This window comes from Staphylococcus sp. AntiMn-1, from assembly GCF_001663395.1.
GTDB classification, from domain to species: Bacteria; Bacillota; Bacilli; order Staphylococcales; family Staphylococcaceae; genus Staphylococcus; species Staphylococcus equorum.
In genome coordinates, this window is the sequence record NZ_CP012968.1 from 922,743 (window position 1) to 980,413 (window position 57,671).

Below are 57,671 nucleotides of genomic sequence, written 5' to 3' on the forward strand. Positions count from 1 at the left end.
TCACTTTCACTACCTTTGAATTGCATATCTTCTGCATCTGGTGAATCGATTTTTACGATTGTGTCACCAACAACTGCAACAGTACCTTCATCTACTAGTACTTCTTCAATAGTACCTGAAACAGGTGATGGGATTTCAACAACTGATTTATCGTTTTGTACCTCAGCTAAAATATCGTCCTCTTCAATTGTATCTCCAGATTTAATAAACCATTTTACAATTTCACCTTCGTGGATACCTTCACCAATGTCGGGTAATTTAAATTCAAATGCCACGTTATTATCCTCCTAAAAATTCATATTAAGTCAAAAATTAGAAATTGAGCGATGGACAATTAAGTCACTATCTCATGCTCTAAATATAAATTTGGATGAAGTAGGTGCATCAATTAAACTGATATCATCCTACTTCATTAAATATATATTAAAATTCTAAAGTTTCTTTCGCTTTTTCAATGATGTCATTTTTGTTTGGTAACCAAACATTTTCAGCCTGTGTAAACGGATAAACTGTATCTGCCGCTGCAACACGAGCGATTGGTGCTTCTAATGAAAGGATAGAGCGTTCTGCTAATTCAGAAACAACTGTTGCTCCAACACCCGCTTGACGTTGCGCTTCTTGTACTACTACAGCACGTCCTGTTTTTTCTACTGAAGCAACAAGTGTTTCGATATCGATTGGTTGAACAGTACGTAAGTCAATAACTTCTACTGAATAACCATCTTTTTCTAACTCTTCTGCTGCTTTTAATGACTCTTGCACCATTGCACCATATGCAATAAGTGTAATGTCATTACCTTCTTGTTTCACGCTTGCTTTACCAATTTCAATTGTGTACTCTTCTTCAGGTACTTCATCACGGAAAGAGCGGTATAATTTCATATGTTCTAAATATACAACCGGGTCATTACTTCTGATTGCTGAGATTAATAATCCTTTAGCATCATATGGGTTAGACGGGATTACAACGTGTAAACCTGGTGATTGAGCTAAAAGACCTTCTAAGTTGTCAGCATGTAATTCTGGTGTATGAACGCCGCCACCAAATGGTGCACGAATAGTAACGGGTGATTGTTTAGAGTTACCAGAACGGAAACGCGTACGTGCAATTTGTCCTGCTATAGAGTCGAATACTTCAAATACAAATCCAAAGAATTGTACTTCCATTACTGGACGGTATCCTTGAGTAGATAAACCTAAAGCTAAACCACCAATACCAGATTCTGCTAAAGGTGTATCAAATACACGGTCTTCACCGAATTCTTTTTGTAAACCTTCAGTTACACGGAAAACACCACCGTTAACACCGACGTCTTCACCGAAAAGTAAAACATTCTCATCGTTTTGTAATTCGGTTTTAAGCGCGTTGTTAATCGCTTGAACCATTGTCATTTGTGCCATCGGTTACTTCGACTCCTTCTCTTTATAGATTTCATATTGCTCTGCTAAATTTTGAGGCATTTCTTCATACATATTTTCCATCAAGTCAGTAACTTTTTGTTTTTCAGTATTGTCTGCTTCTTTAATAGCAACTTTAATTTCAGCTTTTGCACGGTCGATAACTTCATTTTCTTTATCGCCAGTCCATAGACCTTTATTTTCAAGATATTTTCTGAAACGAACTAATGGATCCTTTTTCTCCCATTCAGAATCTTCATCAGATGTTCTGTATTTCGTTGGGTCATCTCCAGCCATAGTATGTGGACCATAACGATAAGTGATTGTTTCAATTAAAGTTGGACCTTCACCATTAACAGCACGATCACGCGCTTCTTTAGTTGCTTGGTATACTGCTAAAGCATCCATACCATCAACTTGAATACCTGGGATACCAACTGCAATAGCTTTTTGAGCTAATGTAATAGCAGCAGTTTGCTTACTACGTGGTGTTGAAATCGCATAGTTGTTGTTTTGTATAACGAAAATTGCAGGTGCTTTATATGCAGAAGCAAAGTTAATACCTTCATAGAAATCACCTTGTGAAGAACCACCATCACCAGTATAAGTAATTGCTACAGCACTTTTACCACGTTTTTTAATACCAAGCGCTACACCAGCAGTTTGAACATACTGAGCACCGATAATAATTTGTGGGCTTAATGCATTAACGCCTTCAGGCATTTGGTTTCCTTTAAAGTGACCTCTTGAGAATAAGAAGGCTTCAGTTAAAGGTAAACCTTGCCAGATTAATTGTGGAACATCACGGTAACCTGGTAATATAAAATCTTCTTGTTCTAAAGCATATTGTGAAGCTAATTGTGAAGCTTCTTGTCCTGCTGTCGGAGCGTAGAAACCTAATCTCCCTTGTCTGTTTAATGAAATAGAACGTTGATCAAGAATACGTGTCCAAACCATTCTCTCCATTAATTCAACTAATTGCTCGTCTGATAAATCTGGTACTAGATCTTCATTAACGATGTTACCATCTTCATCCAAAATTTGGATCATTTCAAATTGAGATTCAGTATCTTTCAATACTTTCTCTGCATCGAATTGGGCTTTCAATTTCGGAGCCATTCAATTCACCATACCTTTCCCGTATAATAGAAACTTATTTTATCCTTCAATATTGTACCACAAAACTGTTACACTGTTAAATAATTTGAAAAAGTTCTGTAATACTTACGACAAGTACAGTTTTTAATCTGTACCACTGTTTTTCATGGCGCTGTACTATTTAAAAACTAAGTCGCTATAAAGTAATTCCCTTAAAAATGTAAGCGCCCTCATAACTTATGCTATAACGTAGCAATTTAAAATTCAAATTTACCGCTTTATAATTTAAGAAAGGTTATCTACATCTTCTTTTTCTTTGTTCACTTTATTCATTGCATCTGAGTATTTTTCAAATGCTTTATTCATGTTTTTATATGCTTTCGAAACTGCTTCTGCTTTTTTGTCTATTTGTTCTTGATTCACTTGATCACCTGAAGTATAGCCAAACATATCTTTTTCCTTATTCAAAATGTTTTTATATGCTTTGGCATATTCATCATGTGCTTTGTATTTATCTTTAAGCGCTTGATTCAATTGTGTCACTTCTTTTTTCTTATCATCATCACTTATATTATCGACATGCTTTTCAGCTTTTTCAAATTCTTTTTCTGAGTTATCTATAGCTTCTTCTTCTTTTTTAAATGTTTTTTCTCTTTCTTCAACATTGTCCACGACTTTTTTCGAAGTATCCTTCACTTCTGCTTGGTCTTTACCATTAATTTTCTCTACTAATTTTTGCTTGTCTTGTTCAAGACTATTTAACTTCTTCCCTACTGAAGACACAGGTTTCTCTTCATCAAATGCTTTTTGTACTTTTTCGTTATAATCTTCTATTTCACCTTTGTCTGTTGTACACCCCGCTACTAACATTGTAGAAGCGAGTATCGCACCGATGCTATACTTTAATTTCATTTTTTGAGAAATCCTCCTTTATTTGTGTGTTATATTATATAATATTTTATAAGAAATCAAATGTATCACTGTATTTTAAGCGTTAAACTTTGGTATATTTTATATTAAGGAAGGTGTATGAACAAAATGATAACAATGAAAGATATTATCCGAGATGGTCACCCAACACTTCGTGAAAAAGCAAAAGATGTAACAATACCGCTTTCTGACGAAGATCGTGAAACTTTAAAATCTATGCGCGAATTTCTAATTAATAGTCAAGATGAAGAAACAGCTAATAAGTATGGACTTCGCTCAGGAGTAGGCCTTGCTGCTCCACAAATTAATATTGCAAAAAAAATGATAGCAGTCTATTTACCAGATGACGGTGATGGCAAAAGTTATGATTTAGCATTAGTTAACCCTAAAATCATGAGCCACAGTGTTCAAGAAGCATATTTACCAACTGGCGAAGGTTGTCTAAGTGTAGATGAAAACATTCCAGGACTCGTTCACCGTAAATATCGAATCACAGTAAAAGCAACAGATATAGATGGTAATGACGTAAAATTACGTTTAAAAGGTTATCCAGCTGTTGTCGTTCAACATGAGATAGACCATATTAATGGTGTAATGTTTTATGATCATATTGATCCAAATAATCCACTTACACCACATGAAGATGCAGTAGAAGTTTAATCTATTAAAAATAAAATGCCGTTAGCACTTTGAGAATTTCTCATTAGCTAACGGCATTTTTTACATAAAGTCATCTCTACGTTCAGTAAATGGTATATCTAATTTTTTAAGTTCTGTCTTTAAGTCGTTTAATTCTTTAATGTCTATAAATTCTGGATCATGATTATGTTTGACGTAATTTTGATCGCCATTTACAGTATCAATTATTTCATTATAATTAAAAAACATGATTACTTGTTCTGTACGGATTTCAAAAGTGATATCTTGAAATATTTTATCGTGTCGTTTTTTTTCTCGTTTAACATCTTCTATAATTCTTTTTACTCGATCCATTTCTATCACCCTTACCCATCTATCATTTCTATAATTAATAATAACTCCCTTTCATCATAATTAACTTTCAACGTGCACTCAAGTTTTATGATAATTTTTTGCAGCTTTTTTACATAACTAAAGATTTGATTTTGCAGATTAAATATTAATTATAATAAAAATGAAATTATTTGTACTTATTAAAAGAGGTACTAAAGATAAAACTGCTTTATTTATTCTACTACATCATGTAAAATGAGAAATAACTGAAAACATATGAATCATAGTGTTTGTAGTTTTCTAAACGAACGAACTGAAGATCTCCCTAGAAACATACTAAGCAAAAAACTAGTATGTTCTATTTATATACAGTATTAGTGTCCATGCATAATTAGAAGTGCAGTTAATTTCAAATAACCAATGGGTACTTCAAACTTTTATATTACTAGGGTTTTAATATAAAAAATTAAAAATCAAACATGATTTTAGGAGGAAATATATAAAATGGCAGTATTTAAAGTGTTTTTTCAAAAAACCAAAGAAGAAGTAATTGTACGTGAACACACACAAACAATTTACGTTGAAGGACAAACAGAAGAACAAGTAAGAAGATATTTAAAAGATCGTAATTTTAACATTGAATTTATTACTAAATTAGAGGGCGCACATTTAGAATATGAAAAACAATCAGATCACTTCAATGTGGAGCAAGCTGAATAATGAAACAAATTCATAAAAATGAAGTTGCGGTTTATGCTCTTGGTGGCTTAGGCGAAATTGGTAAAAATACTTATGCCGTTGAGTATCAGGACGAAATCGTTATTATCGATGCAGGTATCAAATTCCCTGATGATAATTTATTAGGTATTGACTATGTCATTCCTGATATTACTTATTTAGAGCAGAACCAAGATAAAATTGTTGGTCTGTTTATCACTCACGGACATGAGGACCATATAGGTGGTGTGCCCTACCTATTAAAGCAAATTAATGTGCCTATATATGGTGGACCATTAGCTTTAGGTTTAATCAGAAATAAATTAGAAGAACATCATTTATTAAGAACTGCAAAACTTATTGAAATTGATGAAAGTAGTGTCATCAAATCTAAACATTTTGAAGTTTCATTCTATTTAACTACACACAGTATTCCAGAAGCATATGGTGTTATCGTTAATACGCCAGAAGGAAATATTGTTCATACGGGTGACTTCAAATTTGATTTCACACCAGTTGGTGAACCAGCAAATATAGCTAAAATGGCAAAATTAGGTGAAGAAGGCGTCCTTTGTTTGCTTTCTGACTCTACCAATTCACTTGTACCAGATTTTACTTTAAGTGAACGTGAAGTCGGCCAAAATGTTGAAAAGATATTCCATGATTGTAATGGACGAATCATATTCGCCACATTTGCATCAAACATCTATCGTGTTCAACAAGCAGTTGAAGCTGCAATTAAACACAACCGTAAAATTGTTACATTTGGTCGTTCAATGGAAAACAACATTAAGATTGGTATGGAATTAGGCTATATCAAAGCACCACCAGAAACGTTTGTTGAACCAAATAAAATTAATACCGTGCCTAAGCATGAATTATTGATTCTATGTACAGGTTCTCAAGGTGAACCAATGGCAGCATTATCTAGAATTGCCAACGGTACGCATAAACAAATTAAAATCATCCCGGAAGATACAGTTGTATTTAGTTCTTCACCTATTCCAGGTAATACGAAAAGTATTAATCGCACAATAAATTCACTTTATCGTGCCGGTGCAGAAGTTATTCATAATAAAGTATCTAATATTCATACTTCTGGTCACGGTTCTAAAGGCGATCAACAGTTAATGTTACGTCTGTTACGTCCTAAGTTCTTTTTACCAATCCATGGTGAATACCGTATGCTAAAAGCGCATGGTCAATCAGGTGTTGAGTGTGGCGTTGAACCAGATAATGTATTTATTTTTGATATAGGTGATGTCTTAGCACTGACACATGATTCTGCTAGAAAAGCTGGTAGAATACCATCAGGTAATGTATTAGTTGATGGTAGTGGTATTGGTGATATCGGTAATGTAGTTATTCGTGATCGTAAACTATTATCAGAAGAAGGTTTAGTGATTGTTGTTGTAAGTATAGACTTCAAAACAAACAAACTACTTTCTGGACCTGATATTATCTCACGTGGTTTTGTATACATGCGTGAATCTGGACAATTGATTTATGATGCACAACGTAGAATCAAAACGGATGTTATTTCAAAATTAAATCAAAACCCAGAGATTCAATGGCATCAAATTAAATCGTCAATCATTGAAACGTTACAGCCTTATCTATTTGAAAAGACTGCACGTAAACCAATGATCTTACCAGTCATTATGAAAGTAAATGAAGATAACAACCAATCATTTGCTAAGAAACCTAGCCCTAAAAATGACAAACCTAAAAACAACAACACGAAAGCACCAGCAAAAAATCCAAAACCTAACAATCAAAACAAGAAAAAAACAATAACAATAACAATCCAAAACCTAAACCTAAAAAAGATGAAACAAATCAATCATCTGAATCATAGGTCTTATAAACAGTCCACACATTGTCAAAACAATGTGTGGACTGTTTTGCTATGACTAATCTATTTCATAAAAACTGAACATTTTACTACATAAAAGCAATTCCATAATTTCTACTGCTTAACATAGCACTTTTTAACCCTTTTACCATTTATTAACACACCTCGTTTAATTAATAGTATTTTTATGTGGTTTTGAACTAATAATCTTTATTAAAGTTGAATACTTGTTTATTTCTTTAGCTGTTATATCGATGTTATTTTCATATTCATTCAATTGTATTTTTAAGCATTCAAACAGTTCATCTGGTGGGAGTGAGACAGAAATCTAATTTTTCTAACAAGATTTCGTCGTCCCAGCCCAGCAAAGTTAACTAGAAAATGGAATACAAAAACTTCAACTCTTGCATAAGAACCACTTTCCTTCATAAATGAAGTAGTATTTCTTTAAAAGATTGACAAAAGCGCATTTTCAGTTCAGTCAGCCACTGACACTGCCAATATAATAATCGAAATAATAAAAAGAAGCCTCCAATTTTGGAGACTTCTTCAATATTACATTGTTAGCGAACTACTTTTTTCTCAAAACGATTTAAGTCATTATCATGCCCTATCATAATTAATATATCACCGATTTCAATACTAATATTAGGATCAGGAGAAACTAAAATTTCTTTACCTCTTTTTATAGCAATAATACTTATCCCGAATTGTGCTCGAATATCTAATTCTATAATGGTTTGGCCAGCCATTTTTTCGCTCGCTTTAATCTCTACAATTGAATGTTCATCTGCAAGTTCTAAATAATCTAACACACTTGCACTTGCGACATTGTGAGCGATTCTTCTTCCCATATCTCTTTCTGGATGGACAACTGTATCCGCACCAATTTTATTCAAAATTTTTGCGTGATAATCATTTTGCGCTTTAGCTGTTACTTTCTTAACACCTAACTCTTTTAAAATTAGCGTTGTTAATGTACTTGATTGTATATTCTCACCTATTGCTACGATAACGTGATCAAAATTTCTGATGCCTAAACTTTTCATAACAGCTTCATCTGTTGTATCAGCAATGACAGCATGTGTGGCAATATCACTATATTCATTTACACGTGCTTCATTCATATCAATTGCCATAACATCCATATCTAATGCATTAAGTTCTCTTACTATACTGCCACCGAATCGACCTAAGCCGATAACCACATACTCTTTGTCCATATGCGTCCTCCAATTTAAAAAATCACGGATAAGATAGCTACTCATCAGCCTAAGCAAGCGAATGAATAACTATCATTACCTCATTTTAAAAAATTTATTTATTTTTTTCCTTCAACATAATCTTTGTCGAAAACAAATAATCTTAATAATAATATTAACGATGGAATGAGTAAAAGTAAACCTAAAACAAATGCAATAATTAAAGCAATGGCCATGTTACTATTAACGACACCTTCATCTATACGAACATATGGGTATAAGATGTATGGCATTTTGCTGGCGCCATATCCGAAAAATGCAAATGCCATTTGTAGTATAACAAGGATAAATGCAAATCCGTGCCATTTTTTTATTAATGTAAGTACCATGACACCTATAAAGCTTATAAAGCTTAGTAGGAACATCCACCAATAATCAGTTACTGCGCTTAAGAAATGCGCTTCGTTTTGTAGTCTTAACGATACAAATACGAATAATGAAATTGCGATCATCGGCGGTCCCCAGAACAAGAACCAATATCTTAATAAATCATATGCTGGTTTATCTTTAGCTTTTGAAGCATAGTACGTAAGGAAGCCTGAAGAAATATATAGCACTGATATAACGGCTAAGAATACGACAGACCATGAATAAGGACTCAAGGCTAATTCAAGCCAGTTCAAATCTATATTATCACCTGAACCTGTAATAAAGCCCCCTTCTGATATTGTTAGCGTTGTAGCAAGCGCAGCTGGAATAAACAATCCTGACAAGCCGTACATTGCTAACCAAATGAGTTTTGAATCAGGTCCATAATTTTCAAATGCGTAAAAACTACCTCTAATTGTTAGTAATATTAATGCAATTGAAGCTGGTACGAGTAGTACGGTACCAAAGTATTTCGCTGCATCAGGGAAAAAACCTACGATGCCAACGAAAAAGAATACAAAGAATACGTTTGTTACTTCCCACACAGGATTTAAATAACGACCTATTAAATGGTTAATTTGTTTATCTTGTTTAGTCACTTTTGCGTGAAGTGTAAAGAACCCAGCACCAAAATCAATAGAGGCGATAATAATATAAGAGAATAAGAATATTCCAAGTACTGTAATACCTATATAAGCAAATATCATTACTCATCACCTCTTTCTGGTGTATTTTCTTCTACATCTTTATATGCTGGTTTATTACTGAACATCCGAATTAATACATATGCGGTAGTCACGATTAATATTATATATAAGATACCGAATAATATTGTCACGAGTGTTAAACCACCTGCTTGAGTTGCAGCATCAGCTACTTTAAGGTAGCCACGAACCAACCATGGTTGACGACCTTGTTCAGTTAAGAACCACCCAGCTTCTATTGCAATCATTGCTGCTGGTCCAGTTAACAATGCACCATACAACATTGGTTTTGAATAAGTGAATTTGCGTAACTTCTTAAATATAAGTGTTAATATAAACGCACCTGATATAATCAAGCAGAATACACCCATAGAAACCATAATATCAAAGTAATAGTGTACAATCATCGGTGGATGCAGTTCTTCTGGAAACTCATTTAATCCTTTTACTTCTGTGTCTGTATTATTATCAGCCAAGAAACTGAGTATGCCAGGTATTTTTATGGCACCGGATACTTCTTGTGTTTCTTCATCTAAACTACCAAAGAATATTAAATCTGCATTGGACTCTGTTTCAAAGTGCCATTCATAAGCAGCAAGTTTTTCTGGTTGCTCTTGATGTAGAAACTTAGCTGATAAATCTCCAGCTAACATAGAACCTAAAGTAAATACTACGCCAAGAATCATCGTTAGTTTCAATGCTTTTTTATGATATTCTGTGTCTTTTTTGAATTTATTTTTCAATAATTTAAATGCAGCAATTGCAGCAAGTACAAATGCCATCGTCATAAGTGCTGTAGCAACAACGTGGAATGATCTAATTAAGAATGATTCGTTAAACATTGCTGCCCAAGGTTGGACGTTAACCATTTTCCCATCCTTCATTTCAAAGCCAGCTGGTGTATTCATAAATGAATTGACCGCTGTAATGAAGAATGCTGAGAATGTACCACCTATAATGACAGGAATACTAATAAGGAAATGAGTCCATTTACTCTTAAATCTATCCCATGTATATAAATAAATACTTAAGAAAATTGCTTCAAAGAAGAAAGCAAATGTTTCCATAAATAATGGTAATGCAATAACATGACCGCCCATTTGCATAAAGGTTGGCCATAATAGTGATAATTGCAGTCCAATAATTGTTCCTGTCACAACACCAACAGCTACCGTAATGGTATATCCTTTAGACCATCTTTTGGCTAATGTTATATATTTTGGATCATTTCTTTTTATACCTAAAAATTCAGCAACAGCAAACATTAATGGCACGCCCACACCAATCGTTGCGAATATGATATGAACCGCGAGTGTCATCGCAGTTAAAAAACGGGCTAATTCAACTGAATCCATAATATCACCTTTTTTATTTATTTGTGACAAAAATCACAACGTTCATTCATTATAAACTGCTTTACGTTGTATTGAAATAAGTTGCGTTCAAAATATAGTGACAAATTAATGACCACTTGCATGTAAGTCAAAGATTTGTAATAATTTAAAAAGTTTCTTATATTAAAGTATATCGAATTTAAAATAGGAAGGACGAGTTTTAATGGATAAAATAATAATTTATACGCAAAATGAATGCCCACCTTGTACTTTCATAAAAAACTATTTGTCAGATAAAGGCGTCTCATATAGCGAAAAAAACATCTCAAATTCCCAATATAGAAATGAAATGATAGACTATGATGCTTTCGCTACACCTTTTATCTTGTTGAATAATGAGCCAATGTACCAAATTGACATTGATAAAATCAACCACACTTTAAATATAGAATAGTTATCAAGCAATGTAGCCATTCTACATTTGAATTAGTAAATCTTTCACTTTCTAAACTATATGATTTTTAGTGTTATTACAAAGTTACTGTTTAACAACATGAAATGACTTATTACGTTAATTCTAATTTTTTTGAATTTATAGCAAAATAAAAAAGCTGATAGCCCCACTATAAATGGTCTATCAGCTTTTTTCGAACTCAAATGTTCAATTATTATTTAGCATATTGCTCAACTAGTTCTTGTACTTCTTCAGAAGTTGCACAATTAATTGCTCTTTGTGACAATTCTTCCATTTCATTTTGGCTTAAACCTTTGATTTGACGACGGGCTTTAAGCACTGATGTAGCACTCATTGAAAATTCATCTAATCCTAAGCCTAATAATAATGGAATAGCGATTTCGTCGCCTGCCATTTCGCCACACATACCAGTCCATTTACCTTCTTTATGTGATGCTTCGATCACTTGTTTTACTAAACGTAAAATTGAAGGATTGTATGGTTGATACAAGTAAGAAACGCGTTCAGACATGCGGTCAGCCGCCATTGTATATTGAATTAAATCATTTGTTCCTATACTGAAGAAATCAACTTCTTTTGCGAAGACATCTGCTAATGCAGCAGTTGAAGGAATTTCAACCATGATACCTAATTCAATATCATCAGAAACATCTGTACCTTCTTGTTTTAAGTTTTCTTTTTCTTCAAGTAATAATGCTTTAGCATCACGGAACTCATTGATTGTTGCAACCATTGGGAACATGATATTTAATTTACCGTAAACAGATGCACGTAATAATGCACGAAGTTGTGGTCTAAAAATATCAGGTTGGTCTAAACATAAACGAATCGCACGATAACCTAAGAATGGATTCATTTCTTCAGGTAAATTTAGATATGGTAACTCTTTATCGCCACCGATATCTAATGTACGTACAACAACACGTTTATCTTCCATCGTTTCTAGAACTTTTTTATAAGCTTCGAATTGTTCATCCTCAGTAGGCATTTCATCTCTACCCATATATAAAAATTCCGTACGATATAAACCAATACCTTCTGCACCATTTTCAATAACACCTGTTAAATCATTAGGTGTACCGATGTTTGCAGCTAATTCAGCATGTTTACCATCAATTGTTTTTGTTTCTTCATTGCGTAATTTTTGTAATTCCTTTTTATCTTCGAAGAAACGTTCACGCTTATTTTCATAAGCGATTACTTCATCATCTGTAGGATCAATAATTACTTCGCCTGTTAATCCGTCAACGATAATCATATCGCCTTGTTTAACGTCTTCAGTAATAGATTTTGTACCTACAACCGCAGGTATTTCTAAAGAACGGCTCATAATTGCTGAGTGTGATGTTCTTCCACCAATATTTGTTACAAAGCCTTGTACGAATTCTTTATTTAACTGAGCAGTATCTGAAGGCGTTAAATCGTTTCCAATTATAACAACGCTTTCATCAATGATACTAGGATTTGGTAACTCTACACCTAAAATATGTGCTAACACACGTTTAGAAACGTCACGGATATCAGCAGCACGTTCTTTCATGTATTCATTATCCATATTTTCAAATATAGTAATGAATTGTCCAGTTACTTCAGATAATGCAGTTGGTGCGTTAACTTGGTCATTTTTAATCTTGTCTTCAATCGGTTGAATTAACTCTGGATCATCTAAAACTAATAAATGAGCATCAAAAATCGCTGCTTTATCAGCACCTAGATTTTTTTCAGCATTATTTCTTATTTTTGTTAACTCAACTTTAGATGTTTCGATGGCGTCATTGAACTTAGCAATTTCAGCGTCGATATCTGTAATCTTTTCACTATTATATGAAAGATCTGGTTCAACTAATAAATATGCTTTAGCAATAGCTACACCATCAGATGCAGCAATGCCATTTATATAGTTAGTCATATTATTTAGTTAATCCTTCTTTAGATAAAATCTCAGTGATTGCTTCGATTGCGTCTGTTTCGTCGCTACCATCAGCGTAGATAGTGATTTCAGCATCTTTACCTACACCTAAACTCATAACACCCATGATTGATTTCAAGTTAACTTTTTTACCGTTATATTCTAATTGAATATCTGAATCAAATTTTGAGGCAGTTTGAACAAGCATTGTCGCTGGACGAGCGTGAATACCTGTTTCATCGATAATTACATATGATTTTTGTTCCATAATTTATTTCTCCTTCGTATAGTTAGAATCGTTAGTTTATTATAAAACCTAACAAAGTTTTATATAATAAGATTACCAAATTATATATATAAATTCAATTCCTTGCACCCATGACATGACAATATTCAGCGTTTATTTAACAATTTGTGAAAACGCTGTAGTTTTACACAAGTGATTTAGCAACTTTTTCACATTTTTGAATATGATCATTACCTATTTTTTCATGAAATAATAACTTATAGAAGCAGTGATTGCTTGACCTACTACCGGGAACCATTTCGTTTGTTTTGCTGCAGTACGTTTCGCTACATCACGAATAACTACTTTGAGAATAGCACTTGATACTTTTTTACCAATAAATTGGCTGCCTTGAATTGCCGCAGTAGTTAGCACACGCTCTTTCATGTCATCTCCCATGGTATTAACTTGTTTATGATCAAGACCATAAATTTTATTTACGTCCTCAATTATATCTTTCATAAGTTTAATATCTACACTGAAGCCTAAACCAGGAATAGGTACTACACTTACCCCAGATGATAGCATTGATTTTTTTCTTACTAAAGCCTCTGCACGTTGGCGACGTTCTTCAATTTCACTATGTGTTGTTGGTATGCTACCTTTATTATTTATATCTTCTATATTTAAGACTTTATTTCCTACTTTTTGTGTAACGTTATTTGTGATTTTATTTTTAAAACTCATTATGTTCACTCCTTAGTAAATTCTATACACTAAGAATAATACCCGTTTTTTCACACTTTACTGTATTTTTACAAAAATCGCTTTTAAATATTTTGAAGGTTTATAGTGTGCATGCGTCTTAAAATCTTTTGGCAAGCCCATGACATCAATAATTTCAAAGTCCACTTCTTCTTTAGTTAATGTTTCTGTAACTACATTTTTAAAAGCTTTTAGTGAAAACGTACTATTATTTGTACATAATAGCAATGTACCTTCAGGTCCAAGTATATCGAGTGCACCAACAATTAATTTATCGTAGTCTTTTAATACAGAAAATGTTTTTTTCTTATTTCTCGCAAAACTTGGCGGATCGATAACAATTGTATCGTAGAAGAAATCATGACGACGAGCATAATTATAGAAATTAAAAGTATCCATAACATAAATGTATTGTGACGCTGGGTCAATAGAATTTAAACCGAAATTACTTTCAGTAAGCGCTCGAGAACGGTTAGCTAAATCAACGCTTGTTGTCATCTCTGCATTTTCTGCAGCTACAACTGAGAATGCCCCTGTATAACTGAATAAATTCAATAAATTTTTATCTTGCGCGTATTGGTCTTTTAATTTCTTTCTTACTTCTCTTTGATCTAAAAAGATGCCCGTCATTGGCCCATCATTTAAATGCACATTATAAAATGTAAAGTTTTCTTCGATGACAATTGGGAATTCCGGTGCATCTCCGTCAACGAAGCCACCTTCTACATTAGCATCTTTAAAACGTAACTTTTCAAAAATTGACGTATAACCAAATATTGCTTTCAGCGCACTCAAAATATTATAACGGAACTTATAAATACCTTTAGAATACCATTGAACTAAGTAATGACCGTTGTAATTGTCGATTGTAAGACCACCAACACCATCACCTTCTCCGTTAAATACTCTAAATGCATTTGTGCCCTCTACATTATAAAAATATTCACGTTCTTTTTTCGCAATATCAAATAATCTTTCAAAAAATTGTGTGTTAACAATTTCATCACGCGAGTAACTCAATACCCAACCGATGCCTTTATGCTGACGTCCAACATATGCTGTTGCAATATACTGGTCTTTATCATTTAATAATTGAAATAAATCTCCTTCGTGTAAGTGATCGTGTGCGTAAATATCATCTTCGCTTACCAATGGATATTCATTTAAATATTTTGTTTCTTTACCTCTATTTAATGTGGCAGTTTTCATAAAATTATGTCAGCCTTTCTACTATTTTTTTATATTTATCTGTCGCTTACTTATTTTATCATTTCAAGTACATCGTAACATCATTAATATTCATTTAGCTCAAACGTTTTGACTAAGTATTTATCTTTTTTAATAAAAAAACCTATCTTCCAACCAATTGGAAGATAGGTTCGTCAAACAACAGTATTAAGTTCTTAATCTCTAGAAGGTTCTCGCAATTTAATTATAAACGCTACCACAATTGCAATTAACATCATAACTAGAATCGGTGTAATGAAAATTGAAAGTAATAGCCCATGAACCATTATATTCATAAATTCAGTGAATAATTTAAAGAACAATAAACTTACCATAAATAATTGTAAATAATAAAATCGGCCTTTCAAATAATTCGTCAATGTCGTTAAAATATAAATAATGATGATGATCATTAAGATGAACAACGTTATCCATTCAATAACATATTGTGTTTGGCCAATCTCCCAATTACCAGAAACGAATAATGAATTTCTATTATTAAATTCAATTAATGTGAAGAATAATAAAACAGCACCACAAAATAATTCTACATAACTCGGTTTAATCCATTTCGGTTTCTTCATCCAATTTGGAACATCATCTTCTTGTATATCAATAATGTTCTTCCATTTTTCAATAAATTTATCTTTCTTATCTCTTACTTTCTGAATATCTACACTTCTGCGAGTTTTACGTGTGAATTCTGTCGTTTTGTCTTGTAAAGTCTTCCAACGTTCTATCGTTTGGTTCGTTACAGTGTCCTTACTCGTTCTTGATAATTCTGGTTCTTCTTCGCCTAATTCCTGTTTTGTTAATGGCAATGATCTTCTTAAGAATAAGAAATTCCAAATTGACATTTGTCCCAGTAGCCACATAATTATGAAAAATGTGTTAACACTTAAGATGTCGATTGGTATAATTTCATCACTTTCGATTCTTCCATATAACACCAATTGTGTTATCAAATAACTAAACCCATAACTGAAAATAATCCATAAATAATGATATTTTCTATGCTCTATATTTAACTCATCTTTATAAACGATATAACCAATGTGAATTACAAATGGTATTACGAAAATAATAGCGAAAAAACTATAAACTTGGGTCATTAAAATTAGCGTTATGATAAAGAATAGAATACCAATAACTAAAAAGAATATTGAAATATCGTAGTCATATCGTGTTGTTCTAAATAAAGTAATTCCTAGCATAATTAATCCAATGCCAAATATAATTATTAAAATGGCGCTAACTACTGGAAAATCCCCTATGTAATTGCTCATTACCCTAATTATTTCAGCAAAAAATGCGTTTATAAAATCCCATACATTATGAATGTGTAAATCAATTTTACCTTTGCCATTTAATTTATGGATCATTGGTAAATTAATTAAAATGATGAGACCTGTGAAAAGCGAAACGATGCCTATAATATAACTATATAATATCTCAGCGTGTTTCTTCATAAAAGACATACCATTCACCTCAAAGTTATTATATATTAACATTTAGCTCTTGTCTTTAATAATTTCAATAAATAAGTCTATAGTATGATATAAATTAGTTGTATAGTCAAATTTCCACATATACCTTTACTCTAAACAATTTATTTAATATTACTTTTAATTTTACAGTTTTATCCTTCATTTTTTAAGTACTTTTGTTTACCTCTTTTTCTTCGTGGTATTTATATTGTATAGATGATTAAAACATGAAGGAGTGTTTTGTTTATGAGTAAAGAAGAATTAAATAAAAAAGCAGCTGAAAAAGCTAAAGAAACTGAAGATAAATTAAAAGATGAAAAAGATTCGTCTGAAGAAAATAGCGAAGAAACGCAAAAAAATATTCAAGATACATTTGATTAATTAAAGCGTAAATTAGACGTATATAAACGTATCAGACTTAATTATTATACTAGTAGTAGTTATCTGATAGCTATTCTACTTTGTGGGAGCGAGATTACAGAGTCAATTTTTGATTACTGTTTCGCTCTCTTTTTTAGTTTTATGTCATCTTCCCTCACCTTTCGTCTAACTTAAATCATTTACAGTGTTTTATATAGTGAAAGGCTCAATATATTTTGAATACATAATATTTTTGATTAATTTCATTTACAACCTTGACAGAAGTGATTAAAAATCATACATTAGAGTTAAATTAAATAATCATTCGCACTAGGGGTGTTTAGTGACTGAGATGAGGTATACCCTCAAACCCTTTGAACCTGATCTAGATTAAACTAGCGTAGGAAAGTGTACTGCGATACTTTTATAAAAAAATGGTATCCGTATGCCTGTATTTAACGCGCACCTTTCTAGAAGGTTGTGCGTTTTTTTATATAGGAGGAGTATATATATGTCCAAAGGATTAAAACTTTCTGAGATACTGGTAACTGTATTAATAGCAGTAGTTTTCGCTGTCATTTATAATATTTGGAATTTTGTCTATAAAGCGTTACAAGTTACAGGTCTACATTTTGAAGAACTAACTTACGGCGCTTGGTTTATGGCAGCTATAGTAGCTTATCTTATTATTCCTAAAGCAGGCATTGCTATTTTAGCTGAATTTGCTGCAGGTGCCGGCGAAACCATCGTTATGGGCCGTTTTGATATCGCTACAATGATTTATGCTTTAATACAAGGTTTAGCATGTGAACTTATCTTTGCACTTTTCAGATATAAATCTCGCTCAGCAATGGTTGCAATGTTGGCCGGTTTCTTAGCCTCAGTATCTACTTTACCCTTGGATTTTGCTTACGGTTATCTCGGTGAAATAGCTGGTTGGAACCTTATGCTATATATCGTATTTCGACTTATAAGTGGAATTGTTGTGGCTGGACTTTTATCTTACTATATTGTAAAAGCCTTAGATCAAACCGGTGTCACTAAATTATTCAGACCTGCAACTCAGAGCGATTATGACAATTTATAAGGAGCAATAAAGTTGATAGTCACAAAAAATTTACGCTTAAAATACCCTAACAGTAATAATAAAATATTTGATAATTTAACACTTCATATAAAAAACAAAGAAAAAGTGTTGCTCTTAGGTCCTTCTGGTTCAGGTAAAAGTACGTTATTAAACGTTTTAAGTGGTATCGTTCCTAATCTAATTGATTTACCTATGAAATATGATGAATTACAAATTGAAGAAGATTGTGGCGTTATTTTTCAAGATCCAGACACTCAATTTTGTATGCCTAAAGTATATGAGGAACTGGCTTTTGTTTTAGAAAATTTGCGCGTACCACGTGATGAAATGGAAAGCCGAATTCAATCTGCCTTGTCAGCAGTAGATTTAAATGTCGATGAAAATCAACATATTAATCAATTGAGTGGTGGAATGAAGCAAAAATTAGCAATTGCAGAAACTTTGTTACAACAAGCAAACACCCTATTCTTAGATGAACCAACAGCAATGCTAGATGTGGATGCAACTGCGGATTTATGGCAAAAAATAAAATCATTCTGGCATGACCAAACTGTGTTAATTGTAGAACACAAAGTAGAACATATTTGGCAACATGTTGATCGTGTCATTCTATTAAATTATGATGGTGCCATAATAGCCGATGCACCTCCTAATAAGATATTGCATGACTATGAGCATCTATTAACAGAATATGGTGTCTGGCATCCTAATGCTTGGCAATACGCCCCACCATCATCAAAAACACAAAATGATGCAACTACACAACAATCAGATGATAGCTTTAAATTTAAAAACGGTTTGATTAAACGAGGTAAACAGCAACTGATCAACATATCAGAATTAAACATTTATGCTGGCGAATGGATTACCATTACTGGCTCAAATGGTAGTGGCAAAACGTCCTTATTAGAATCGATGATGCAACTAATTAAATATGACGGAAAAATGTATTTTAACAATCATACTCTATCAAAAATTAAAACCGCCGCAAAGCATATGTATTTAGTTTACCAAAACCCAGAATTACAATTTATTACACATTCTGTATATGATGAAATTTACATTCAATATAAGAATAAAAACCGTTCAACTGTTGAAGCTGAGCGAGAGACTCAAAACATGCTTGAAATACTAAATTTACAAGCCGTTAAAACACAGCATCCATTTGAACTGTCTACAGGCCAAAAAAGACGTCTAAGCGTTGCTATTGCACTAAGTTCATCTTCTGACTTTATTTTACTTGATGAACCTACCTTTGGTCTCGATAGTCATAATACATTTAACCTTATTAAATTATTCCAAAACCGTATACAAAATGGACAAACGATTGTAATGGTGACGCATGATTCAGAAATTATTGCACGGTATCCGACCCGTAGACTCCATGTCGATCAACATCAATTAACTGAATTAAAGGGTGATACTTATGTTTGAGATGTGGAAAAAACACTATTCATTTGTTGATGACGTCAACATTATTACTAAATTAGCAATTGCAGTCATTTTGTTTTTCTTTGTAATCTTTGTACATCAATTTGATTATATGCTCTATATAACGTTATTAATGTTGATATTTCTACTTTTATTTAATGGATTGAAATTCAAGGTCACTTTTGTTTTCATACTCTTTACTGTCACTTTTAGTTTGATATCTGCTTTATTCATGATTTTTTATGGTGATGGGACACACACGATATTTAAGCTAGGCTTTATTCAAATTACTACCGAAAGTTTATATCGTGGTCTACATTTAGCAATGCGTACGACAACAGTTTCTCTTTTTGGAATTTTAATTGCCTTCACATCACAAATCGTCATGATTTTCTATAGTCTTATGCAACATCTCAAAGTTAAACCTAAAGTAGCTTATGCCTTTATGGCAGCAATTAGAATGGTACCTTTGATGTTCACTTCATTGTTCGAACTCAGAAAATCATTGAAAATGCGCTATCAAATGATTGATTCACGTAATTATAGAGGGTTTCAACGTTTAAAACACCTTGTAATACCGCTACTAAGTCAAAACATTAGAAAAGCACATCAATTGTCAGTTGCTATGGAGAAAAAAGGATTTAAAGACGGACCTAGAACATACTATTATTATGCACCTTTCTCGTATAAAGATCTTTTATTAATCGTAGTTGTAAGTTCTATTTTAATCGTTGCATATTTCCTAGCACAATATATTCCAATCACAGGAATTAATGATGTGCGTATTTCAAGTATTTACTGAATCACTTTACTATCCATATAATTTAAATAAAAAAGCGTTAAGACAAAACTTAAACCATTTTGTCTTAACGTTTTTTTGATAGCTAATTCAATTTTCTTGATTACATTTATATAATTCAAAATAATCATTTGTAAATTACTTTAATTGCTATTTAAGTGCTTTATCACTAATATCCTTTCGATAAAACAATGCATTGCTTTTAATTTTATCGACTGCTTCATACGCTTTAGCTTTTGCACTTGCAATATCTTTTCCCTCACCTAAAGCTAGAATGACACGGCCACCAGATGTCACATATATATCTTGTTCTTTTTTTAATCCACTTACAAAGTATTGACCATCTAAATCGAAGCCAGAAACAGTTTTACCCTTTTCATAATTTGCTGGATAACCTTTAGATGCAAGCATAACACCTACTACGGAATCTACTTTCCATTGAAATTGGATTGGTTTTTTAGCTTCTAAATCTAAAATATGCTGCATCAAATCACTTTCCATACGAGTTAAAAGCACTTGAGCTTCGGGATCGCCAAAACGTGCATTAAACTCAATCACTTTTGGTCCTTCATCTGTAATAATGGCTCCAATGTAAAGTACACCAAAAAATGAGTAGCCTTCATTAACCAATGCTTTTGCAATAGGCTGTGCAATTTCATCATTTGTTCGTTTGATAATAGAATCCTCAATATGAGGCACAGGACAATACGCACCCATACCTCCAGTGTTCGGGCCTAAGTCACCATCAAACGCACGTTTATGGTCTTGAGCTATGCAATCAAACGGAACAGCATAGTCATTATTTACGAAAGTCATTAACGAGAATTCTTCACCCTCAAGAAATTGCTCAAAAACCACAATACCTTCTTCTTCCTGGTATAGTTCTTCTACACCTGATAATGCTTCCTCATAACTTTCCGCAATGATAACCCCTTTACCTGCTGCTAATCCATCTTTTTTCAATACAACTGGATATTCACATGATTGAATATAAGTTAATGCATCTTGCTTATTTGTAATTTGAGTATATTCAGCAGTTGGAATATCATATTTTTTCATTAATTCTTTCGCAAATAATTTAGAACCTTCTATTTGTGCTGCTGCTCGATTAGGTCCAAATACTTTTATTTGTGCAGCTTCTAATTTGTCAGTTAACCCTTCTGTTAAAGGTTGCTCAGGGCCAATGATTGCCCATGTAATACCGTGTTGTTGTGCAAATGCTACAATTTGTTCATGTTCTGTTTCTGCTATTTCACTATGTACCTGTGCAACTTTCGACATTGCGTCATTACCTGGGATTGCAAATATTTCATTAACAAGTGGTGATTGCTTTAGTTTGTGCGCTATTACGTGCTCTCTACCACCTGCACCAATTACAAGTACTTTCATAAAGTATATTGCCTCCAATTCCCTTAATGTTTAAAGTGTCGAACGCCTGTAGTTACCATTGCAATACCATATTTGTTCGCCATATCAATAGATGCTTGATCTTTAATTGATCCACCTGGTTGAATAATAGCTTTGATTCCTGACTTAGCTGCTAATTCAACTGTATCATCCATTGGGAAGAAACCATCTGATACCATTGCAACTTGATCATTCATTTCTATCGCACGATCTATGGCGATTTCTGCTGACCCAACACGGTTCATTTGCCCTGCGCCAATACCGACTGTTTGTTTTGCATTACTTAGAATGACAGCGTTACTTTTCACAGATGCAACCACTTTCCATCCTAATAACATTGCATCCCATTGTGCTTCAGTAGGCTCAACTTCCGTAACCACTTTCATATCGTCACGTGTTAATTTCACATTATCTTTATCTTGTACTAAATAACCACCTGAAACAGACACGACTTCTTGTTCACTATTATCAATCGTCATATCAATTTCTAAAAGTCTTATATTTTTCTTTTTACTTAAAATGTCTAATGCTTCTTGTGTGTATTTTGGAGCAATGATAACTTCTAAGAATATTTCATGTAAAGTTTCTGCCAACGTACTATCTACAGATCTATTTAAAGCAACGATTCCACCGAAAATAGATTGACTATCCGCTTCAAAGGCATGTTGATAAGCATCATTAATTGTTTCGCCAACACCTACACCACAAGGATTCATATGTTTTACCGCTACTGCCGCTGGTTGTTCAAATTGCTTAACAAGTGATAAAGCTGCATCTGCATCTTTAATATTGTTATAGCTTAATTGTTTACCATGTAACTGTTTAGCGCCTCCAAGTGTGTGCGCTGCAGTAGATGTACGAACAAACTGTGCTGATTGTTGTGGATTTTCGCCATAACGTAAACTTTCTTTATTATTTTTAAAGAATTCAACAATTGCTGCATCATATTGATTTGAGTGATCAAACACTTTAATCATAAGTGACTTACGGTACGCTTCATCCAAATCGTCATTTTTCAATTTTTCGATAACTTCATTATAATCTGCTGGATGTACGACTGTCGTCACGTGCTTAAAGTTTTTAGCTGCAGCACGTAACATAGTTGGTCCACCGATATCGATGTTTTCAATTGCATCGCCTTCTGTAACGTCAGGATTCGCTACAGTTTCTTTAAATGGATATAGATTAACTACAACCATATCTATAAGATCAATATGTTGCTCTTTTAATTGTTGCAAATGCTCTGGCTTATCACGATCAGCTAGTATACCACCATGAACAGATGGATGTAATGTTTTAACTCTTCCATCCATAATTTCTTCAAATTGTGTTAATTCTGAAATTGATTTTACTGGAACATTTGCTTCTACTAAAGCTTGCATCGTGCCACCTGTAGAATATAACTCATACCCTAATTGGTTTAAGGATTGGGCAAATGCCACAACACCACTTTTATTAGACACACTTAAAATTGCTTTTTTCATTTTGTATTGGCACCTCTTATTGAATGATTTTGGATATCACTTTCGGATATAACTTATGTTCCATCACTTTAATTCTTTCTTCTAGTTGTTCTTTAGTATCGTCCGTATATATATCACATGTCCATTGTTCGATAATTTCTCCTGTGTCCATCCCACTGTCCACATAATGCACTGTTGTACCTGTAATCGTGTCGCCACTCTCCAGAGCTTGGCCTACTGCGTCTTCACCTTTATATTTAGGTAACAGTGAAGGGTGTATATTAATAATACGTCTATTGTATGCTTTTAATATATTTTCACCAATCAGCTTCATATAACCAGCTAGGACAATCCATTCTACTTGTTCTGAAGTAAGCCATTCGATAATTTTGCGCTCATAATCTGCTTTAGAAGGAAAATTTTTAAGTTCATTGATATGAACATCTAAATTATATTTTCTAGCACGCTCAATGCAATACGCATTTACTTGGTCTGTATATAAGGCAGTGACTTCTATATTCGGTAAATTACCTTCTTCGATTTGAGTCATGATGCTTTCAAAGTTACTGCCTGATCCTGACGCAAAAATAGCTATTTTAGTCACAGTTATACCCCCAATAATTGAATTGGCTGATCACCTTTAACAATTTCACCAATTTGGTATGCCTTAACTTGTTGTTGTTTCAATATATTTAACACTGCTGCTTCATTTTCTTTGTCTACAATTAATGTAAAGCCAACACCCATGTTAAAAACGTTATACATTTCTTCAGTTGAGATTTCTCCTTGTGCTTGTAACCAGTCAAATATTGGTGGCGTTGGGAATTGTGACGTATTAATTTTTGCCATAACTCCTTCAGGCAAAGCTCTAGGAATATTTTCATAGAAACCACCGCCAGTAATGTGCGTCATTGCATGGATTTTCACTGCATCTTTGACAGCAAGCACTGGTTTAACATATAAGCGTGTAGGTTCTAAAAAGACATTTAGATATGTGCGTTGTTCATCAAACTTATCATTTAAGTTAATGCCAGATTTTTTAATTAAATTTCTAACTAAACTATAACCATTTGAATGAATACCACTAGATTCGAGACCTATAATGACTTGTCCTGGTGCTACTGAAGTACCATCGATATATTCATCTTTTTCTACAGCGCCTACAGCAAAACCTGCTAAATCATATTCTCCTTCGTGATACATTTCTCCCATTTCAGCTGTTTCTCCACCAATAAGTGCAGTGTTTGTTTCTTCACAGCCATCGCTTACCCCTTTGACAATCTGTTCAACGACTTCTGGAATAACTTTATGTGTTGCGATATAATCTAAGAAATAAAGTGGCTCTGCACCGGTTGTTAAAATATCATTCACACACATTGCAACGGCATCGACACCTATTGTATCGTGCTTATTGTTATCTATAGCTAATTTCAACTTTGTTCCAACACCATCAGTTCCTGAAACAAGTAATGGTGCTTTCATATTCAATTGTGACAAATCAAATGTTGCGCCGAAACCGCCAAGTCCACCAAGTACTTCCTTACGCATCGTTCTTTTGACATGACTCGACATACGATCTACCGCTTCATAACCTGCGTTAATGTCGACACCTGCTTGTTGGTATGCTTTAGACATTTAAATTCCCCTCTTTATCAAAGTATTGTGTATGATTTGCTAAATATTCCTTTTGACGCTCACTTAAATGCTCTAGATAGTCAGACTCATAGTCATAAAGTCCAGCTGGATAATCTCCAGTAAAACTTTCTACACATAAACCACTGTATGGTGCATCTTCATTCAGTCCAATAGATTGAATAAGTCCATCGACAGTTAAGTATGCTAAGGAATCTGATCCAATATGCTCGCTAATTTCTTGAGGCGATTTATTCGCAGAAATCAATTCAGCTGTAGTCGAGACATCTATACCATAAAAACTTGGGAACATGAACTCTGGTGATGCAATACGAACGTGCACTTCATTTGCACCAGCGTCTTTTAACATTTGTACAATGCGTTTACTTGTCGTACCCCTTACAATGGAATCATCAACAAGTACAATATTTTTATTATGAACGATATCTTTAACTGCAGACAGCTTAACTCGTACGCCTTGCTCTCGTAGTTCTTGCGTAGGTTGAATAAATGTACGTGCTACGTATTGATTTTTAACAAGTCCCATCTCATAAGGTAATCCGCTTTCCTCTGCATAACCTGAAGCCGCAGATAGAGAAGAGTTTGGCACACCAATGACCATGTCAGCATTGTCAGCTGGGCTTTCTTGGGCAAGCTGTTTACCTGATTGTTTTCTAATCGCATGAACATTTTTACCAGCAATCGTAGAATCAGGTCTTGCGAAATAAATGTATTCCATTGCTGAAATTGCAGTTGTCGTATGTCTTGTATAAGACTCTACTCTAATACCCTCGTCATTAATCACAACATATTCACCTGCATGAATATCTTGCACAAATTCTGCGCCTAATACATCAATCGCACATGTTTCACTAGCAATGATATATGCACCAGTCTTCATTTTGCCTACAACTAACGGGCGAATTGCATTAGGATCAACTGCACCATATAACGCATCTTTCGTTAATAATGCGAAAGTAAAGCCACCTTTGATTTTTCTCAAACTTTCTTGAAGCGCATCTTCAAAGGTTGGTGCCTTGCTTCGACGTATTAAATGCATAATTACTTCTGTATCTGATGAAGAATGAAAAATAGAACCTTGATGTTCTAACGATCTTTTTAAACTTTGTGCATTAATTAGATTACCGTTATGACAAACTGCGGCACTCATATCATAAAAATGATATAAAAACGGTTGGATATTTTCTATTCCTTTATTACCAGAAGTGGCATAACGTACATGACCAATTGCATGTTTATAGGATTTAAATGATTCAAGTTGGGTATCTGAAATTGCTTCAGTAAGTAAACCCATACCGCGTTGTCCAACAAGTGATTCGCCATCCGAACACACGATACCAGCGCCTTCTTGGCCACGGTGTTGTAAACTGTGTAACCCCATATATGTTAACTGTGCAGCTTCCGGATGATCCCAAATTCCAAATACACCACACTCTTCATTTAATCCACTGTAGTCATACATTTAGGAATAGCCCCTTCCCATAATTCATTCAGATTTTTAACTTCTCGTGTTACTTGAACTTCCTTGTTTGATACGAGGAAATGGTTGTCTTGAGTTAACTTACCAATTTCTACTGCGTTTTCTACATCGAACGATTGACCTTCTTTAACTGCAACAACATAACGACCTTGTGTTTCACTGAAAAGTTGTTCATTTGTAACATCTAAATTAACGTTCATACCTAATTGGTAATGTGCACTTATACGAGCCAATGTCACTAGTAATCCACCCTTACCAACTGTTTGTACATGTGATGCAATACCATTACGAATTACTTGTTTAATAGATTCGCCTTTACGTACTTCGTCCGATAAATCAATCGCTTCAAACTCATGATTGACCTCTTTGTAAAGTAGTTTCTCAATTTGACTTCCGCCAAAATCGTCTTTTGTTTCACCAACAATGTATAAAGTATCTCCTGCATGCGGAGTAAATTCATTTAGATATTGAATATCTTCAATTAATCCAACCATACCTACAACCGGTGTTGGGAAAATAGATGCTTCTCTATTTTCGTTATATAACGACACGTTACCAGACACGACAGGGGTACTTAAGACTTCACAAGCTTCTGCCATACCTTTTGTTGAGTCTGCAAGTTGTTGATAGATTTCTTTATTTTCTGGAGAACCATAATTCAAACAATCAGTCATAGCTAATGGTGTAGCCCCTACAGATATTAAATTGCGATATGCTTCAGCGACGACCATTTTTCCGCCTTCATACGGATTATTAAATACGTAACGTGCTTCACCATCAATTGTGGATGCAATAGCTTTATTTGTACCTTCAACACGTACTACAGATGATTGCAAACCCGGTTTTACAATGGTATTTGCACCGACTTGTTGGTCATATTGTTCATATAAATAACGCTTTGATGCAATTGTAGGATGTTGTAGTAATTGGTCAAACACATTTTCCACATCAATATTGCTATAATCATTTTTTGCTGTACTATATTCTGGTGCTTCACCTTCTAGAGTGTATACAGGTGCTTCGTCTGATAACGGTTGTACTGGTATGTCAGCATATACTTCGTCTTCATAAGTAAGAACAAAACGGTCTGTATTTGTCACTTCACCAATTACTGCACTATCTAATTCATGCTTGTCGAATAATTCCAAAAATTTATCCTCTGTACCTTTTTCAACAACAAGTAGCATACGTTCTTGCGTTTCAGAGAGCATCATTTCATATGGTGAAATGCCTTCTTCTCTAGTTGGTACATTTTCAAGTTTAAGGTGTAAACCACTGCCACCTTTTGCTGCCATCTCTGAAGATGAAGAAGTAAGTCCGGCTGCACCCATATCTTGTATCCCCACAAGTTCGTCAAATGTAATTGCTTCAAGTGTTGCTTCCATTAGTTTTTTACCCACAAATGGATCACCAATTTGAACAGATGGTCGTTTGCTTTCGCTATCTTCACTTAGTTCTTCAGAAGCAAATGTAGCACCATGAATACCATCGCGGCCAGTTTTTAATCCAACATAAATCACTGGGTTGCCTTCACCTTTTGCAGTCCCTTTTTGAATCATGTCGTGGTCGATTACACCTACACACATAGCATTAACTAAAGGGTTGCCATCATATCTACTATCGAACTCAATTTCACCTGCAGTAGTTGGAATACCAATACAGTTACCATAACCACCGATACCAGCGACAACACCACGCAATAAACGACGATTTTGTTTCTCTGTTAATTCACCAAAGCGTAAACTATTTAGTAAATTGATAGGTCTTGCACCCATAGAAACGATATCTCTAATGATGCCGCCCACTCCTGTAGCTGCGCCTTGATAAGGTTCTACTGCTGAAGGATGGTTATGTGATTCAACTTTGAATACTACTGCTTGATCATCGCCAATATCCACGACACCAGCGCCTTCACCTGGTCCCATTAATACATGTTTACCAGTAGTTGGGAATTGTGTTAAAAATGGCTTTGAATGTTTGTATGAACAATGTTCACTCCACATTACAGAAAAAATACCTATTTCAGTAAAATTAGGTGCACGTCCTAAGATTTCACAAACTTTGTCGTATTCTTTATCAGTTAAACCCATATCTTTATATAAGCGTTCTAATTTAATTTCCTCTGAGCTTGGTTCTAAAAATTTAGACATTTTGTTCCCTCCAACTATTTACCATTGATTCAAATAATTTCACTCCACTATCAGTGCCTAGAATTGACTCAATTGCGCGTTCTGGATGTGGCATCATACCGCATACATTTCCTTTTTCGTTAATAATTCCGGCTATGTCATTATACGAACCATTCGGATTGTCCAGATATTTTAAAACAATTTGATTGTTGGCTTCTAATGCTTCATACATTTCTGGTGTACAATAATAGTGCCCTTCACCATGTGCAACTGGATAAATTACTTCTTCATTTGCTTCATATAAATTGGTATACATCGTTTTATTATTTACAACTTTTAAAGTTTCATTACGGCTCACAAATAAATGCGAGTCGTTATGCAATAATGCACCTGGTAACAGTCCAATTTCAGTCAAAATTTGAAAACCATTACATACACCTAAAACCGGTTTCCCTTCATCTGCAAAACGTTTAACTTCTTCAGTAATCGGTGCAACACTCGCCATCGCACCTGAGCGTAAATAATCTCCAAATGAGAAACCGCCAGGTATAAGTACACCATCAAACCCTTCTAAAGAAGTATTTCTATAATCTACAAATTCTGCTTGGACACCAGATTTCACTGCCGCGTTATACATATCTCGGTCACAGTTTGATCCTGGAAATTTCAACACTGCAAATTTCATTAAGCTTTCTCTCCTTCATCCAAAACTTTGTAACTATATTCTTCAATTACAGTATTAGCAAATAATTTTTCACTTAGTGTTGTAACCACATTGTGTACAGCTTCGTCAGTTGCTTCATCAATTGTCATATATAAAACTTTACCTACGCGAATATCGTTCACTTGTTTATATCCTAAATCATGTACTGCGCGGTTTAATGCTTGTCCTTGTGTATCAAGTACTTGCGGTTGTAAAGTGATGTGTAATTCGATTGTTTTCATTTTTATAGTGCCTCCAATTTATTTAAGAAAGTTTGATATGTTTCAATAATTGATCCCGTGTCTTCACGATATACATCTTTATCAAAATTTGTATCGCTATGTTTATCCCATATGCGACAAGTGTCTGGTGAAATTTCGTCAGCTAATATAATTTGACCATCTGTCGTACGCCCAAATTCAATTTTAAAGTCAACTAACCTTAAATCCATTTTATCCATTAATTGAACAAGTATCGCGTTTATTTCTTTAGCTGCTTCTTTTAAAATTGCAATTTCATCATCTGTTGCTATGTGTAATAACTTAATATGATCTTCTGTAATCAATGGATCATTTAAATCATCATTTTTATAGAAAAACTCTACGAGTGGAGCATCAAATTCATGACCTTTTTCAAAACCTAATCTCTTTGTTATAGAACCAGCTGCAATATTTCTTACTACTACTTCCAAAGGAATAATATCTACCGATTTCACAAGTTGTTCAGTTTCAGAAGTCTGTTCAATAAAGTGACTATTCACGCCTTGAGCTTTTATAAAATTAAAAATTCTAGTAGTAATTTGATTGTTTAATCGTCCTTTACCTTCTATGAAATCTTTTTTCGCCCCATTTCCAGCTGTCACTTCATCTTTATATTCAACGCGTAGTATTTCAGGTTCTCCAGTTGAGAAAATTCTTTTCGCTTTCCCTTCATATAACAAAGACATTAGTTGTATCTCCCTTCAAATCTGTTTAACAATATTTCTTCAGAACGAGTCACATCATCAGTTAAAACAGTTAAATGACCCATTTTTCTATCTGATTTACGTGTGTTTTTACCATATATATGCACATGCCAATCTGGATGGTCAGCAAATTGATCTTCTAAAAGATCTAAATCTCTACCTAATAAATTCATCATTACTGCAGGTTTTAGCAATTCAATAGATTGTGGTAACTTTTGTCCTGTAATTGCTAATATATGTGTATCAAATTGAGAGTAATCACATGCTTCTATTGAATAGTGTCCTGAATTATGTGGTCTCGGTGCAATTTCATTAACATATAAATGATTATGTGTATCGATGAAGAATTCAACGGTAAATGTACCTACAAAATGGATGTGATCAATAATTTTTTTAACTTCATTTTGTGCTTCTTGTTCTTTTTCTATATCTGTACGGGCTGGTACAATTGTTTTAAAAAGTATTTGATGTTGATGTTCATTTTCTTGGAGTGGAAAGTACGTGATTTGGTTATCATTGCCAATCGTCACTGTAAGTGAAACTTCTTTTTGTAAGTCTAGAAATTGTTCGGCTACACATTCTTGTTTATCAACAAGCGACTTTGCTTCATCAATATAAGTTGCGTCTTTAACCAAAACTTGACCTTTACCATCATAACCACCGAAACGTGTTTTTACGATAAATGGATAACCAATATTTTCAATTGCTTGATTCAAATCACTCGGTTCAGATAATTGAACAAATGGTGCAATTTGAGTTTGTGCTGCTTGCAACGTTTGTTTTTCAGTCAATCGGTCTTGTAGTAACTGAATTGCTTGATAACCTTGAGGAACATTATATTTTGAAACTAATGTTTGTAATTGACTTGCTGAAATGTTTTCAAATTCGTAAGTAATGACGTCCGATGATTCACCAAGTTGATTTAAAGCTTCTTGATTATCGTAAGCGGCATTAATAAATTCATGTGCAACATATTGACATGGGCATTCTTGATCAGGATCAAGTACAATGACTTTAAATCCCATTTTTTGGGCAGATTGTGCCATCATTTTACCTAGCTGACCTCCGCCAATAATTCCAATAGTCGAACCGAATTTTAATTTACTGAAGCTCATGTTGCATTTCACTCACTTTCTCAACTAATGTTTTTTCGAAATTTTCCAAATTCTTTTGGACTGTTTTATTGCCAATACTTAAAATCCTAGCCGCTAACACGCCTGCATTTTTGGCACCAGCTTTGCCTATCGCAGTTGTTGCTACTGGTATACCTCCTGGCATTTGAACGATAGATAATAGCGAATCTAATCCTTTTAAACTTTTTGACTCGATTGGTACCCCAATCACGGGTAATGTTGTCATTGATGCTACCATACCTGGTAAATGTGCCGCACCACCTGCTCCAGCAATAATGACATCATATCCTTTTTCTCTTGCTTCTTTAGAAAATTCAAACATTAATTGTGGCGTACGATGCGCTGAGACTACTTTTTTATCATAAGGAATTTCTAATTGGTCTAGCATAAGACAACTTTCTTTCATTGTCTCCCAATCAGAAGAACTCCCCATTATAACTACCACTTTCACAATGAACACCCTTTCAGAAATTTGAAATGATACTACTATTAGATGTATATTACAGATATAGCATAACAACTAAACGATGGTTTTTCAATCAAAAATCGAACTTTAAATCAAAAAAATGATTCAATCTACGTCTTTTGGTTGTTATTCATCGAGTTTTTTATGTTAAAGTTAAGTAAAGTACACACATTGGAGGAGGATTTTTCATGGTCGCTAAAATTTTAGACGGGAAACAAATTGCAAAAGATTACAGACAAGGTCTTAAAGATCAAGTTGAAGCTTTGCAATCTAAGGGTTACACACCTAAACTATCTGTAATACTTGTAGGTAACGATGGTGCAAGTCAAAGTTATGTAAATTCTAAAAAGAAAGCAGCAGAAAAAATTGGTATGATTTCTGAAATCGTACATTTAGATGAATCAACATCTGAAGCAGACGTTCTAAACGAACTTAAACGTTTAAATGAAGATGATACTGTGAGCGGTATATTAGTACAAGTACCTTTACCAAAACAAGTAAGTGAACAAAAAGTTATAGAATCTATAGATCCAACAAAAGATGTGGATGGCTTCCACCCTGAAAATATTGGTAAACTTTATATAGACCAACAAACTTTCGTTCCATGTACACCTTTAGGCATTATGGAATTATTAAATCATGCTGATATTGATTTAGAAGGTAAAGATGCAGTTGTTATCGGACGTAGTCATATCGTAGGACAACCAGTATCTAAATTGTTATTACAAAAAAATGCATCTGTTACGATTCTTCATTCAAGAACTAAGGATATGCAAAGTTATTTAAAAAATGCTGATGTCATCGTTAGTGCTGTTGGTCGTCCGGGATTAGTTACAAAAGAAGATGTCAAAGAAGGCGCAGTTGTAATTGATGTTGGTAACACACCAGACGAAAATGGTAAATTAAAAGGTGATATTGCTTATGATGAAGTAAAAGAAGTTGCAGGCGCAATTACTCCAGTTCCTGGTGGCGTTGGCCCAATGACTATTACTATGGTTTTAAATAATACGCTTATGGCGGAAAAAATGCGTAGAGGTATTGAATAATCATTCTAGAATAATTATTACGTATTGTTACAATTAATATTTAAATAAAGAGAGGTTAGATGTCACAATGTGAAATCTAACCTCTCTTTTTATAAAATATTCAAAATTCAAATACTTCATCTAAATAATAATTTCACACCAGTACTTATTTTGGGTATAAATGATTCGAACTTTATTTTCTATCCATTTATACCTTTTTGTCGTAAAGTTGTGATAATAGATTTTAAGAAAAAACTTCCTCCATATATTTCTGAATCTCTTGAAATAAACTTACCTACTTTAAATTTATCAACTATTATTGAAGAAACTCCACCTTCATAATCATTATCAACATCTCTTTTTACTGTAAATGTGAATAATTTAGACCACCTTCTACTATATAAATAGTGTCTTTTACATGACATTCCAATTTTCCACTTTCTACATCTATAATAATATATTGTCCAAATATAAAAATGACAGAGATCTTTCAATGACATTTTTCATTTTCAGTTAAAACCCTCCCCAAGAATTTCGAATTAAATTTAATATTATTTGAAGTTTGTTATGTCAAAACTCGCAGAACGTTCAATTTACTAAATGTTTACTGAAAATTACAGCTAGATTCAAAGTCATAGGTTATATTAAGACTATAGTACGATGTATTCTAAACTCATTTAAAGTATAGTATAGTTGAATAAAACAAATGACGGTCATACGGAGGTTAACGTTATGAATAAACTAATACAGTCATTATCAGCGTTAGGCGTATCTGCAACACTTGTGTCACCTAACTTAAGTGCAGAAGCTACTGATAATTCAACACCAGAACTAAAAGGTACAAATGATACAATCATCGAAAAAGGTGACGATTACAATTTACTTAATGGTGTAAGTGCCTTTGATAAAGAAGATGGCGATTTAACTCATAAAATTACCGTTGATGGAGATATAAATACAAATAAAACTGGAAAGTATAAAGTTGAATACAAAGTTGAAGATTCAAATGGTGCTGTAAAAAAATCTATACGTTATGTTGAAGTTAAGTAACACCTAGGTTTCATACATAGTCTCAAAAATCGTAAATGATAACGATTATCACAATTTTTAAGACAAAATTACCCTTTCGACTTAATTATGACACTTTTCACAAAATGTACACATAATTTTAACAAATCTTTAAAAGCCCGTCAGACATTGGTTCTGTTGGGTTTCTTTTAATTTTACAATAATTTTTTTCGCACAAACACTTGTAATAATTGCGTAATATCTTAAAATTGATGTTAAGCCCTACAATTGTAGTATTAGGAGGTCAAAAAAGTGTCAAAATTTAAGTCTTTGCTTCTACTCTTTGGCTCGCTAATTTTACTTAGTGGTTGTGAGAATGTAGAAGTTTTAAACCCAAAAGGGCCAATGGCAAGTGATACGAAGTTCTTGATTATCTATTCAATCATCTTCATGCTTGCTATAGTTGTCGCTGTAATTCTCTTGTTCACAGTCTTTCTATTCAAATATAGAATGGGCAAAACAGAGGAAACAGGAAAGATGCATCATAGTTTTTTACTTGAATCGATCTGGTTCATTATTCCAATTCTCATTGTAATTGCTATAGCCATTCCAACGGTTAAATCACTTTACATGTATGAGGAAACACCAGACAAAGAGGATGATCCAATTGTAGTTTATGCTACAAGTGCTGGTTACAAGTGGTTCTTTAGTTATCCTGAAGAAAAAATTGAAACTGTTAATCACTTAACAATACCGAAAGATCGTCCAGTTGTTTTCAAACTCCAATCAATGGATATGATGACAAGTTTCTGGATACCACAACTTGGTGGTCAGAAATACGCGATGACAGGTATGACGATGGACTGGACATTAACATCCAGTGAAGAAGGTACGTTCCGTGGACGTAACTCAAACTTCAATGGTGAAGGTTTTTCTCGTCAAACTTTCGATGTTAACTCAGTAAGTCAAAGTGAATTTAACGATTGGGTCAAAGATGCTCAAAGTAAAAAAGAGTTAGATCAAGATACATTTGATAAGCAACTTTTACCAACTACTGAAAATGAAGAGTTAACTTTCAGTGGTACCCATCTAGCATTTGTTGATCCTGCAGCAGATCCTGAGTATATTTTCCACGCTTATGATCGCTTCAATTACGTACAGAAAGATCCGAACTTTAACACTGAAGAAGAATTAACTGAAGATGTGTTAGATGAACCTGATCAACCTGCACGTAAACCGCAAATCACAAATGCGAACTATGAGAGACATGGTATGAAAGCCATGATTCTTGGCAACGATGAACCATACAACAGTGAATTCAAAGACGAAGAAAAACATAACGTCGAGGAAATGGACAAAATCTCTAAAGGTGCTAAAGACGAAAAAGTATCTGAAATAGAGAAAAAAGAGCATGAATCTGGAGGTGGACATTAATGAATTTTCCATGGGATCAATTACTTGTTGAAGGTTCTTGGATGATTACAATGGCACAAATCGGTGCCCCATTTGGAATCATTGGACTAATCGCAGTAATTACTTATTTTAAATTATGGAAATATTTATACAGAGAATGGTTCACATCTGTCGACCATAAGAAAATCGGGGCAATGTACTTAATCTGTGCCGTATTAATGTTCGTTCGTGGTGGTATTGACGCATTAATGATGCGTACACAATTAGCGATTCCTAACAATACGTTCTTGGACTCAAATCACTATAACGAAGTTTTTAGTACACACGGTGTTATCATGATTATCTTTATGGCAATGCCTTTCATATTTGGTTTATGGAATGTCATTGTACCTTTACAAATTGGTGCTCGAGACGTTGCATTCCCTGTATTAAATAGCGTAAGTTTCTGGTTATTCTTCTCAGGTATGATTTTATTCAACCTGTCATTTATAATCGGAGGCTCACCTGCTGCTGGTTGGACTAACTATGCACCACTCGCAGGCGAATTCAGTCCCGGGCCAGGTGTCAATTATTACTTAATTGCAATACAGATTTCTGGTATCGGTACACTAATGACAGGTATTAACTTCTTTGTAACTATACTTAGAATGAAAACACCTACAATGAAATTTATGGAAATGCCAATGTTTACGATTACTACTTTCATTACAGCTTTAATCGTTATCTTGGCTTTCCCAGTACTAACAGTAGCATTAGCACTATTTACAACCGATAATATATTCGGTACAGCATTCTTTACAGTTGCTAATGGTGGTATGCCAATGCTTTGGGCTAACTTCTTCTGGGTATGGGGGCACCCCGAAGTATACATCGTTATCATACCAGCATTCGGTATATACTCTGAAATCATTCCAACGTTTGCGCGTAAACGCCTATTTGGTCACCAAAGTATGGTTTGGGCGACTGCAGGTATCGCATTCTTAAGTTTCTTAGTTTGGGTTCACCATTTCTTCACAATGGGTAATGGTGCATTAATTAACTCATTCTTCTCGATTTCAACAATGCTTATTGGTATACCAACCGGTGTCAAAATATTTAACTGGTTGTTCACGCTTTACCAAGGTCGTATTACCTTTGAATCACCAATGCTATTCGCATTAGGATTCATACCTAACTTCTTAATTGGTGGGGTAACTGGTATTATGCTTTCTATGGCAGCAGCAGATTACCAATACCACAACACGTACTTCTTAGTAGCCCATTTCCACTACACATTAGTAGCGGGGGTTGTATTTGCCTGTCTAGGAGCTTTAATATTCTGGTGGCCTAAGATGACTGGATTTAAGCTGAACGAGACATTAAATAAATGGTGTTTCTGGTTCTTTGTAATTGGTTTCAACATTTGTTTCATACCTCAATACATACTAGGTCTTGATGGTATGCCACGTCGTTTATACACTTATATGCCTGAAGATGGTTGGTGGTTACTAAACGTAATTTCAACTTTCGGTGCCCTATTAATGGCATTAGGCTTTATGTTCTTAGTCGCAAGTATTGTTTACAGCTTCTTCAAAGCACCACGTGAAGCAACTGGTGATAATTGGGATGGCTTAGGTCGTACTTTAGAATGGTCAACTGCAGCTGCAATGCCACCTAAATACAACTTTGCTATCACACCAGACTGGAACGACTACGATACATTTGTTGATATGAAAGAACATGGTCGTCATTATTTAGATAACCATAATTACACAGATATCCACATGCCGAATAATACGCCAGTTGGTTTTTGGATGGGAATATTCTTCACTATTGGTGGTTTCTTCCTAGTCTTTGAAACAATGCTACCGGCTATTCTTTGTTTAATTGGTATTTTCGGAACTATGATTTACCGTAGTTTCCAAGTAGATCACGGTTATCATATTCCAGTTTCTGAAGTAATTGAAACTGAAAAACGTTTACGTGAAGCACGAATAAAAGAAAAGGAGGCTGTAAGTCATGAGTCATGATGCAAACACAATTGATCAACGTTCGCATGAAGGTGAATTAAATAAGCTTGGCTTTTGGATTTTCCTTACAGCTGAATTCTCATTATTTGGTACGTTGTTTGCAGCGTTACTAACACTGCAACGTGGTGGCGATTATGGTGGTAAAATGACTACCGAGTTATTTGAATTGCCCCTCGTTTTGATAATGACATTCGCTTTATTGATTAGTTCTTATACATGTGGTATTGCAATTTACTACATGAGAAAAGAAAAAGAAAAATTAATGATGATTTGGATGATTATCACTGTATTATTAGGTGTCGTATTCGTGGGCTTTGAAATCTATGAATTCATACACTATGTACATGAAGGTGTTAACCTTTCTATTGGTTCTTATTGGTCTAGTTTCTTTATACTATTAGGAACACATGGTGCCCACGTATCGTTAGGTATCGTCTGGATTATCTGCTTATTAATTCAAGTAGCTATGCGAGGATTAAATAAAGACAATGCTTCTAAATTATTTATAGTAAGTTTATATTGGCACTTTTTAGATGTTGTATGGATCTTCATCTTCACTGCCGTATATATGATAGGGATGGTGTTTAGCGGATGAATACAATAGTAAAACACACAGTAGGTTTTATTGCCTCAATCGTTCTGACAATATTAGCAGTGTTTGTAACTTTATACACATCTATGGAACTTAACGTTAAGATTACCATCATTTTTGGTTTTGCTTTTATACAAGCTGCAGTTCAATTATTAATGTTCATGCACTTAACTGAAGGTAGAGACGGAAACTTACAAGCATTTAAAGTTATATTTGCGATTATCATTACTTTAATTACTGTTATTGGTACTTATTGGGTAATGCAAGGTGGACACTCGGCTCACTTATAATCCAAGAAAAGACTTCTCTAAAAGAGAAGTCTTTTTTTATTATTAATTAAATTATAGAAGTTAGTTCCCGTTAAATTTTATGTTTTTTCCCTACTTTTATGCTCAACTTAAATATACATTAATTTATATACAACACTTTTAAAAGAAAACAATGTAAAATGGATCCATACAATAACAAAATGACTTAGGAGGACTTAACAATTATGAAACAACCAATCATTATAGATGCCGATCCTGGTATTGATGATGCCGCTGCTATAAGTATCGCGCTGAATCATCCCAACTTTGACCTACGAATGATTACTACAATTAATGGTAATGTTGGCATTGAGAAAACTACAGCAAATACGTTGAAACTCAAGCAATTCTTTGCAAGTGACGTACCCGTTCATAGAGGGGCTTCTCAACCATTAGTTTCTGAGATTGTAGATGCAAGCCAAGTTCATGGTGAGTCAGGTATGGATGGTTATCCATTTCCTAAAGTAAATGAAAAAGATTTAGCTTCAACACATGCTGTAGAAGCAATGCGAAAAGCTTTAATAAGTAGTGAGATTCCTATAACTCTTATACCTATAGGTCCATTAACGAATATTGCCTTATTACTTTCTACTTATCCAGAAGTAAAAGATTATATTAAGGAAATTGTATTAATGGGAGGCAGCGCAGACCGTGGTAATGTCACCCCTTTAGCGGAATTTAATATTTATTGTGACCCTGAGGCTGCACAAATCGTTTTTAATTCTGGTTTGCCTTTAACCATGGTAGGACTTGATGTAGCAAGAAGTTCAACATTAAGCCATGCATTTGTAAATAAACTACCAACACTAAATGAAACTGGTGATATGTTGCATCAACTCTTCAAGCATTACAAAGGCGATGATTTTGAAAAAGGGATTAATGTATACGATGCATATACTGTGCTTTATTTGCTTCATCCTGAGAAATTCAATGTACAGGAAGCAGATGTACAAATAGAAACGAATGGTACATTTACAAAAGGTGCAACAGTAACTGATTTCAAATCTCGCTTCCCTAATTGTTCAGTGGTCATGTCCATTCATCCCGATACGTTTGAGGACATGTTCGTCAATGCACTAAAATACTGTAAATAAGGTGAATATGATTTGTAGCATAATATAACTATTATTTATACTTAAGAAAAAACACTCCTAATACTGTCATCAAGTTAAAGGTTGTACCTTTACACTTTACAGTTAGGAGTGTTTTAAATTACTTCATTTTAGGTTACTACAATAATCAAGTAATTAATAACGTTGCCCTACTATATTATAAGGCTTGTCTTGTTTTAGTAATTTATTAAAAATATGTTTTATCTTTTCCTCATTATTCACATCATTATTTTCATAATTTGTCCCAAGCACCACAATATAGTCGTCATTAAAATATGCCGTAAATACTTGTCCAAAAAAACCACCATTAATTCGATTTTTATTAGGAAGTGAATAAAAACCATAACGATACGCTTTTAGATAACGTGGCGTTAAACTTTCATGTAGTAAAGGCGTTGTTATATTATCTTTGAATAGTTCATTGTTTTGTAAAGTTAATATCAATTTCCCATATCATGAGGGGTCATATATAAATTACCAGCGCCGTAATATTGGTTTAAAACATTAGGCTTCTGCTTAACCGGTTCACCTGTATTTTCATCTTTTTTATAGCCTTCCGCCATATCTTTTTTGAAAGTTTCATCATTAAAAAATGCCGTGTGCTCCAATCCGTATGGCTTTGATAATCTGTTTTCGAAATTCTTTGAAAAAGATTTACCAGTTACTTCTTCTATCACACGAGATAAAACTAAATAATTAGCATCATTATATCTATTTTTATTATAAAATTTAGTCTCAATACCTTTGCGTTGTATTGACTGTACTGCATTATCTAGATTTTTATAAGAAGTTGAAGCTTTATATTTATATAAACCACTTTGATGAAGCATAAGTTGATTTAATGTAATAGGTTTGGATGTTTTGAACCATGGCAAATATTGATGAACCACATCATTCATATTAATTTTTTGCTCATTTTCTAATTGCTTAAGCATTAATCCAGTGGTGAATTTTTGAGAAGATCCGATTAAATATAATGTGTCTGCCCTATTCTTTTCATCTGTTTCAAAATTTTTGAAACCATATCCTTTATTTAATTTAAGTTGACCACGTTCAAAAACAGCTATAGTGCCGTTAAAATTAACTTTTTCTAAATATTGATGAATCGCGTTTATTTGTGGGTTGTTTTTATCCATTACTGTTTTCAAATTATTCGTATGAATAATTTGGTATTTCGTGTCTTGTTTATTATCTTGATAATATCTATATCCAATTGTAAAAGTGATTATTGTTAAAATAAAGATTAAAAAAATGATAAATTGTTTTAGTTTTTTTGATGTCATCTTGCTGCCTCTACATAAATTAATCTATATTTTGAATATAGTCTTTTTCAAATTGATCTGTAATTGCATCTATATCTTCTACATTCAGAGAGAAATAGAGTTTAATTTTCGGCTCTGTTCCAGATGGTCTAAGCGCGATAAATCCATTATCAAAAATGAATCTAATCAAATCCGTTTTCGGTAACGTTAATGCTTCTGTTGTACCTTCTATAACATTTCTATTTTCACCCGTATGATAGTCTTCTATTTGTTTTACATCCATACCACAAATTGAGAATATATCGTTATTTCTAAATTGACTCATTATATTCGAAATCTTTTCTACACCTTCGCCTCCTTCAAATGACGGTGCGAGTGTTCTATCTTTAAATGCACCAATATTTTGATAAATATCTTCCATAGTGTCTTTAAATGTTAAACCATTTTTAGATAATAGATTTTTATATTTAACTAATAAAGGTACCATTTGAATTGCATCTTTATCTCTAGAAATTGATTTCGCTAAATAGCCGTGGCTTTCCTCAAATGCGAGTAATAATTGCGTCTCATTGTCTGCACCTTTTTGCTCAATTAAATCAGAAATATATTTAAATCCAGTCAGCACATTATTAACTTGTACATCTAACGCTAATGCTAATCTTTCTGCTAACTCACTTGTGACGATAGATTTAATAATGTAAAGTGGTGCGCCTGCTTCAACTAATTCTTGAAATCTCAATTTCATAAACAGTAACCCAATTTCATTACCATTAAAATATCTATATTCATTTTTTCCATAACGCTCAATAAAACCAAATCTATCTGCATCAGGGTCTGTAGCTATGATCAATTGTGCGTCTGTTTTTTCTGCAAGTGCTAGGCCGTAATTAAAAGCAGTTTCATCTTCAGGATTAGCAATTTCTACAGTTGGGAAATTACCATCCGGTGTAGATTGCTCTTCTTCTATCACAAAATTTTGGTAATCCAATTCTGTTAATATATTTGAAACTAACGGTAAACTTGTACCATGTAAACTGGTTAATACTACTTTTGCACCTTTTTCATCAATCGAACCTACTAAATCTTTAACTTCACTTTTATATTTTTCAGTTACTTCACTAGTAATATATTTAATTCTATTATTTTCTTTTAATACTTCAAAATCGCCCTTTTTAATCGATAATGGAGATTCTATCGTATTAATATAATTACTAAGTTGTTCGGATTCATCAGGTAATAATTGGCCGCCTTTTTCATCATAAATTTTTATACCATTATAATTTTTAGGATTATGACTAGCTGTTATCATCACACCTGCATCTGCATTCAAATGTCTAACGGCAAATGATAACTCTGGAGTAGATTTATAATCTTCTGATAAAATAGGTATAACATTATTGTTAGCTAGCACACTAGCCATTTCTTGTGAAAATGCTTTAGATAAAAATCTCGTATCAAAGTGTATTACTACAGTTGGTGAATCAATTTTACTTCTTAAAAATTGAGCTAAACCTAAAGCCACTTTGCGAATTGTAAATGCATTTAATCTTCCTGGTCCTAAGCCAAAAGTGCTTCTAATACCTGCAGTTCCAAAAGCTAAACTTCCTTTGAACCCTTCTTCTTTTTCTGTTTCAGTTTGTATTTCATAAAAATCTTTCACTAAACTCTCATCTATTTTATCTAACCATTCTTGCTTCATACTCACTTTTCCTCCTCATATCTTTTGCTAAAGATATATCCATTTCAATTATTAATTTTAAAAATATTTTATAGAAAGCATTGTTCTTAAATTATAACGTAGCAAAGCCCTTTTTTCTTATATTTATAATTATTTTGTCATTTCCTTGAAACACAGTTATTGTTCACAAGATGATATTTCTATTATATATTATAGCTCATGTATCGCTATAAATCATTTCTAAGCAAATGACAATTTTGTTAGTTTCTACTGATAAATTCCAATATATAAGCATTATACTTCACATACCCTAATTTAATTTTACTTTAAACTTGAAAATAACACATTCATAGTTGATATTTACTAGCTATAGTAATAAAATTATAAGTTATAGTACATTTTCTTCTTTACAAATATTTAATATAGTTAAAAGAGCTATAACATTTAACGATAATATAGTAACATGTACAAAATCATATACATGGGGAGCTTCAAACATGAATAAATTTTTAAAATATTTTTTAATATTTCTATCTTTAGTTCTTGTCGTTGTTCCGGTTATATTTGCTATCATTCTACTCAAATCATCTCAAGGCGCTTTTGAGAATTCTTTTAACGATGGTGACTCCTCTAGGAAATCAAACATTCGTGAATCTAAAGTCGATCCTTCTAAAGATCCTATTTCTATCTTATTTTTAGGTATTGATGGAAATAGTGGACGAGAAAAAAATGGGCAAAGTACTGAACAATCAAGAACCGATGCAATGATTCTTTCAACATTTAATTCCGATAAAGAACAAATAAGAATGCTAAGCATTCCTCGTGATACAATCAGTTATATTCCAAAAGTAGGTTATTACGATAAAATCACTCATGCACATGCTTATGGTGGACCTACAGCTTCAATGGATTCTGTAGAAGCTACTTTAAACGTACCGGTTGATTATTATGTACGTATTAATATGGATGCATTCGTAGATGCTGTTGATGAACTTGGTGGCATTGAATATAATGTCCCTTATGACATCAGTGAACCAAATACTGATGACAGTGGCAAAATAAAAGTTGAAAAAGGACATCAAAAACTAAATGGCGACGAAGCATTAGCAGTCGCTAGAACACGACATCATGATTCTGATTTAAAACGTGGTCAAAGACAAATGGAGTTAATTAAAAAACTCTTTGCTAAGGCACAAAATGCTGGTTCCTTTAGTAAGCTAGATGATGTTATTGAAATAGTTGGGAATAATTCAAAACATAATTTAAGCTATGATGAGGTAAAAGCTCTTGCAACATCTTATTTAAAAGATGATGTTGAAATCAAAAGTAAACAACTTAAAGGTGAAGATGATTACTTAAATGGAATCTATTATTACAATCCAGATATTAATAGTATTCAAGACACTTCAAATTTACTACGTGATGATTTAAATTTACCTAAGATTGAAGATACAAGTGATTTCTTAAATCAACGTGTCACTGATTTTTATGGTACACTCGTACCACAAACAGAGTTAGACAGTAGTCTACTTAGAAAAAATCAAAATGATACTTCCAATGATAATGATGAAGACAATTCATCAGAATTAAATGGCACTGAAAACAATGATAATTCACAACAACAGAATAACGATCAACAACAAATTGATCCTAATCAACAACAAATTGATCCTAATCAACAACAAGTAGATCCTAATCAGCAACAAGGTAACCCTAACCAACAACAAAACAATAATAATCAGCAACAACAGAATACCGATCAGCAACAAATAGATCCTAATCAGCAACAAAATACTCAAGAAGTACCAACTAATCAATATTAACTGTAGAGAGGAGCTCACTATATGTCACGCAAAACATACGAAAAACTTGCTCATATAAACGGAATGTTTAATGTTTTAGAACAACAAATGATACACAGCAAAGATATGGCGCTTTTTAGAAATGAATTTTTCTATGTCAATCATGAACACCGTGAAAACTATGAAGCTTTACGCATATACTATAAAGATAGTGATAATAATCCTATCATCGATGGTGCATGTTATATTGTTGGACTTCCAGAAATATTCGAAAAAGTTGATGTTTTTGAATCAGAATTACCGTTTTCATGGGTTTATAATCAAAATGGTATTACAGAAACAATGAAAGAAATTAGCGTACCCATCCAATATCTTATTGCGGCTGCACTAGAGGTTACAGATGTTAATTTATTTAGACCATCTGGTTTTACAATGGGTATGAATAATTGGAATATTGCACAAATGCGAATTTTTTGGCAATATACTGCGATAATTAGAAAAGAAGCACAATAATCATTAAAAAACGCCCTATCATATTAAACTTTGATAGGGCGTTTTTTTAACCAAAATAAATGAAACGAGGAATAGTTATGTTTAAAATTGTTACAACGCCTTCCATGATGGAAGATGCATATAGTGTACGAAAACAAGTATTTGTTCTTGAACAAGGTGTACCGTTAGAAAATGAAATAGATCAATACGAAGCTATTGCTACGCATATCATTGGATATGATGAAAACAACATCCCCTTCGCCACTGGTAGATTTCGTCCTTATGACAATGCCGTTAAAATAGAAAGAGTTGCTATTATTTCATCTCATAGAAAATCTGGATATGGCAAACTACTCATGCAATTTTTAGAAGAAATCGCTAAAAATCAAGGCCATCATTCCTTAATGCTAAATGCACAATGCCACGCTCAAACTTTTTATGAATCTCTTGGATATAAACCTTTTGGAAAGATTTTTATTGAGGAAAATATTGATCATATTGCTATGACAAAATCTATTTAACCCAATTTAATATGTTTTTGTATTTATATTGCAACTATCTTTTGTAATATTTCGATTTGTGTAATATTTCAATATTTTCAAAATTAAGCTTTATAACGCATTAAATCAGATGTTATAACTTTTCCAAAACTTAATTAGATTAATTTTATATTACAAATCAGTAAAAAGTAAACCACTCCTCCAAAAGTCGTATTATAATAGATATTAAATTATATAGTTAAAGGGGCAGTTTAATGACTAAGAAAAAGTTTACTTATAAAGTACCGTCGATGGTAGCACTAACGTTAGCAGGTACAGCTTTAACATCTCATCAAGCACAAGCTGCAGATGACGTACAAAATAAATCTACAAACGAGAATGTGTTAGATGATAAGAATACACTTAAACAAAGTGAACAAATCAAATCTGAAGTTAGTAAACCTACCGCTAATATTTCAGGTACACAATCATACCAAGACCCTACACAAGTTGAACAGACCTTAGCAAACGAAGTTAACACTTACGATGCAGAATTAGATGAGTTGAACTCTGATCAAACACCAAGTCAAGATACATACAATCAACAAACTTCAGGCCAAGAAGACCAAGCGAACACGCAATCTGAAGCTAATGAAGTAACTGAAAACACTCAGGATTCTGAAGATGCTCAAAGTATTGAACAAGAGCCCGCTCAAAACAATAGTTCTTCTGACCTAAACCAGCAAGATTCCGAAGAGACTCAACAATCTGTAGAAGATACTTCTAATCAAAATATTCAACACAACGAAGGCAATTCAACTGATGATACAACTACTGCAGTTGATAACAGTCAAACTGTTGAAAATACGCAAGCTACTGAACAAAATACAGCTCAAGACAACACTTCTTCTGATGTAAACGAACAAAATTCTGAAGATACTAAAGCTACTGAAGAAGACACTTCTAATAAAGATGTTCAAGACAATCAAGCTAATCAAAATTCTGAACAAAATAAAGAGGACAACACTTCTTCTGATGTAAACGAACAAAATTCTGAAGATACTAAAGCTATTGAAGAAGACGCTTCTAATAAAGACGTTCAAGACGATCAAGCTAATCAAAATTCTGAACAAAATAAAGAGTACAATACTTCTTCTGACGTAAACGAACAGAATCCTGAAGATACTAAAGCTACTGAAGAAGACGCTTCTAATAAAGTCGTTCAAGATGATGAAACTAATCAATCTACTGAACAAAATACAGCTCAAGACAACACTTCTTCTGACGTAAACAAACAGAATCCTGAGGACGCTAAAGCTACTGAAGAAGACGCTTCTAATGAAGACGTTCAAGATGATGAAACTAATCATTCTACTGAACAAAATAAAGAGGACAACACTTCTTCTGACGTAAGTGAACAAAATTCTGAAGATGCTAAAGCTACTGAAGAAGACGCTTCTAATAAAGACGTTCAAGATGATGAAGTTGCTAAAACTTCTGAAGATAATAAAGTAGACGACTCTTCTGACGTAAACGAACAGAATTCTGAAGATGCTAAAACTTCTGAAGAAGACGCTTCTAATGAAGACGTTCAAGATGATGAAACTAATCAATCTACTGAACAAAATAAAGAGGACAACACTTCTTCTGACGTAAGTGAACAAAATTCTGAAGATGCTAAAGCTACTGAAGAAGACGCTTCTAATAAAGACGTTCAAGATGATGAAGATGCTAAAACTTCTGAAGATAATAAAGTAGACGACTCTTCTGACGTAAACGAACAGAATTCTGAAGATGCTAAAGCTACTGAAGAAGACGCTTCTAATGAAGACGTTCAAGATGATGAAGATGTTAAAGCTTCTGAAGATAATAAAGTAGATGACTCTTCTGACGTAAGTGAGCAAAGCACAAGCGAAGATAGTAAGGCAACATCAACTGCGACAGCAGTTGCAACTAAGCCTAGTACGCCAAGTACTACTGCGACAACGGTAAGTACAGAAGCTACTCCTAAATTAAGAGTAGCATCAGCTAATGTAAATAATACGCTTTCAACGCGTTCTGCAATAACAAGAGAAGCAGGCACAACAAGTTCTCTACCAGCATATAGTCCACAAGTGAGTTCATCACTTAATAACTATATTCGTAACAATAACTTCCAAGCTCCAAATTATGAACAAGATATTGCAAGTTATTTACCGCAATATAATTATCGTTATGGTAAACCAGAAGGTATCGTTTTACACGAAACTGCAAATGATAACTCAACTATTACTGGTGAAATTAACTACATGAAGAATAATTATAATAGTGCTTTTGTTCATGCATATATTGACGGTAATCGTATTATTGAAACTGCAAATACTGACTATCTTGCTTGGGGCGCTGGTCCAGCTGCAAACGATCGATTTATTCATGTTGAGTTAGTTCATACACATGATTATGATTCATTTGCACGTTCAATTAACAATTATGCTGATTATGCAGCGACAAACTTACAATATTATGGTCTTTCACCAGATAGTGCTGAGTACGATGGACAAGGTACAGTTTGGACTCACCAAGCCGTTAGTACTTTCCTAGGTGGTTCTAATCATACGGACCCTCATGGTTACTTAGCTTCATATAACTACAGTTATGATGAATTATATGACCTAATCTATGAAAAATATTTACTTAAAACTGGTCAAGTAGCACCTTGGGGAGCAACATCTTCAGGTAGTACTAGTGGAAAAGACGAATCTACAAATACAGATGGTTCTAGCAATACTGGTGGCTCAGGTAGTACAGGTGGTTCTAGTAACACTGGTAGTACTGTTACCCCACCAAAAACAGGTTCATTAACAGTAGAAGCTAATAATGGTGTTGGCCGTATTAATACTACGAATGATGGCTTATATGCAACAGTTTATGACCACCAAGGTAAAAAAACTGATCGTACAAATCAAACACTAAAAGTTACAAAATCAGCCAAAATAGGCAACGAAAATTTCTATTTGGTAACTGATTATAATAAAGGGAACTTAATTGGTTGGGTTCACCAAAATGATGTGGATTATAATACAGCTAAACCTGTTACTGCGATAAATAAAACTTATAATATTAAACCAGGCGAAATTTTATATACAGTCCCTTGGGGTACTAGCTCTCAAAAAGCTGGAACTGTTTCAGGTAACGCTAACCAAACATTTAAAGCAACGAAACAACAACAAATTGGTAAAACAAACTATGTTTATGGCTCTGTAAATGATTTATCTGGTTGGGTAAGTTTAAGTAAGTTGTCTTCACCAAGTTCAACTGTTGCCCCACCTGCAAATACAGGTCAATTATCAGTAACTAATCTTACTAACCAACAAGGTACTGTAGCCAAAACAAATCATGGTGTCTACACTTCAGTTTACGACAAACAAGGTGTACAAAAACCATATGTGAATGGCAATACTTATAAATTAAGTAAAAAAGCTACACTTGGAAGTAATAGTTTCTACTTAATAACAGATAACAAAACGAATAGTAATATAGGTTGGATGCAAACCGGTGATATTACAGTTAATGAAGCTGCTACTAAAAATACAGCAAACCCAACTCAATCAGTAAGTAAAATTGGTCAATTAAATAATACAAATTCTGGTATTAAGACTAAAGTTAATGATACAAAAGCCAAAGATGTATCTAAATTATCAGGCCGTACATTTAACGTTACAAAACAACGTACACAAGGCGATAACACTTACGTATTAATTCAAAATTCTAACCAAAACACACCATTAGGTTGGGTTAATACAAAAGACATCAATACACGTGATTTAAGTAAAACATCTGCTAAAAATGGTCAATTCACAATTAAATCTACAAATAATGGACTTTATGCAGTACCTTGGGGTACAAAAGCTCAACAATTAGACTCATTAAAAAATGTGAAAAACAATCAATTTAATGCTTCTAAATCAGTTAAAGTAGATAAAGATGAATACTTGTACGGTAATGTTAATAACAAGACTGGATGGATTGCAGCTAAAGATTTAAATACAAATAATAAAGTTGCAACCGAAACTCAAACATCTGACGTAACTAAATCGGCAGTTACACCTTATAAATTTGATTATGTTATTTATAATGCTGATGGTAGTTATTACTTAGATCCAACTTCTAATCAACCAGCAGGCTCATTAAATGATTTCTATGAAAGTATCTTTACAGTATTCGAGAAACAAGTTGTCAATGGTGTGACTTGGTATCACGGCAAACTATCTAATGGCCAAATGGTTTGGATTAAAGAAGAAGACTTACGCAAAGAGTTAATCAAATATTATCAATCTGGTCTAACGCTAGATGAAGCTGTTGCAATTCAAGCAGGTTTAAAAACCAAACCTCAAATTCAACACACACCAGGTAAATGGGAAGATGCTACACCTATCGAAATAAAAAATGCTATGGATACTGGTAAATTAGCACAAGACCCTACTCAAAAATATCAATTCTTACGTTTAGATAAATCTCAAGATATTGCTTCAGCAGATTTAGATAAACTTTTAGTTGGTAAAGGCATTTTAGAAGGTCAAGGCGAAGCATTCAGTGAAGCAGCTAAGGCTTACAATATAAATGAAGTTTATTTAATCTCACATGCCCTATTAGAAACAGGCGATGGTACTTCAAAACTTGCTAACGGTGGCGATGTAGTAGATGATAAAGTCGTAACAGATGGTCCAAACAAATATTATAATATGTTTGGTATCGGAGCAGTTGATAGCGATGCAGTTAAACAAGGTTTCGCTACTGCCAAATCTAACGGTTGGGATACAGTTAAAAAAGCAATCGTTGGTGGCGCTAAATTCATCTCAAGTTCATACATCAGCCAAGGTCAAAATACACTTTATAAAATGCGTTGGAACCCTGAAAATCCAGGTGAACATCAATACGCAACTGACGTAAGATGGGCAGAGCACAATGCCACACGTATTAAAGGGTTCTATGATTCAATGGGTAAATTAGGTAAATATTTTGATGTAAATACTTATAAAGCTTAATTTACACCTACAATACTATATTTTCTTTTATACAATTAAAATAAGAGTACATGATCACTCAACAGATATTTTCTATGAGTGATACATGTACTCTTAAATTTTTATTTATTGGTGCTTTCATATAAATTAATCAGCCCCAATAATCTAACGTAAATAAGCATGACGAACGTTTAATTTATATAGCAAATGGTTTAAGTCTTCTATATCTTGTGAAGTTAAATTTTGGCAGCGCGCTTCAATTAAAGCTACCCTTACCTCATTAATTTGTTGTACAAGTTCCTTTGTCTTATCCGTTACCACTAAATCTTTACATCTCAAATCTTTATTAGATTGTTTACTAGTTATGTAACCCATTTGGCAAAGTTTTTTTATCCAACGTGATACAATTGATTGTTCTTTATTAATTTTCATAGTTAAGTCATATTGAGATAAAACTTCATAATTGTATAAAATTCTTAACATTTCTAATTGCTCTGAAGTTAAATCTGTACGTTGGCCAAACCTTCTACTTACTAAGTTCAAATCGTTACTCGTCAGTGTAATTAATTGTTCTAGTTGTTTGTACATGTTGCTTCATCTCCACTATGTTAATTTACTTGTTACTACCAATCAAATGACACTATTATATTTCTTAATATTATAATGTCATTCTACATAATATACAATAATAAAATACAAATCGATCTATTTTGTTGCATTTCTCATATGATTTATAATAAATTAGTATCAGTGATTATAAAATTCACCCGGCACTTTTAAAGGAGAAAAAGCATGGCACAATTAAAAAAGAGAGATTACTTTTTTGACAATGCAAGAGCAATATTGATTTTTCTTGTTGTCTTTGGGCATTTATTACAACCTTACAATGAAGCGAGTACATATCTATCGTCGTTGTACTTAACAATATACAGCTTTCATATGCCAGCATTTTTATTTATTTCTGGTTACTTTGCAAAAAAAGCAGGAGAAGCTGGTTATTTAGAAAAAGTCTCTAAAAAACTATTAATACCTTATATTATTTTCTTTGGTTTTTTCTCTATATATTATTATTTAACTGGTAAAGAAGATAGCGTTCAATTCGATCCTTTCGATCCAGTGTTCGCACTTTGGTTTTTACTTACATTATTCTTCTTTCATGTGATTTTAGTAATTGTTAAAGACTATAAACCTTATTTTGTATTACCAATAGCAATCATTTTTTCATTATTTGCTGGTTATTCTGACAATATTGATAATTATTTGAGTTTTTCAAGAACGATTATGTTCTTTCCGATATTTTATTTAGGTTATTTATTTACAAGTAAACATACTCAAATTTTACGAAATAAAAAGTTCGTCCCTATTGCTTTTATAATTTTAGTGACTTTCTATATAATCTATACCATTCATCCAATCAATTCAGACTGGTTGTTAGGTGATTCGCCATATATGTCATTAGAAGGGAAACAAGATCTTTACAGTCCGTTCAAAAGATTACTCCTTTATTTTATTATTTTAGCAACAATGTTTTCTTTCTTGAATTTAATACCTGAAAAAGAAAAATTCTTTACTTATATAGGACGTAGAACAATGCATATCTATTTATTACATGGTCTTGTAATCGGAGTGGTTCGTGGTTTTGGTCTTCATCCGTTTAAAGATGAAATATCTGTTTTAACTTATATTTATCTTTTAAGTGCAACATGTTTCATTGTTTATATTTTATCGACACGTTTTGTATCAAAATGGACAAACCCAGTTATTAATTTGCAGTCACCTTCTAAATTCAAAGGTTAATAAAAGCTTTTACCGAATTGTATTTATTTTAAATATGTTATGATAGAAATAATTTGATGATATCTATTAATCATACATATAAAAATACAATTCGGTATTTTTAATCTCGAGGTGAAATAATCAATGAAACTTTCTTTAAACAATAATGCTAAATATTTAAGTGCACCAAGCATACGTCAATTTTCAAGTCGTATTAAGAACATTGATAACTGTATCAATTTAACAATTGGCCAACCAGATTTTCCTATGCCAGATGTAGTTAAATCTGCATATATTAATGCGATAAATGAAAATCAAACAACCTATTCGCATAATAAAGGATTATTTGAAACAAGAAACGCTGTAAGTGAATATTTTGAGCAACGCTATCATTTTAAGTATAGTACTGAAGAAATTATTATTACTAATGGCGCTAGTGAAGCATTAGATACAGCATTACGAAGTATTATTAATCAAGGCGATGAAATTATTGTTCCTGGCCCTATTTATGCAGGATACATTCCTTTAATTAAAACACTGGGTGGCGTTCCAATTTTCATAGATACAACTCAGTCTCAGTATAAAATCACTCCTGAGGCCATAGAAGCTCATATTACGAACAATACAAAAGCAATATTACTAAACTATCCAACTAACCCTACTGGCGTCATATTATCGTATGATGAGGTTCAAGCAATCACTGAGACCTTGAAAGATAAAGAGATATTCATAATTAGTGATGAAATTTATGCTGAAAACACATTTAGTGGAAAACATACTTCTTTTGCAGAATTTGATGCTATCCGCGATCAACTTTTACTCGTAGGTGGTTTAAGTAAATCACATTCTGCAACTGGTATCCGTATTGGATTTTTAATTGGACCTGAGTACTTAATTGAAAAGTTAACATTTATGCATGCTTATAATTGTATTTGTGCAAATGTACCAGCACAAATTGCTTGTATTGCTGCTTTAAATGAAGGCTTAGAAGCACCACAATATATGAATAAAGCTTATATTGAACGTCGTGATTTTTTAATTCAAAAATTAGAGTCTCTCGGATTTGAACTTGATGCTAAGCCAGAAGGTGCTTTTTATATCTTCCCTAGCATCAAAAAATTTACTGATGACGATTTTGAATTTTGTATTAATGTACTTGAAAAAGCACATGTAGCAATGGTACCAGGTTCAGCTTTTACTGATTTAGGTAAAGGTCATGTACGTATATCCTATGCTTATGAACTTGACGCCTTAAAAGAAGGTATGAGAAGGCTTGAAGAATTTCTTAAGGAATACTATCAACAATAACTTTTTATTATAGACACAAAAGCACCCGCTAAATGTTGAATTATCTTCAATGTTTAGCGGGTGCTTTATATTTATAAATCTTCATTTTTCTTAAAAACATTTTTCTCAGCAAACGCTTTTAAAATTTGATAATAAGTAACTGACTCTTCACCTTCCATATCAAATTGTTGAATAACATCTTCGGAGATTTTGCTGAATTCTTCTTTAAGTTTCAAACCTTTTTCTGTTAATCTCACTTTAACTCTACGTTCATCTTCTTCTGTTCTGATTCGATTAATTAGGTCTTTTTTTCTAAACGTTTAATTATAGGGCTTATAGTACCAGAATCTAAATAGAGTTCATCACATAACGTTTTAATATAAACATTTTTATCGTTTTCAATATAAAGTAATACAATATAGTTAGGAAAGCTTATATCATACTGTTTTAAGTAGCGATTAAAACGATTTACAACTTCTTTACTCGTAATATAAAATAAGTAGCACATTTCTTTTCGTATTTGGTCGTTAGCGTCTGATGCCATTGTTCTCCCTCATTTCTTTTCATTATAATATTAATATATTTTTAAATTATAGTCAAATATATTATAACTATTAAAAGAGTTTTTTAAACAACGTATTTCTAACTATAAATTGATACACTATCTTATTTTTATATAAAAATAAAATCTATGTAATGATTCCAGTTATTCATCTTTTTTATTCTTTTACTATGGGCAAAATCACTGAATAAAGTCACAATAATGGATCGAAATCATATCTTAGATAATTCCGTATAAAGATACATAGTAAAGTCAAAGTTGTAATTGCGCAAAAGCGCAAAAAAATGTCGACAAAGTCTGATACTTTGTCGACAGTATATGTTAACCTCTCAATAACGGTTAATATAATAATTCCTTACGGGAATTTAGGGAATTGGTCAAAATCAGGATCACGTTTTTCTTTAAACGCATCTCTACCTTCTTTTGCTTCATCCGTTGTATAGTAAAGTAATGTTGCATCTCCAGCCATTTGTTGAAGTCCAGCTAAGCCATCTGTATCTGCGTTCATAGCAGCTTTTAGGAATCTTAAAGCAGTTGGTGAATGTTTCTTAATGTCTTCACACCATCTAACAGTTTCATCTTCTACTTCGTCTAGTGGTACTACTGTATTAACTAATCCCATATCTAGTGCTTCTTGTGCATTATATTGGCGACATAAATACCAAATTTCACGCGCTTTTTTATGCCCTACTATACGTGCTAAATAACCAGAACCGTAACCTGCATCAAATGACCCTACTTTCGGTCCAGTTTGGCCAAAGATAGCATTATCAGCAGCAATTGTTAAATCACATACAACATTTAATACATTACCGCCACCTACTGCATAACCTCTTACCATTGCGATAACTGGTTTTGGAATTACACGAATAAGTCTTTGTAAATCTAATACGTTTAAACGAGGAACTTGATCTTCACCTACATAGCCACCGTGGCCACGTACTGACTGATCTCCACCAGAACAAAATGCTTTATCTCCCTCACCTGTTAAAATAATAACAGCAACACGTTGATCATCACGTGCTTTAGTAAATGCATCCATCATTTCTTGTACCGTGTTTGGTGTAAAAGCATTACGAACTTCAGGTCGATTAATTGTTACTTTAGCGATTCCATCGTAATATTCATACTTAATCTCTTTATATTCTTTAATTGTTTCCCACTGTCTAGTCATTTTGCTCCTCCTTTTGAATAAAACCTAATACTATTCTATCAAATTCTGCCATTTCTTCCACATGAACAGTATGACCACTCTGTGCTATTTCAAAAAGTTCAGTCTTCGGTATAATTGAAACTATCTTTTGAGCAATTTCACAAAATTTACCATCTAAATTTCCAACAATAATACATGTTGGGATTTGTATTTGATTCAATTCCGACCATAAATTAGGCATTTTTCCAGTACCATAATCTCTCAACGCTTTTGCTAATCTAGATGCGTCTTGACGCATTCTCATGTTACGAATACTTAATTTAGTGATCTTATCTAAGTCATGTTGTGTATAAAATAGTGGCAGTTTTTCCCAATCATTAACAAAAACTTCTAATCCTGCAATTTCTAATACTCGGGCACGTGCATAATCAACTTGTTGCCTTTCTATCTGTGCTGTTCTATCTTCAATGCCTGGGGACGTACTTTCCAAGACAAGACCTGTCAATGTAGTGTTGCCATGAATTGCATGATACAACGCTATTCTACCACCCATTGAATAGCCATGTAAAAATAATTGATATGCACTAAACACTTCTAGCGTTTCATCTAACTGTTGGCTAATAAAAGGAAAGTCCCACTCTCGATGAAATGGAGATTCATCTGCACCATGTCCAGGCAAGTCAATAGTTACGATATTTACGCTTTCTTTCAATATGTGAATATGGTTATCAAATGCCTGTTGATCACTAATAAAGCCGTGTAGCATCACTAATAATTGATTAGTTGATTGATTCGCTCGATGAAATTTATAATGTAACATTGATAATATCACTCAACTTTTTATAGAGTTTAAGATGTTGTTGTAGGTTATCTTCTCTATGCGTCATAATTTCATAAATATGTGCGCCAAATTTGGATAACTCAGTGTACTTAAATGCTTCAATAGATTCAAATCGTTTAAATGTAAAGTCGTAAAGTAGCGCAGTATGTTCAAAATCCAATCCAGTTGGTGTGCCAAATAACCTTTCGAAATATGCATCGGCTGAATCTTTCTGTGGTAAATAGGAAAAGATTCCTCCACCATCATTATTTAATAGCACAATATTCAAATTGATGTCATTTAATTTAGACATGAGCAAGCCATTCATATCATGATAAAAGGCTAAATCGCCAATTAATAATGTCACTTTCTTGTGTACCGCCATACCTAATGCTGTTGAAGTAACACCATCTATACCATTAGCGCCACGATTTGAAAAGACTGCTGCTTCACAGTCTATAAACAAATTATCTACATCTCGAATTGGCATACTATTACTCACAAATAATGCATCATCTGTTGTTAATTTGTCTAGTACATTTGCTACGTAGGCCGCTTCATCTGTCGCAGTTCTTACATAATCTTTAATTTCAACTTTGGCATGTTTCTCTAATGATTGCCATTTTTCTAACCATTGCTTACGTTCAACTGTAGTTGTCTCAGATAATTGTCTAAAGAAATCATTTGCAGACATCTCGTAAGAAACATGAGGTGTTATTGGAAATGCATCTGGTCTATCGTTATTCTGCACTAATATTTGAAATGCCTTCGTATCTTTTAACCATTGATTTATTTTTTTAGAAATAACTGGTTTACCTACTCTAATTATAAAGTCAACATCTACTTCTAATCCGGCTCTAAATAATAAGTCATATGTCGTTATAACATTAGGATGGTGCTCACGACGTAATTGACTTAATGGGTCAGCAAGTATAGGCATATCATGTATCGTCGCAAATGTGAGTATTTGATCTACATCTTGATGCTGCATATCACCAACGATAATAAGTCCTTTGCGTTTTTTAACAATTACATTTATTTCATTGAGACTCGTCGTTTTTTGATAATGTGGCATAATCTTCGTATCTGAAGTTAACCATTCAACTTTTTCTAAATCAGGTGTCAGCGGCTCTCTAAATGGCAAATTCAGATGAATTGGACCTCGATGCGGGCCATATAAATACTGACTCGCTTTTTGTAATTGGAATTTAACTGTATTCGTCATAAAGTCTTGGTCATCATTACTATCAGCAATAGGGAAATCAAATTGATATTGTGTATAATTTGCAAACATATTTGTTTGATCTATTGCTTGTGGTGCCCCAATACCTCTGAGTTCATGTGGACGATCACTTGTTAATACCACTAGTGGTAAATGACTCAAGCTACTTTCAGAAATGGCTGGTGTATAATTCGCGGCAGCACTACCAGATGTACAAAGAATAGCAACTGGTCGCTCACTACCTTTCATTAACCCCATCGCAAAGAAAGCAGCACTACGTTCATCTGGATGAATCCAAGATTTCATTTTAGGATGTGCCTCAATTGCAATTGCCATTGGTGTTGAACGAGACCCTGGACTTATCACTATTTCTCTTATTCCGTATGCATATAATTCTGAAACAAAAGTAAATACCTGTTTTGTTAATGCAGTTGTATGGTTATTCATATTTCTCGACTCCTAAAGCTTTCATCATTGGGCTAAATTTAACAGCAGTCTCTTCTACTTCACTATCCGCATCAGAATCACTTACAATCCCACAACCAGCAAATAATGTTGCCTGATTTTTCTTAATCAACATAGATCTAATTGCAACAATAAATTCACAATTATCATACATGTCAATATAGCCAACTGGCGCGCCATAAAGCCCACGTGTTCCAAACTCATTTTGTTCAATATATTCAATTGCTTCCTCTTTAGGATAACCTCCAAGCGCCGGCGTCGGATGAAGATTATCTAATAAACCAATATAAGATTTGCTAATCAATTGTCCTTTAATTTTCGTATATAAGTGATACAAATGATCATTTGTTAAAATTTGTGGTTTTTTATTGTATGTAATATCTTCAACATACAATTCAAT

General features: G+C 33.3%; 51 protein-coding genes, 3 pseudogenes and 1 riboswitch (2 of these 55 cut by a window edge). Of the genes and pseudogenes, 21 read left to right on the forward strand and 33 right to left on the reverse strand.

The annotated features are described in order from the left end of the window. The 4 genes from AOB58_RS04555 to AOB58_RS04570 form a co-directional block, all read right to left on the reverse strand. Nucleotides 1–275, reverse strand: partial view of a dihydrolipoamide acetyltransferase family protein gene (locus tag AOB58_RS04555; protein ID WP_002508002.1) — the beginning only. 1,021 nt of this gene lie to the left of the window's left edge; 275 of the gene's 1,296 nt are visible here — the first part of the coding sequence; the start codon lies at nt 273–275; its stop codon lies off the left edge, out of view. 148 nt (nt 276–423) lie between these two features. After that, entirely contained in the window at nt 424–1,401 is a 978-nt protein-coding gene (locus AOB58_RS04560) for an alpha-ketoacid dehydrogenase subunit beta (RefSeq protein ID WP_002508003.1), read from the reverse strand. Between the two features lie 3 nt (nt 1,402–1,404). Continuing rightward, nucleotides 1,405–2,517: a pyruvate dehydrogenase (acetyl-transferring) E1 component subunit alpha gene (pdhA, locus tag AOB58_RS04565; protein WP_021338652.1), complete on the reverse strand. Its 1,113-nt coding sequence runs from the start codon at nt 2,515–2,517 to the stop codon at nt 1,405–1,407. A gap of 264 nt (nt 2,518–2,781) precedes the next feature. Further along, a complete protein-coding gene (locus tag AOB58_RS04570) occupies nt 2,782–3,408 on the reverse strand; it encodes a YkyA family protein (RefSeq protein ID WP_021338651.1) in 627 nt (208 codons plus the stop codon). A gap of 126 nt (nt 3,409–3,534) precedes the next feature. Here AOB58_RS04570 and def point away from each other — a divergent pair, with 126 nt between their 5' ends. Next, nucleotides 3,535–4,086: a peptide deformylase gene (gene def, locus AOB58_RS04575; RefSeq protein ID WP_021338650.1), complete on the forward strand. Its 552-nt coding sequence runs from the start codon at nt 3,535–3,537 to the stop codon at nt 4,084–4,086. Between the two features lie 60 nt (nt 4,087–4,146). Here def and AOB58_RS04580 read toward each other — a convergent pair whose 3' ends face one another. Beyond that, the gene (locus AOB58_RS04580; RefSeq protein ID WP_021338649.1) at nt 4,147–4,419 is read right to left on the reverse strand and encodes a hypothetical protein; all 273 of its coding nucleotides are present in this window, start codon (nt 4,417–4,419) and stop codon (nt 4,147–4,149) included. A gap of 483 nt (nt 4,420–4,902) precedes the next feature. On the opposite strand from AOB58_RS04580, the gene AOB58_RS04585 reads away from it, so the two are divergent. Together AOB58_RS04585 and rnjA are read left to right on the forward strand one after the other, a co-directional pair. Continuing rightward, nucleotides 4,903–5,118 (forward strand): DNA-dependent RNA polymerase subunit epsilon, encoded by a 216-nt coding sequence (locus tag AOB58_RS04585; protein WP_002508008.1) that lies wholly within the window; start codon nt 4,903–4,905, stop codon nt 5,116–5,118. Continuing rightward, nucleotides 5,118–7,028 (forward strand): ribonuclease J1, encoded by a 1,911-nt coding sequence (gene rnjA, locus AOB58_RS04590; RefSeq protein WP_237283171.1) that lies wholly within the window; start codon nt 5,118–5,120, stop codon nt 7,026–7,028. Before AOB58_RS04585 ends, rnjA begins: the two co-directional genes overlap by 1 nt. Nucleotides 7,029–7,533: 505 nt before the next feature. Here rnjA and AOB58_RS04595 read toward each other — a convergent pair. The 3 genes from AOB58_RS04595 to AOB58_RS04605 form a co-directional block, all read right to left on the reverse strand. Then, entirely contained in the window at nt 7,534–8,193 is a 660-nt protein-coding gene (locus AOB58_RS04595) for a potassium channel family protein (RefSeq protein WP_002508010.1), read from the reverse strand. Nucleotides 8,194–8,291: 98 nt separating this feature from the next. Next, complete coding sequence (locus tag AOB58_RS04600) at nt 8,292–9,308, reverse strand: cytochrome d ubiquinol oxidase subunit II (protein WP_021338647.1); 1,017 nt, start codon at nt 9,306–9,308, stop codon at nt 8,292–8,294. Further along, the gene (locus tag AOB58_RS04605) at nt 9,308–10,660 is read right to left on the reverse strand and encodes a cytochrome ubiquinol oxidase subunit I (protein ID WP_002508012.1); all 1,353 of its coding nucleotides are present in this window, start codon (nt 10,658–10,660) and stop codon (nt 9,308–9,310) included. The genes AOB58_RS04600 and AOB58_RS04605 overlap by 1 nt, the downstream gene beginning before the upstream one ends. 202 nt (nt 10,661–10,862) lie before the next feature. Here AOB58_RS04605 and AOB58_RS04610 point away from each other — a divergent pair, with 202 nt between their 5' ends. Continuing rightward, nucleotides 10,863–11,093 (forward strand): glutaredoxin family protein, encoded by a 231-nt coding sequence (locus tag AOB58_RS04610; protein ID WP_002508013.1) that lies wholly within the window; start codon nt 10,863–10,865, stop codon nt 11,091–11,093. Between the two features lie 214 nt (nt 11,094–11,307). Here the strand turns inward: AOB58_RS04610 and ptsP are convergent, their stop codons facing one another. The 5 genes and pseudogenes from ptsP to auxA form a co-directional block, all read right to left on the reverse strand. Then, nucleotides 11,308–13,023 carry a phosphoenolpyruvate--protein phosphotransferase gene (gene ptsP / locus AOB58_RS04615; protein WP_002508014.1) on the reverse strand — a complete coding sequence of 572 codons (1,716 nt, stop codon included), beginning with the start codon at nt 13,021–13,023 and terminating at the stop codon, nt 11,308–11,310. A 1-nt stretch (nt 13,024) separates the two neighbouring features. After that, nucleotides 13,025–13,291: a phosphocarrier protein HPr gene (locus AOB58_RS04620; RefSeq protein ID WP_002508015.1), complete on the reverse strand. Its 267-nt coding sequence runs from the start codon at nt 13,289–13,291 to the stop codon at nt 13,025–13,027. Between the two features lie 163 nt (nt 13,292–13,454). Next, nucleotides 13,455–13,996: pseudogene (locus AOB58_RS04625) on the reverse strand (DUF697 domain-containing protein). A gap of 57 nt (nt 13,997–14,053) precedes the next feature. Continuing rightward, on the reverse strand, nt 14,054–15,223 hold the full coding sequence (locus tag AOB58_RS04630; protein ID WP_002508017.1) for a class I SAM-dependent rRNA methyltransferase: 1,170 nt from the start codon (nt 15,221–15,223) through the stop codon (nt 14,054–14,056). Between the two features lie 194 nt (nt 15,224–15,417). Beyond that, on the reverse strand, nt 15,418–16,719 hold the full coding sequence (gene auxA, locus AOB58_RS04635) for a lipoteichoic acid stability factor AuxA (protein ID WP_002508018.1): 1,302 nt from the start codon (nt 16,717–16,719) through the stop codon (nt 15,418–15,420). Between the two features lie 255 nt (nt 16,720–16,974). On the opposite strand from auxA, the gene graF reads away from it, so the two are divergent. The 4 genes from graF to AOB58_RS04650 all read left to right on the forward strand — a co-directional run bounded on the left by graF (nt 16,975) and on the right by AOB58_RS04650 (nt 20,408). Next, complete coding sequence (gene graF, locus AOB58_RS13625) at nt 16,975–17,109, forward strand: glycopeptide resistance-associated protein GraF (RefSeq protein ID WP_002508019.1); 135 nt, start codon at nt 16,975–16,977, stop codon at nt 17,107–17,109. A gap of 301 nt (nt 17,110–17,410) precedes the next feature. Beyond that, a riboswitch (TPP riboswitch) is annotated at nt 17,411–17,512 on the forward strand. 87 nt (nt 17,513–17,599) lie between these two features. Continuing rightward, nucleotides 17,600–18,175, forward strand: a complete 576-nt coding sequence (locus tag AOB58_RS04640; protein ID WP_002508020.1) for an ECF transporter S component — start codon at nt 17,600–17,602, stop codon at nt 18,173–18,175. 12 nt (nt 18,176–18,187) lie between these two features. After that, nucleotides 18,188–19,609 carry an ABC transporter ATP-binding protein gene (locus AOB58_RS04645; protein ID WP_021338645.1) on the forward strand — a complete coding sequence of 474 codons (1,422 nt, stop codon included), beginning with the start codon at nt 18,188–18,190 and terminating at the stop codon, nt 19,607–19,609. Further along, entirely contained in the window at nt 19,602–20,408 is an 807-nt protein-coding gene (locus AOB58_RS04650; RefSeq protein ID WP_021338644.1) for an energy-coupling factor transporter transmembrane component T family protein, read from the forward strand. The genes AOB58_RS04645 and AOB58_RS04650 overlap by 8 nt, the downstream gene beginning before the upstream one ends. A 147-nt stretch (nt 20,409–20,555) precedes the next feature. On the opposite strand, the gene purD is transcribed toward AOB58_RS04650, so the two are convergent. Genes purD through purE form a run of 11 tightly spaced genes read right to left on the reverse strand, consistent with a single transcriptional unit; the run spans nt 20,556 to nt 31,788 of the window. Further along, nucleotides 20,556–21,794: a phosphoribosylamine--glycine ligase gene (purD, locus tag AOB58_RS04655; protein WP_021338643.1), complete on the reverse strand. Its 1,239-nt coding sequence runs from the start codon at nt 21,792–21,794 to the stop codon at nt 20,556–20,558. Nucleotides 21,795–21,817: 23 nt separating this feature from the next. Then, the gene (gene purH, locus AOB58_RS04660; RefSeq protein ID WP_064783029.1) at nt 21,818–23,296 is read right to left on the reverse strand and encodes a bifunctional phosphoribosylaminoimidazolecarboxamide formyltransferase/IMP cyclohydrolase; all 1,479 of its coding nucleotides are present in this window, start codon (nt 23,294–23,296) and stop codon (nt 21,818–21,820) included. A 16-nt stretch (nt 23,297–23,312) separates the two neighbouring features. Next, complete coding sequence (gene purN / locus AOB58_RS04665; RefSeq protein WP_064783030.1) at nt 23,313–23,879, reverse strand: phosphoribosylglycinamide formyltransferase; 567 nt, start codon at nt 23,877–23,879, stop codon at nt 23,313–23,315. 2 nt (nt 23,880–23,881) lie between these two features. Then, entirely contained in the window at nt 23,882–24,910 is a 1,029-nt protein-coding gene (gene purM, locus AOB58_RS04670; protein ID WP_046465176.1) for a phosphoribosylformylglycinamidine cyclo-ligase, read from the reverse strand. Continuing rightward, nucleotides 24,903–26,390, reverse strand: coding sequence for an amidophosphoribosyltransferase (purF, locus tag AOB58_RS04675; protein ID WP_021338640.1), 1,488 nt, complete (start codon nt 26,388–26,390; stop codon nt 24,903–24,905). The genes purM and purF overlap by 8 nt, the downstream gene beginning before the upstream one ends. Further along, nucleotides 26,369–28,558, reverse strand: a complete 2,190-nt coding sequence (gene purL, locus AOB58_RS04680; RefSeq protein WP_046465175.1) for a phosphoribosylformylglycinamidine synthase subunit PurL — start codon at nt 28,556–28,558, stop codon at nt 26,369–26,371. The genes purF and purL overlap by 22 nt, the downstream gene beginning before the upstream one ends. Further along, a complete protein-coding gene (gene purQ / locus AOB58_RS04685; RefSeq protein WP_046465174.1) occupies nt 28,551–29,222 on the reverse strand; it encodes a phosphoribosylformylglycinamidine synthase I in 672 nt (223 codons plus the stop codon). Before purQ ends, purL begins: the two co-directional genes overlap by 8 nt. Continuing rightward, nucleotides 29,222–29,482 carry a phosphoribosylformylglycinamidine synthase subunit PurS gene (purS, locus tag AOB58_RS04690; RefSeq protein WP_002508031.1) on the reverse strand — a complete coding sequence of 87 codons (261 nt, stop codon included), beginning with the start codon at nt 29,480–29,482 and terminating at the stop codon, nt 29,222–29,224. Before purS ends, purQ begins: the two co-directional genes overlap by 1 nt. Before the next feature lie 2 nt (nt 29,483–29,484). Next, a complete protein-coding gene (gene purC / locus AOB58_RS04695) occupies nt 29,485–30,186 on the reverse strand; it encodes a phosphoribosylaminoimidazolesuccinocarboxamide synthase (protein ID WP_021338637.1) in 702 nt (233 codons plus the stop codon). Beyond that, nucleotides 30,186–31,319 carry a 5-(carboxyamino)imidazole ribonucleotide synthase gene (gene purK, locus AOB58_RS04700; protein ID WP_021338636.1) on the reverse strand — a complete coding sequence of 378 codons (1,134 nt, stop codon included), beginning with the start codon at nt 31,317–31,319 and terminating at the stop codon, nt 30,186–30,188. The genes purC and purK overlap by 1 nt, the downstream gene beginning before the upstream one ends. Then, nucleotides 31,306–31,788, reverse strand: a complete 483-nt coding sequence (gene purE, locus AOB58_RS04705) for a 5-(carboxyamino)imidazole ribonucleotide mutase (RefSeq protein WP_031265876.1) — start codon at nt 31,786–31,788, stop codon at nt 31,306–31,308. Before purE ends, purK begins: the two co-directional genes overlap by 14 nt. A gap of 203 nt (nt 31,789–31,991) precedes the next feature. Between purE and folD the strand changes: the two genes are divergently transcribed. Further along, the gene (gene folD, locus AOB58_RS04710; protein ID WP_021338634.1) at nt 31,992–32,849 is read left to right on the forward strand and encodes a bifunctional methylenetetrahydrofolate dehydrogenase/methenyltetrahydrofolate cyclohydrolase FolD; all 858 of its coding nucleotides are present in this window, start codon (nt 31,992–31,994) and stop codon (nt 32,847–32,849) included. Between the two features lie 179 nt (nt 32,850–33,028). Here the strand turns inward: folD and AOB58_RS04715 are convergent, their stop codons facing one another. After that, nucleotides 33,029–33,253, reverse strand: a complete 225-nt coding sequence (locus AOB58_RS04715; RefSeq protein ID WP_021338633.1) for a hypothetical protein — start codon at nt 33,251–33,253, stop codon at nt 33,029–33,031. 307 nt (nt 33,254–33,560) lie between these two features. Here AOB58_RS04715 and AOB58_RS04720 point away from each other — a divergent pair, with 307 nt between their 5' ends. The 6 genes from AOB58_RS04720 to rihC all read left to right on the forward strand — a co-directional run bounded on the left by AOB58_RS04720 (nt 33,561) and on the right by rihC (nt 39,252). Continuing rightward, entirely contained in the window at nt 33,561–33,878 is a 318-nt protein-coding gene (locus AOB58_RS04720; RefSeq protein ID WP_002508037.1) for a DUF5011 domain-containing protein, read from the forward strand. Between the two features lie 270 nt (nt 33,879–34,148). Beyond that, nucleotides 34,149–35,270: a cytochrome aa3 quinol oxidase subunit II gene (gene qoxA, locus AOB58_RS04725; RefSeq protein WP_046465172.1), complete on the forward strand. Its 1,122-nt coding sequence runs from the start codon at nt 34,149–34,151 to the stop codon at nt 35,268–35,270. Further along, nucleotides 35,270–37,258 (forward strand): cytochrome aa3 quinol oxidase subunit I, encoded by a 1,989-nt coding sequence (qoxB, locus tag AOB58_RS04730; protein ID WP_064783031.1) that lies wholly within the window; start codon nt 35,270–35,272, stop codon nt 37,256–37,258. Before qoxA ends, qoxB begins: the two co-directional genes overlap by 1 nt. Beyond that, the gene (gene qoxC, locus AOB58_RS04735) at nt 37,248–37,853 is read left to right on the forward strand and encodes a cytochrome aa3 quinol oxidase subunit III (protein WP_064783032.1); all 606 of its coding nucleotides are present in this window, start codon (nt 37,248–37,250) and stop codon (nt 37,851–37,853) included. Before qoxB ends, qoxC begins: the two co-directional genes overlap by 11 nt. Continuing rightward, the gene (gene qoxD, locus AOB58_RS04740) at nt 37,850–38,140 is read left to right on the forward strand and encodes a cytochrome aa3 quinol oxidase subunit IV (RefSeq protein WP_002508041.1); all 291 of its coding nucleotides are present in this window, start codon (nt 37,850–37,852) and stop codon (nt 38,138–38,140) included. Before qoxC ends, qoxD begins: the two co-directional genes overlap by 4 nt. A 203-nt stretch (nt 38,141–38,343) precedes the next feature. Next, nucleotides 38,344–39,252: a ribonucleoside hydrolase RihC gene (gene rihC, locus AOB58_RS04745; RefSeq protein ID WP_021338629.1), complete on the forward strand. Its 909-nt coding sequence runs from the start codon at nt 38,344–38,346 to the stop codon at nt 39,250–39,252. A gap of 153 nt (nt 39,253–39,405) precedes the next feature. On the opposite strand, the pseudogene AOB58_RS04750 reads toward rihC, so the two are convergent. Next, a pseudogene (locus tag AOB58_RS04750) lies at nt 39,406–40,553 on the reverse strand (serine hydrolase domain-containing protein). 19 nt (nt 40,554–40,572) lie between these two features. Beyond that, nucleotides 40,573–42,231: a phospho-sugar mutase gene (locus AOB58_RS04755; protein WP_046465169.1), complete on the reverse strand. Its 1,659-nt coding sequence runs from the start codon at nt 42,229–42,231 to the stop codon at nt 40,573–40,575. Nucleotides 42,232–42,707: 476 nt separating this feature from the next. Between AOB58_RS04755 and AOB58_RS04760 the strand changes: the two genes are divergently transcribed. The 4 genes from AOB58_RS04760 to AOB58_RS04775 all read left to right on the forward strand — a co-directional run bounded on the left by AOB58_RS04760 (nt 42,708) and on the right by AOB58_RS04775 (nt 50,007). Beyond that, nucleotides 42,708–44,033: an LCP family protein gene (locus AOB58_RS04760; protein ID WP_064783033.1), complete on the forward strand. Its 1,326-nt coding sequence runs from the start codon at nt 42,708–42,710 to the stop codon at nt 44,031–44,033. A 21-nt stretch (nt 44,034–44,054) separates the two neighbouring features. Further along, nucleotides 44,055–44,525 carry a DUF2538 family protein gene (locus AOB58_RS04765; RefSeq protein WP_002508047.1) on the forward strand — a complete coding sequence of 157 codons (471 nt, stop codon included), beginning with the start codon at nt 44,055–44,057 and terminating at the stop codon, nt 44,523–44,525. A 77-nt stretch (nt 44,526–44,602) separates the two neighbouring features. Next, the gene (locus tag AOB58_RS04770) at nt 44,603–45,025 is read left to right on the forward strand and encodes a GNAT family N-acetyltransferase (RefSeq protein ID WP_021338624.1); all 423 of its coding nucleotides are present in this window, start codon (nt 44,603–44,605) and stop codon (nt 45,023–45,025) included. A 233-nt stretch (nt 45,026–45,258) separates the two neighbouring features. After that, nucleotides 45,259–50,007 (forward strand): GW dipeptide domain-containing protein, encoded by a 4,749-nt coding sequence (locus AOB58_RS04775; RefSeq protein WP_064783034.1) that lies wholly within the window; start codon nt 45,259–45,261, stop codon nt 50,005–50,007. Between the two features lie 144 nt (nt 50,008–50,151). On the opposite strand, the gene AOB58_RS04780 is transcribed toward AOB58_RS04775, so the two are convergent. After that, nucleotides 50,152–50,574 (reverse strand): MarR family transcriptional regulator, encoded by a 423-nt coding sequence (locus tag AOB58_RS04780; protein WP_021339522.1) that lies wholly within the window; start codon nt 50,572–50,574, stop codon nt 50,152–50,154. A 204-nt stretch (nt 50,575–50,778) separates the two neighbouring features. Here AOB58_RS04780 and AOB58_RS04785 point away from each other — a divergent pair, with 204 nt between their 5' ends. Both AOB58_RS04785 and AOB58_RS04790 read left to right on the forward strand, forming a co-directional pair. Further along, the gene (locus AOB58_RS04785; protein WP_021339521.1) at nt 50,779–51,783 is read left to right on the forward strand and encodes an acyltransferase family protein; all 1,005 of its coding nucleotides are present in this window, start codon (nt 50,779–50,781) and stop codon (nt 51,781–51,783) included. Between the two features lie 123 nt (nt 51,784–51,906). After that, on the forward strand, nt 51,907–53,070 hold the full coding sequence (locus AOB58_RS04790) for an aminotransferase class I/II-fold pyridoxal phosphate-dependent enzyme (RefSeq protein ID WP_021339520.1): 1,164 nt from the start codon (nt 51,907–51,909) through the stop codon (nt 53,068–53,070). A gap of 71 nt (nt 53,071–53,141) precedes the next feature. On the opposite strand, the pseudogene AOB58_RS04795 reads toward AOB58_RS04790, so the two are convergent. The 5 genes and pseudogenes from AOB58_RS04795 to AOB58_RS04815 form a co-directional block, all read right to left on the reverse strand. Further along, nucleotides 53,142–53,593, reverse strand: a pseudogene (locus AOB58_RS04795) (MarR family winged helix-turn-helix transcriptional regulator). Nucleotides 53,594–53,966: 373 nt separating this feature from the next. Beyond that, nucleotides 53,967–54,785, reverse strand: coding sequence for a 1,4-dihydroxy-2-naphthoyl-CoA synthase (gene menB / locus AOB58_RS04800; RefSeq protein ID WP_002508054.1), 819 nt, complete (start codon nt 54,783–54,785; stop codon nt 53,967–53,969). Continuing rightward, on the reverse strand, nt 54,778–55,584 hold the full coding sequence (menH, locus tag AOB58_RS04805; protein WP_002508055.1) for a 2-succinyl-6-hydroxy-2,4-cyclohexadiene-1-carboxylate synthase: 807 nt from the start codon (nt 55,582–55,584) through the stop codon (nt 54,778–54,780). Before menH ends, menB begins: the two co-directional genes overlap by 8 nt. Next, complete coding sequence (gene menD, locus AOB58_RS04810) at nt 55,571–57,253, reverse strand: 2-succinyl-5-enolpyruvyl-6-hydroxy-3-cyclohexene-1-carboxylic-acid synthase (protein ID WP_021339518.1); 1,683 nt, start codon at nt 57,251–57,253, stop codon at nt 55,571–55,573. Before menD ends, menH begins: the two co-directional genes overlap by 14 nt. Further along, a protein-coding gene (locus AOB58_RS04815; RefSeq protein ID WP_064783035.1) for an isochorismate synthase crosses the window boundary here: on the reverse strand, nt 57,246–57,671 show its 3' portion. 927 nt of this gene lie beyond the right edge of the window; 426 of the gene's 1,353 nt are visible here — the last part of the coding sequence; its start codon lies beyond the right edge, outside the window — the gene reads right to left on this strand; its stop codon occupies nt 57,246–57,248. The genes menD and AOB58_RS04815 overlap by 8 nt, the downstream gene beginning before the upstream one ends.

Bases quoted from the DNA above. Each gene is read 5' to 3' on its own strand.
- AOB58_RS04560 (WP_002508003.1), bottom strand. From the start codon at position 1,401: ATGGCACAAATGACAATGGTTCAAGCGATTAACAACGCGCTTAAAACC.
- pdhA (WP_021338652.1), bottom strand. From the start codon at position 2,517: ATGGCTCCGAAATTGAAAGCCCAATTCGATGCAGAGAAAGTATTGAAA.
- AOB58_RS04570 (WP_021338651.1), bottom strand. From the start codon at position 3,408: ATGAAATTAAAGTATAGCATCGGTGCGATACTCGCTTCTACAATGTTA.
- def (WP_021338650.1), top strand. From the start codon at position 3,535: ATGATAACAATGAAAGATATTATCCGAGATGGTCACCCAACACTTCGT.
- AOB58_RS04580 (WP_021338649.1), bottom strand. From the start codon at position 4,419: ATGGATCGAGTAAAAAGAATTATAGAAGATGTTAAACGAGAAAAAAAA.
- AOB58_RS04585 (WP_002508008.1), top strand. From the start codon at position 4,903: ATGGCAGTATTTAAAGTGTTTTTTCAAAAAACCAAAGAAGAAGTAATT.
- rnjA (WP_237283171.1), top strand. From the start codon at position 5,118: ATGAAACAAATTCATAAAAATGAAGTTGCGGTTTATGCTCTTGGTGGC.
- AOB58_RS04595 (WP_002508010.1), bottom strand. From the start codon at position 8,193: ATGGACAAAGAGTATGTGGTTATCGGCTTAGGTCGATTCGGTGGCAGT.
- AOB58_RS04600 (WP_021338647.1), bottom strand. From the start codon at position 9,308: ATGATATTTGCTTATATAGGTATTACAGTACTTGGAATATTCTTATTC.
- AOB58_RS04605 (WP_002508012.1), bottom strand. From the start codon at position 10,660: ATGGATTCAGTTGAATTAGCCCGTTTTTTAACTGCGATGACACTCGCG.
- AOB58_RS04610 (WP_002508013.1), top strand. From the start codon at position 10,863: ATGGATAAAATAATAATTTATACGCAAAATGAATGCCCACCTTGTACT.
- ptsP (WP_002508014.1), bottom strand. From the start codon at position 13,023: ATGACTAACTATATAAATGGCATTGCTGCATCTGATGGTGTAGCTATT.
- AOB58_RS04620 (WP_002508015.1), bottom strand. From the start codon at position 13,291: ATGGAACAAAAATCATATGTAATTATCGATGAAACAGGTATTCACGCT.
- AOB58_RS04630 (WP_002508017.1), bottom strand. From the start codon at position 15,223: ATGAAAACTGCCACATTAAATAGAGGTAAAGAAACAAAATATTTAAAT.
- auxA (WP_002508018.1), bottom strand. From the start codon at position 16,719: ATGTCTTTTATGAAGAAACACGCTGAGATATTATATAGTTATATTATA.
- graF (WP_002508019.1), top strand. From the start codon at position 16,975: ATGAGTAAAGAAGAATTAAATAAAAAAGCAGCTGAAAAAGCTAAAGAA.
- AOB58_RS04640 (WP_002508020.1), top strand. From the start codon at position 17,600: ATGTCCAAAGGATTAAAACTTTCTGAGATACTGGTAACTGTATTAATA.
- AOB58_RS04650 (WP_021338644.1), top strand. From the start codon at position 19,602: ATGTTTGAGATGTGGAAAAAACACTATTCATTTGTTGATGACGTCAAC.
- purD (WP_021338643.1), bottom strand. From the start codon at position 21,794: ATGAAAGTACTTGTAATTGGTGCAGGTGGTAGAGAGCACGTAATAGCG.
- purH (WP_064783029.1), bottom strand. From the start codon at position 23,296: ATGAAAAAAGCAATTTTAAGTGTGTCTAATAAAAGTGGTGTTGTGGCA.
- purM (WP_046465176.1), bottom strand. From the start codon at position 24,910: ATGTCTAAAGCATACCAACAAGCAGGTGTCGACATTAACGCAGGTTAT.
- purF (WP_021338640.1), bottom strand. From the start codon at position 26,390: ATGTATGACTACAGTGGATTAAATGAAGAGTGTGGTGTATTTGGAATT.
- purL (WP_046465175.1), bottom strand. From the start codon at position 28,558: ATGTCTAAATTTTTAGAACCAAGCTCAGAGGAAATTAAATTAGAACGC.
- purQ (WP_046465174.1), bottom strand. From the start codon at position 29,222: ATGAAATTTGCAGTGTTGAAATTTCCAGGATCAAACTGTGACCGAGAT.
- purS (WP_002508031.1), bottom strand. From the start codon at position 29,482: ATGAAAACAATCGAATTACACATCACTTTACAACCGCAAGTACTTGAT.
- purC (WP_021338637.1), bottom strand. From the start codon at position 30,186: ATGTCTTTGTTATATGAAGGGAAAGCGAAAAGAATTTTCTCAACTGGA.
- purK (WP_021338636.1), bottom strand. From the start codon at position 31,319: ATGAGCTTCAGTAAATTAAAATTCGGTTCGACTATTGGAATTATTGGC.
- folD (WP_021338634.1), top strand. From the start codon at position 31,992: ATGGTCGCTAAAATTTTAGACGGGAAACAAATTGCAAAAGATTACAGA.
- AOB58_RS04715 (WP_021338633.1), bottom strand. From the start codon at position 33,253: ATGTCATGTAAAAGACACTATTTATATAGTAGAAGGTGGTCTAAATTA.
- AOB58_RS04720 (WP_002508037.1), top strand. From the start codon at position 33,561: ATGAATAAACTAATACAGTCATTATCAGCGTTAGGCGTATCTGCAACA.
- qoxB (WP_064783031.1), top strand. From the start codon at position 35,270: ATGAATTTTCCATGGGATCAATTACTTGTTGAAGGTTCTTGGATGATT.
- qoxC (WP_064783032.1), top strand. From the start codon at position 37,248: ATGAGTCATGATGCAAACACAATTGATCAACGTTCGCATGAAGGTGAA.
- qoxD (WP_002508041.1), top strand. From the start codon at position 37,850: ATGAATACAATAGTAAAACACACAGTAGGTTTTATTGCCTCAATCGTT.
- rihC (WP_021338629.1), top strand. From the start codon at position 38,344: ATGAAACAACCAATCATTATAGATGCCGATCCTGGTATTGATGATGCC.
- AOB58_RS04755 (WP_046465169.1), bottom strand. From the start codon at position 42,231: ATGAAGCAAGAATGGTTAGATAAAATAGATGAGAGTTTAGTGAAAGAT.
- AOB58_RS04760 (WP_064783033.1), top strand. From the start codon at position 42,708: ATGAATAAATTTTTAAAATATTTTTTAATATTTCTATCTTTAGTTCTT.
- AOB58_RS04765 (WP_002508047.1), top strand. From the start codon at position 44,055: ATGTCACGCAAAACATACGAAAAACTTGCTCATATAAACGGAATGTTT.
- AOB58_RS04770 (WP_021338624.1), top strand. From the start codon at position 44,603: ATGTTTAAAATTGTTACAACGCCTTCCATGATGGAAGATGCATATAGT.
- AOB58_RS04775 (WP_064783034.1), top strand. From the start codon at position 45,259: ATGACTAAGAAAAAGTTTACTTATAAAGTACCGTCGATGGTAGCACTA.
- AOB58_RS04780 (WP_021339522.1), bottom strand. From the start codon at position 50,574: ATGTACAAACAACTAGAACAATTAATTACACTGACGAGTAACGATTTG.
- AOB58_RS04785 (WP_021339521.1), top strand. From the start codon at position 50,779: ATGGCACAATTAAAAAAGAGAGATTACTTTTTTGACAATGCAAGAGCA.
- AOB58_RS04790 (WP_021339520.1), top strand. From the start codon at position 51,907: ATGAAACTTTCTTTAAACAATAATGCTAAATATTTAAGTGCACCAAGC.
- menB (WP_002508054.1), bottom strand. From the start codon at position 54,785: ATGACTAGACAGTGGGAAACAATTAAAGAATATAAAGAGATTAAGTAT.
- menH (WP_002508055.1), bottom strand. From the start codon at position 55,584: ATGTTACATTATAAATTTCATCGAGCGAATCAATCAACTAATCAATTA.
- menD (WP_021339518.1), bottom strand. From the start codon at position 57,253: ATGAATAACCATACAACTGCATTAACAAAACAGGTATTTACTTTTGTT.